Origin of the sequence: Streptomyces sp. NPDC006872 (assembly GCF_040635845.1) — a bacterium.
Lineage (GTDB): Bacteria > Actinomycetota > Actinomycetes > Streptomycetales > Streptomycetaceae > Streptomyces.
In genome coordinates this window covers 56781-105125 of record NZ_JBEYIL010000029.1, presented here as the reverse complement: position 1 = coordinate 105125, position 48345 = coordinate 56781, and the positions used below count along the sequence as shown (strand labels likewise).

The 48345-nt window shown below is 69.3% G+C and carries 57 protein-coding genes and 3 pseudogenes (1 of these 60 cut by a window edge); 43 read left to right on the top strand and 17 right to left on the bottom strand.

The annotated features are described in order from the left end of the window. From ABZ725_RS48760 to ABZ725_RS48745, 4 genes are all read right to left on the bottom strand, one after another. Positions 1–248: hypothetical protein (locus tag ABZ725_RS48760; RefSeq protein WP_358808827.1), on the bottom strand; the 248-nt coding region annotated here is incomplete at its 3' end. A 62-nt stretch (positions 249–310) separates the two neighbouring features. Then, a complete protein-coding gene (locus ABZ725_RS48755) occupies positions 311–1288 on the bottom strand; it encodes a CopG family transcriptional regulator (protein WP_358808826.1) in 978 nt (325 codons plus the stop codon). Then, on the bottom strand, positions 1285–1836 hold the full coding sequence (locus ABZ725_RS48750; RefSeq protein WP_358808825.1) for a hypothetical protein: 552 nt from the start codon (positions 1834–1836) through the stop codon (positions 1285–1287). Before ABZ725_RS48750 ends, ABZ725_RS48755 begins: the two co-directional genes overlap by 4 nt. A gap of 763 nt (positions 1837–2599) precedes the next feature. After that, complete coding sequence (locus ABZ725_RS48745) at positions 2600–2824, bottom strand: hypothetical protein (RefSeq protein WP_358808824.1); 225 nt, start codon at positions 2822–2824, stop codon at positions 2600–2602. Between the two features lie 141 nt (positions 2825–2965). Here ABZ725_RS48745 and ABZ725_RS48740 point away from each other — a divergent pair, with 141 nt between their 5' ends. Both ABZ725_RS48740 and ABZ725_RS48735 read left to right on the top strand, forming a co-directional pair. Next, positions 2966–3508, top strand: a complete 543-nt coding sequence (locus tag ABZ725_RS48740; RefSeq protein ID WP_358808823.1) for an HU family DNA-binding protein — start codon at positions 2966–2968, stop codon at positions 3506–3508. Beyond that, complete coding sequence (locus ABZ725_RS48735; RefSeq protein WP_358808822.1) at positions 3508–3921, top strand: hypothetical protein; 414 nt, start codon at positions 3508–3510, stop codon at positions 3919–3921. Before ABZ725_RS48740 ends, ABZ725_RS48735 begins: the two co-directional genes overlap by 1 nt. 188 nt (positions 3922–4109) lie before the next feature. Here the strand turns inward: ABZ725_RS48735 and ABZ725_RS48730 are convergent, their stop codons facing one another. The 5 genes and pseudogenes from ABZ725_RS48730 to ABZ725_RS48710 form a co-directional block, all read right to left on the bottom strand. Next, a complete protein-coding gene (locus tag ABZ725_RS48730) occupies positions 4110–5984 on the bottom strand; it encodes a DNA/RNA non-specific endonuclease (RefSeq protein ID WP_358808821.1) in 1875 nt (624 codons plus the stop codon). 332 nt (positions 5985–6316) lie between these two features. Next, positions 6317–6712 (bottom strand): hypothetical protein, encoded by a 396-nt coding sequence (locus tag ABZ725_RS48725; protein ID WP_358808820.1) that lies wholly within the window; start codon positions 6710–6712, stop codon positions 6317–6319. 154 nt (positions 6713–6866) lie between these two features. Further along, positions 6867–6926, bottom strand: a pseudogene (locus tag ABZ725_RS48720) (hypothetical protein); the annotation flags it as partial. 33 nt (positions 6927–6959) lie between these two features. Then, entirely contained in the window at positions 6960–7145 is a 186-nt protein-coding gene (locus ABZ725_RS48715; RefSeq protein ID WP_358808819.1) for a hypothetical protein, read from the bottom strand. Then, a complete protein-coding gene (locus tag ABZ725_RS48710) occupies positions 7142–9313 on the bottom strand; it encodes a hypothetical protein (RefSeq protein ID WP_358808818.1) in 2172 nt (723 codons plus the stop codon). Before ABZ725_RS48710 ends, ABZ725_RS48715 begins: the two co-directional genes overlap by 4 nt. A 1026-nt stretch (positions 9314–10339) precedes the next feature. Here ABZ725_RS48710 and ABZ725_RS48705 point away from each other — a divergent pair. Both ABZ725_RS48705 and ABZ725_RS48700 read left to right on the top strand, forming a co-directional pair. Beyond that, the gene (locus ABZ725_RS48705) at positions 10340–11131 is read left to right on the top strand and encodes an HAD family hydrolase (protein WP_358808817.1); all 792 of its coding nucleotides are present in this window, start codon (positions 10340–10342) and stop codon (positions 11129–11131) included. A 4-nt stretch (positions 11132–11135) separates the two neighbouring features. Next, the gene (locus ABZ725_RS48700) at positions 11136–11978 is read left to right on the top strand and encodes a DUF1932 domain-containing protein (protein ID WP_358808816.1); all 843 of its coding nucleotides are present in this window, start codon (positions 11136–11138) and stop codon (positions 11976–11978) included. Between the two features lie 7 nt (positions 11979–11985). On the opposite strand, the gene ABZ725_RS48695 is transcribed toward ABZ725_RS48700, so the two are convergent. From ABZ725_RS48695 to ABZ725_RS48680, 4 genes are all read right to left on the bottom strand, one after another. After that, positions 11986–12537 carry a GIY-YIG nuclease family protein gene (locus ABZ725_RS48695; RefSeq protein WP_358808815.1) on the bottom strand — a complete coding sequence of 184 codons (552 nt, stop codon included), beginning with the start codon at positions 12535–12537 and terminating at the stop codon, positions 11986–11988. Further along, entirely contained in the window at positions 12534–13130 is a 597-nt protein-coding gene (locus tag ABZ725_RS48690) for an AAA family ATPase (protein ID WP_358808814.1), read from the bottom strand. The genes ABZ725_RS48695 and ABZ725_RS48690 overlap by 4 nt, the downstream gene beginning before the upstream one ends. Next, entirely contained in the window at positions 13127–14134 is a 1008-nt protein-coding gene (locus ABZ725_RS48685; RefSeq protein ID WP_358808813.1) for an AAA family ATPase, read from the bottom strand. Before ABZ725_RS48685 ends, ABZ725_RS48690 begins: the two co-directional genes overlap by 4 nt. Before the next feature lie 203 nt (positions 14135–14337). Next, complete coding sequence (locus ABZ725_RS48680; RefSeq protein ID WP_358808812.1) at positions 14338–15090, bottom strand: GntR family transcriptional regulator; 753 nt, start codon at positions 15088–15090, stop codon at positions 14338–14340. 388 nt (positions 15091–15478) lie between these two features. On the opposite strand from ABZ725_RS48680, the gene ABZ725_RS48675 reads away from it, so the two are divergent. The 11 genes from ABZ725_RS48675 to ABZ725_RS48625 all read left to right on the top strand — a co-directional run bounded on the left by ABZ725_RS48675 (position 15479) and on the right by ABZ725_RS48625 (position 26372). Further along, positions 15479–16312, top strand: coding sequence for a hypothetical protein (locus ABZ725_RS48675; protein WP_358808811.1), 834 nt, complete (start codon positions 15479–15481; stop codon positions 16310–16312). A 346-nt stretch (positions 16313–16658) separates the two neighbouring features. After that, positions 16659–16847 (top strand): hypothetical protein, encoded by a 189-nt coding sequence (locus tag ABZ725_RS48670; RefSeq protein ID WP_358808810.1) that lies wholly within the window; start codon positions 16659–16661, stop codon positions 16845–16847. A 163-nt stretch (positions 16848–17010) separates the two neighbouring features. Further along, positions 17011–17340, top strand: coding sequence for a WhiB family transcriptional regulator (locus ABZ725_RS48665; protein ID WP_358808809.1), 330 nt, complete (start codon positions 17011–17013; stop codon positions 17338–17340). Between the two features lie 181 nt (positions 17341–17521). Continuing rightward, on the top strand, positions 17522–17707 hold the full coding sequence (locus ABZ725_RS48660) for a DUF5999 family protein (RefSeq protein ID WP_358808830.1): 186 nt from the start codon (positions 17522–17524) through the stop codon (positions 17705–17707). Positions 17708–17912: 205 nt separating this feature from the next. Next, positions 17913–20057, top strand: a complete 2145-nt coding sequence (locus tag ABZ725_RS48655) for a hypothetical protein (protein ID WP_358808808.1) — start codon at positions 17913–17915, stop codon at positions 20055–20057. A gap of 113 nt (positions 20058–20170) precedes the next feature. Further along, on the top strand, positions 20171–20650 hold the full coding sequence (locus ABZ725_RS48650; protein WP_358808807.1) for a hypothetical protein: 480 nt from the start codon (positions 20171–20173) through the stop codon (positions 20648–20650). Continuing rightward, positions 20647–20955, top strand: coding sequence for a hypothetical protein (locus tag ABZ725_RS48645; RefSeq protein WP_358808806.1), 309 nt, complete (start codon positions 20647–20649; stop codon positions 20953–20955). Before ABZ725_RS48650 ends, ABZ725_RS48645 begins: the two co-directional genes overlap by 4 nt. Positions 20956–21082: 127 nt before the next feature. Continuing rightward, positions 21083–23431 (top strand): ATP/GTP-binding protein, encoded by a 2349-nt coding sequence (locus tag ABZ725_RS48640; protein WP_358808805.1) that lies wholly within the window; start codon positions 21083–21085, stop codon positions 23429–23431. A 21-nt stretch (positions 23432–23452) separates the two neighbouring features. After that, positions 23453–23872: a conjugal transfer protein TraB gene (locus ABZ725_RS48635; RefSeq protein ID WP_358808804.1), complete on the top strand. Its 420-nt coding sequence runs from the start codon at positions 23453–23455 to the stop codon at positions 23870–23872. Positions 23873–23954: 82 nt separating this feature from the next. Continuing rightward, positions 23955–26096, top strand: a complete 2142-nt coding sequence (locus tag ABZ725_RS48630; RefSeq protein ID WP_358808803.1) for a chromosome segregation protein ParM — start codon at positions 23955–23957, stop codon at positions 26094–26096. A gap of 87 nt (positions 26097–26183) precedes the next feature. Then, positions 26184–26372 (top strand): hypothetical protein, encoded by a 189-nt coding sequence (locus ABZ725_RS48625; protein ID WP_358808802.1) that lies wholly within the window; start codon positions 26184–26186, stop codon positions 26370–26372. 34 nt (positions 26373–26406) lie between these two features. Here ABZ725_RS48625 and ABZ725_RS48620 read toward each other — a convergent pair whose 3' ends face one another. Further along, positions 26407–26568, bottom strand: coding sequence for a hypothetical protein (locus ABZ725_RS48620; protein ID WP_358808801.1), 162 nt, complete (start codon positions 26566–26568; stop codon positions 26407–26409). Between the two features lie 222 nt (positions 26569–26790). On the opposite strand from ABZ725_RS48620, the gene ABZ725_RS48615 reads away from it, so the two are divergent. From ABZ725_RS48615 to ABZ725_RS48590, 6 genes are all read left to right on the top strand, one after another. After that, on the top strand, positions 26791–27282 hold the full coding sequence (locus ABZ725_RS48615) for a hypothetical protein (RefSeq protein ID WP_358808800.1): 492 nt from the start codon (positions 26791–26793) through the stop codon (positions 27280–27282). 40 nt (positions 27283–27322) lie between these two features. Then, positions 27323–28114, top strand: a complete 792-nt coding sequence (locus ABZ725_RS48610) for a hypothetical protein (RefSeq protein WP_358808799.1) — start codon at positions 27323–27325, stop codon at positions 28112–28114. A gap of 364 nt (positions 28115–28478) precedes the next feature. Further along, on the top strand, positions 28479–28649 hold the full coding sequence (locus ABZ725_RS48605) for a pRL2-8 (protein ID WP_358808798.1): 171 nt from the start codon (positions 28479–28481) through the stop codon (positions 28647–28649). A gap of 17 nt (positions 28650–28666) precedes the next feature. Beyond that, positions 28667–29311: a hypothetical protein gene (locus ABZ725_RS48600; RefSeq protein ID WP_358808797.1), complete on the top strand. Its 645-nt coding sequence runs from the start codon at positions 28667–28669 to the stop codon at positions 29309–29311. Between the two features lie 267 nt (positions 29312–29578). Continuing rightward, entirely contained in the window at positions 29579–30049 is a 471-nt protein-coding gene (locus tag ABZ725_RS48595; protein ID WP_358808796.1) for an RRQRL motif-containing zinc-binding protein, read from the top strand. A 26-nt stretch (positions 30050–30075) separates the two neighbouring features. Then, positions 30076–30630, top strand: coding sequence for a hypothetical protein (locus ABZ725_RS48590; RefSeq protein WP_358808795.1), 555 nt, complete (start codon positions 30076–30078; stop codon positions 30628–30630). 78 nt (positions 30631–30708) lie between these two features. On the opposite strand, the gene ABZ725_RS48585 is transcribed toward ABZ725_RS48590, so the two are convergent. Next, the gene (locus ABZ725_RS48585; protein WP_358808794.1) at positions 30709–31242 is read right to left on the bottom strand and encodes a hypothetical protein; all 534 of its coding nucleotides are present in this window, start codon (positions 31240–31242) and stop codon (positions 30709–30711) included. Positions 31243–31616: 374 nt separating this feature from the next. Here ABZ725_RS48585 and ABZ725_RS48580 point away from each other — a divergent pair. The 19 genes and pseudogenes from ABZ725_RS48580 to ABZ725_RS48490 all read left to right on the top strand — a co-directional run. Further along, a pseudogene (locus tag ABZ725_RS48580) lies at positions 31617–31853 on the top strand (hypothetical protein); the annotation flags it as partial. Next, positions 31850–32824 carry an ATP-binding protein gene (locus ABZ725_RS48575; RefSeq protein ID WP_358808793.1) on the top strand — a complete coding sequence of 325 codons (975 nt, stop codon included), beginning with the start codon at positions 31850–31852 and terminating at the stop codon, positions 32822–32824. The pseudogene ABZ725_RS48580 and the gene ABZ725_RS48575, both read left to right, overlap by 4 nt. Continuing rightward, positions 32821–33102: a hypothetical protein gene (locus tag ABZ725_RS48570; protein WP_358808792.1), complete on the top strand. Its 282-nt coding sequence runs from the start codon at positions 32821–32823 to the stop codon at positions 33100–33102. Before ABZ725_RS48575 ends, ABZ725_RS48570 begins: the two co-directional genes overlap by 4 nt. Before the next feature lie 189 nt (positions 33103–33291). Beyond that, complete coding sequence (locus ABZ725_RS48565; protein ID WP_358808791.1) at positions 33292–33606, top strand: hypothetical protein; 315 nt, start codon at positions 33292–33294, stop codon at positions 33604–33606. Between the two features lie 108 nt (positions 33607–33714). Continuing rightward, entirely contained in the window at positions 33715–34029 is a 315-nt protein-coding gene (locus tag ABZ725_RS48560) for a hypothetical protein (protein ID WP_358808790.1), read from the top strand. Positions 34030–34118: 89 nt separating this feature from the next. Next, entirely contained in the window at positions 34119–34796 is a 678-nt protein-coding gene (locus ABZ725_RS48555) for a GGDEF domain-containing protein (protein ID WP_358808789.1), read from the top strand. After that, complete coding sequence (locus ABZ725_RS48550; RefSeq protein WP_358808788.1) at positions 34793–35233, top strand: hypothetical protein; 441 nt, start codon at positions 34793–34795, stop codon at positions 35231–35233. Before ABZ725_RS48555 ends, ABZ725_RS48550 begins: the two co-directional genes overlap by 4 nt. Then, positions 35230–35517, top strand: a complete 288-nt coding sequence (locus tag ABZ725_RS48545; protein ID WP_358808787.1) for a hypothetical protein — start codon at positions 35230–35232, stop codon at positions 35515–35517. Before ABZ725_RS48550 ends, ABZ725_RS48545 begins: the two co-directional genes overlap by 4 nt. Before the next feature lie 19 nt (positions 35518–35536). Next, positions 35537–35716 carry a hypothetical protein gene (locus tag ABZ725_RS48540; RefSeq protein ID WP_358808786.1) on the top strand — a complete coding sequence of 60 codons (180 nt, stop codon included), beginning with the start codon at positions 35537–35539 and terminating at the stop codon, positions 35714–35716. A gap of 10 nt (positions 35717–35726) precedes the next feature. Continuing rightward, positions 35727–36626 carry a hypothetical protein gene (locus ABZ725_RS48535; protein ID WP_358808785.1) on the top strand — a complete coding sequence of 300 codons (900 nt, stop codon included), beginning with the start codon at positions 35727–35729 and terminating at the stop codon, positions 36624–36626. Then, a complete protein-coding gene (locus tag ABZ725_RS48530; RefSeq protein ID WP_358808784.1) occupies positions 36626–37093 on the top strand; it encodes a hypothetical protein in 468 nt (155 codons plus the stop codon). Before ABZ725_RS48535 ends, ABZ725_RS48530 begins: the two co-directional genes overlap by 1 nt. After that, positions 37090–37269, top strand: a complete 180-nt coding sequence (locus tag ABZ725_RS48525) for a hypothetical protein (protein WP_358808783.1) — start codon at positions 37090–37092, stop codon at positions 37267–37269. The genes ABZ725_RS48530 and ABZ725_RS48525 overlap by 4 nt, the downstream gene beginning before the upstream one ends. Positions 37270–37352: 83 nt before the next feature. Beyond that, positions 37353–37592 (top strand): hypothetical protein, encoded by a 240-nt coding sequence (locus ABZ725_RS48520; protein WP_358808782.1) that lies wholly within the window; start codon positions 37353–37355, stop codon positions 37590–37592. Between the two features lie 105 nt (positions 37593–37697). Next, positions 37698–38150, top strand: a complete 453-nt coding sequence (locus ABZ725_RS48515) for an RNase adapter RapZ (protein ID WP_358808781.1) — start codon at positions 37698–37700, stop codon at positions 38148–38150. Continuing rightward, entirely contained in the window at positions 38147–38833 is a 687-nt protein-coding gene (locus ABZ725_RS48510) for a hypothetical protein (protein ID WP_358808780.1), read from the top strand. The genes ABZ725_RS48515 and ABZ725_RS48510 overlap by 4 nt, the downstream gene beginning before the upstream one ends. After that, complete coding sequence (locus ABZ725_RS48505; protein WP_358808779.1) at positions 38827–39135, top strand: hypothetical protein; 309 nt, start codon at positions 38827–38829, stop codon at positions 39133–39135. The genes ABZ725_RS48510 and ABZ725_RS48505 overlap by 7 nt, the downstream gene beginning before the upstream one ends. Before the next feature lie 126 nt (positions 39136–39261). Then, complete coding sequence (locus ABZ725_RS48500; RefSeq protein ID WP_358808778.1) at positions 39262–40374, top strand: tyrosine-type recombinase/integrase; 1113 nt, start codon at positions 39262–39264, stop codon at positions 40372–40374. Further along, positions 40371–40697, top strand: coding sequence for a helix-turn-helix transcriptional regulator (locus ABZ725_RS48495; protein ID WP_358808777.1), 327 nt, complete (start codon positions 40371–40373; stop codon positions 40695–40697). Before ABZ725_RS48500 ends, ABZ725_RS48495 begins: the two co-directional genes overlap by 4 nt. Next, a complete protein-coding gene (locus ABZ725_RS48490; RefSeq protein ID WP_358808776.1) occupies positions 40694–42973 on the top strand; it encodes an XRE family transcriptional regulator in 2280 nt (759 codons plus the stop codon). The genes ABZ725_RS48495 and ABZ725_RS48490 overlap by 4 nt, the downstream gene beginning before the upstream one ends. A 102-nt stretch (positions 42974–43075) precedes the next feature. On the opposite strand, the gene ABZ725_RS48485 is transcribed toward ABZ725_RS48490, so the two are convergent. Both ABZ725_RS48485 and ABZ725_RS48480 read right to left on the bottom strand, forming a co-directional pair. Further along, positions 43076–43408: a winged helix-turn-helix domain-containing protein gene (locus ABZ725_RS48485; protein WP_358808775.1), complete on the bottom strand. Its 333-nt coding sequence runs from the start codon at positions 43406–43408 to the stop codon at positions 43076–43078. 98 nt (positions 43409–43506) lie between these two features. After that, a pseudogene (locus tag ABZ725_RS48480) lies at positions 43507–43849 on the bottom strand (hypothetical protein). Between the two features lie 597 nt (positions 43850–44446). Between ABZ725_RS48480 and ABZ725_RS48475 the strand changes: the two are divergent. The 3 genes from ABZ725_RS48475 to ABZ725_RS48465 all read left to right on the top strand — a co-directional run. Further along, positions 44447–45484 carry an LLM class flavin-dependent oxidoreductase gene (locus ABZ725_RS48475; protein ID WP_358808774.1) on the top strand — a complete coding sequence of 346 codons (1038 nt, stop codon included), beginning with the start codon at positions 44447–44449 and terminating at the stop codon, positions 45482–45484. A gap of 181 nt (positions 45485–45665) precedes the next feature. Continuing rightward, positions 45666–46811: an FAD-dependent monooxygenase gene (locus tag ABZ725_RS48470; protein WP_358808773.1), complete on the top strand. Its 1146-nt coding sequence runs from the start codon at positions 45666–45668 to the stop codon at positions 46809–46811. Between the two features lie 480 nt (positions 46812–47291). Beyond that, on the top strand, positions 47292–48345 hold the 5' portion of the coding sequence (locus tag ABZ725_RS48465) for an MFS transporter (protein ID WP_358808772.1). It continues 302 nt past the right edge of the window; 1054 of the gene's 1356 nt are visible here — the first part of the coding sequence; it begins with the start codon at positions 47292–47294; the stop codon falls past the right edge of the window.

Genomic DNA, 48345 nt, shown 5'->3' with positions numbered 1-48345 from the left:
GGCATGCACCACCATCCCGACAGCCCCACCAGCACCAGATCGCCGGACGGTAGAAACATGGATACACCGCAATAGATCAGGTGAAAACGACCTCTCAGCCGGTGGCCACCGTCGCCCAGAAGGTGGAAATCGTCCACGGCGTGCTCATCTTCGTCGGCGACTTCGACGAGCGTGACCTGGACACTGCACGACGTGCCTATCCGGGCCGTCGTCCGGTGCTTAACGCCGACGGCGGATTGGAGGTTCATCCGGCTGGGGGGGGGTGACGCGGCTCCCCTGCTTGCTTGGGAGAGGGCAGTTGCTCGACCCACTACCCCCAGCGCCTCAGCTCCCGCGTCAGCTCCTGGTGCCACGCTGTACGGCGCGGGGCGCGGTGGCCGTCAGGCGGAGCGCCAAGGGCGACCACAGGATCGGTGATCCGGTAGGTGACCCGGTAGGCCAGGACATCGGTCGCGGCGTCCATCCAGTCGTTGGCGTTCCGGGAAGGCGCCATCGGGCCGAGCACGGTGACGAACCACACCGGCAGCAGCTCCGTGCCGCTGAGTGCTTCGGAGAGCCGGCTGCGCAGCCGAAGCTGCAGCTTCGCGTTCGCCCGCTGGCCCGCGTCGATCACTTTGGCATTCTTCGCCCGAAGAACGTCATCCGCCTCCAGCTTCTGCCGGGCCGCCTCCGCGCTGGTCGTCAGCGGCCCGATCCGGCTGTGAACCTCCCGGGCCTTGGGCGCGGAGGCCTTGAAGTCGAGTTCGGCCGCCTTCCGCTCAGCGTCTCCCGCCTGCGTGGTGGCCAGGACCGCGGCGGCGAGAAGGACCGCGGCACGGTGCCGGCCCCGCTCCTTCAGGGCGTGCCCCAGATGGTCACCGGCCAGTTTCAACCGGGAGCGCTCGTAGTCGGCCAGCAGGCCGGCACGCGCATCGAGGCCCTTGTTCACGGTGACCGCCAGGGCGTGCAGCTCGTCCCCTCGGTCCTCATCGAGGTCGACGACGACGGCGCCCTCGGCTTGGCGCAGATACCGCTCCAGCGCCGCCACCCGGGTAGCAAGCCGGTCCACGCTCCCGTCGACCTCCGAGATGCTGTCACCGAGGTCGCTTTCGACCCGCTCAGTCTCCGCCTTCGCTTCCCGCAGGTCGTACTCGAGACTGTCGACCCGGCGGGGAATGCCCTCCATCTGGTCGACGGCGTCCTCCACCTCCGACAGTTTGAAGCTCACCTCGGACAAGGTGTGCTGCAGGCTGGTTTCAAGGCTGTGGACCTTGCGGTCCAGGCTCGTGTACGCCCCTTCCAAGCTCACGCTGCCGCCTTCCCTTCCCGCGTGTGTGCGGCGTCGGCGTCGGTCGCCAGGACGAAGCTGCCGATCCAGCCGACGGCCGCGGCGATCCAGAACCATCCGGACAGCACACCAAAGACGAGCAGGGGCACCAGCACGGTGACCGCTCCCAAGACGCCGGCCGCGATGCGCAGCTCCCGGTGCCCCTGTACCGGGGCGTCCATCCCGGTGGCCAGGAGACCGAACAGCAGCTGGAAGACGGCGAGAGCCACCCAGCCCCAGCCGATCCAGCCGGTCAGCGGCGCCAGACCGAGCAGCACGGCCCCGAGCGCGTGCACCCGACCCGACCAGGTGAGGGCGCTCTTGCTGACCTGCCGGTGCGGCTCTTCCCGCTTCGCCGGGGCCTGGGCTTCGTACGACAGCAGCGCCGATCCGGCGTTGACCAGCTGCGCGAAGAGCGCCTCATAGTGCGGATGGTCTTCAGGCATGCCCTGTAACTCCTGGAGCACCGAGCTGATGTCCGCCTGGAGGCCGACGACCTCATCGGCTATCTCGTGATCGATCTCGCCCACTCGTACCCCCTGTCACGACGCGCCGCCGGAACACTTCCCCGCAGCGGCCCGCATCAGCCGCAAACTGATCGACCGTACCGGCCTGCGTCCGCAGTGAGCTGGTCAATGATCAGAAGTGGCCGAATCCGCGCTGCCCCACCACCCGCGTGGTGCCCAGACCGCGACAACGCCCTCGTGCTCCTGGCACTCGCTCATGCCGGGCTGCCCGCAGGGTCGGTCGTCCCGGCGGAGCGGGTGAGGAAAGCAGCGAGATCGGCAGCGGCTTCGTGGCTGGCGGTGGTTACCCGGGCCGCGAACGCCAACTGGCCCCGGCCGGTGTCCGGGACCCGGCGGCCGAGTTCGGCGAGCAGCGGCGACCGCCCCCCTGCTCGGCCCGCCCTGCATGGAACTCCACCCCCACATCACCCGCCAGCACCACTCCGAAATCGGCACCATCCCGCTCCCCCAGCCCGCCCGCGTCGACCAACTACGCAACCTCACGTCCCCCCCTGTGAGCGCGGATGACGAACCAGCCCTCACCCCGGGGTATCTGCCCTCCCGCCGCAGACCAGGGGAGGTTGCGGCTTGAGAAGGCACCAAGCGGAAACTGGTCGATGCGGGCTTGCGGCGTCCGCTCGATGAGCGGAACGTCTTGGAGCAACGGCCCCGCGGCGGCGGACTCCGGTAGACGGGAGAGGGTGCGGCACCGTCGGCCAGGAGCCGAGCGGTGCGCACGGCGTCGGTACGAACGGCTGGTTCACCCCGGCGGCGGCCGGGACGCTGATCAGACGGGCAACCGCCACAGCCGTGACCGTGCCCGGGCGTGCTCAGCCGGCGTCTCGCGGACGAGGTGGTAGAGGTTCTCGAAGTACTGCTGCCATCGGTCCGGATCGGGCAGGGCGTTCTGTGCGCGCCGGGCCCGTTCCACCGTCACCAGCGGCTCCATGTGCTCCCACACCGAGATCACCGAGCCGCCCAGGTAGCTCTCGGCAAGCCCCTCCGTAGGCAACAACGCCGAGTGAGTTGGCCAGGAGGGTCGTCAATGGGCCAACGGGAGGAGATGGCGCGGATGGTAGCCGCACCTCCGGGATTCCCGAGCAAGCCGTGCATATGGTCAGGTAAGCCATAATTTCAAACCCATGGAATCGACGTGAACAAGGCGCAGCTCGTAGAAGCGATTGCCGACAAGCTGGGCGGCCGCCAGCAGGCCGCCGAGGCGGTCGACGCGGTCCTGGACGCCATCGTCCGCGCGACCGTCGCCGGAGACCGGGTGTCGGTCACCGGCTTCGGTTCGTTCGAGAAGGTCGACCGGCCGGCCCGCTACGCCCGCAACCCCCAGACGGGCGAGCGGGTTCGGGTCAAGAAGACGTCCGTGCCGCGCTTTCGCGCAGGCCAGGGCTTCAAGGACCTGGCGAGCGGGTCGAAGAAGCTCCCGCGCGGTGGCGAGGTCGCCGTCAAGAAGGCCCCCAAGGGCAGCATGACCGGCGATGCCTCCGCGACGGCCAAAAAGGCGGCTGCGAAGAATACCACGGCCAAGAAGGCGACAGCGAAGAAGACTACTGCCGCCAAAAAGACAGCGGCGAAAAAATCAGTAGCTAAAAAGGCGACAGTGAAGAGGGCTCCCGCAAAGAAGGCTACGACAAGGAAAGCAGGAGTGGGTAAGTCAAATGGCAGCAAGGGGCCGAAGAGCTGATGAAGCTCTGGGAGGCACGAGATAATTTCTACAAGGCTAGCGACACGGCTAGTCAGGTTGCTCGCCAATTGGCCCTCGGTGGAATTGCGGTGTTCTGGCTGCTGTCGGGAGGCCTCCACCCTCCGAAAGGGGGACTCGCACTCCGACTCTTTTGGGCTGGCCTGGCACTTTCGGTTGCGATCTTCCTGGACATGTTCCAGTTTCTTTGGAAGGCAAGCGCATGGGCCTATTGGAGCCACAAGAAGGAGGATGCCTTTGAGAAGCTGCACGGCGTGGGAAACTATGACGACGAAGAGGTCCTCGGGATCCCGCCGTGGGTGAACAAGGTCACTTGGACCTTGCTGTTCGCCAAGGTTTCTTTGCTTGTCGCGGCTTACGTGTTGCTACTCATGGAATACGCAGACAGAACTTAGCGCCACATGACATCGCCGTTCAGGTTTGCGTGCTCTCTGCCCAGTCGGCCGCCTCGCCGAGGAATCTACCGTGACCGTCGAAAACCTCCACCGTAGGTATCTTTTGTGAGTCGTTCCGCACTGATCGAGGTGCTGGCAGTCAGCCGCCTCGATTACGGCCGTTCGGTTACAGGCATGGAGTCCTGGCCTTATCCCCACCGGATGTCGCTCAGACTATCCAGCGGACTCCGGTCGGCCACCGATTCGGGACCGTGCAGGACGTCCCCTTTGTGTAGGGCCGTGGGAAATTGTAGACGGGTGCGGTCTTCGATCTCGCCAAGGGTGACCTGGAAGACTCGGAACTCATCGAGTTCGATGGCCTCGAGCTGGTCGAGATTTTGAGTGAGCAAGAACGCCTTGGCCTTGAGCGTGCCCTGTTCGGTGAAGATAATGATCTTCCAGAACTCGCGGGGGATTCTTACTCCACGGAAAATTCGGTCGTCGTCTTGGAAGATGGGCCCGCCGAACACGCTGACCTTCAGGTCGTCGACGTCAACATCGGCGAAGATGGCGTCTTCCAGCTCGCCCCACAGTCCGTTCTTGGAGCTCTGATTGAAGTCATCCATCTGCGGGGTGATGTTGGTGTAGGAGAACGAGTCGGTGTTGGCCTTCTTGGCTTCCGGCAGGCTGCCCCACAGCAGGTCGGCGCGGCGGGCGATGTGCCCGCGATCCAGCCGGTTGTTTTCGTAAAGCTCGTTGCCCACCTGCGACGTGGCCGGCAGCCGCGGATCCTTGACGAATGGGATGCCCTGGCGGCTGAGCTTCTTCAGCGAGCCGCCGTCGATGTTCCAACCCACCCAGAACGGGAAGCGCCGTTTCTTGCTCAGCGTGAGCGAGAAATGAGTATATGGAATGATATCGGAGCCGTTGAGGAGGATCGCCTCGGGTTTGAGATCAGCGTCCAGATGCGGGACTTCGATGCGCTTGCCGAGGAAATTTGGGTCGTAGCCCGTAACGGCCTGGATTTCTTCGGGTGCCGGCGGAGTCAGGGTGATCTCGAGCTTCTCGAAGACCGAGGTCGACAGGCAGGCTAGAGCGTGCTCGTCTGGGTCGCCCTGGCCCTCGCCGGCGAAGTGCAGCCCGGCCATGACCGCCACTGGACCCCGGCTGCCGTTCTGCTTGAACATCCACACGGCTCCGGAGTCGCCGCTGCGACTGATCTCCCCGTCGTCCGGCGGGTGGTTGGCGTCAGGGCCGACCTCGAAGCAGCCGATGGTTTTTACACCAACCTGGCCGCCGTAGTTGATCTTTGCGACGGTGTCAATCCGGCGAACAATGCCGTGCGTGATGCCAGTTGTCCGCCCACTTTTGATCACCCTGTCGTCGAGTTCCGGTTCTCCCAGGGTTCGTGGCGCCACACCCAGCTCGAAGATCTCCTGGACGAAGCCGCGGTCCTCGATGGTCGCCACGGCACAGTCACCAGCAACGCCCAGGTGAGAGCGCTTCAGAACGCCGAGACGGTTTCGCCTCACACGGTTGTCGTCATGTGGGCCAGGCTGAACGACCTCGCTCCCCAGCTCGCCGTTGTGGCCGTGAAGCACATGCCAGTTACTGAGTACGTATGGAGTGCCGTCGGCCTTGTCGAACACGATGCAGCCGATCGTTCCGGACTCCGGGGGTTCAGCGTTCACCCCCACACTCACTCCAGGTTCGATCGGATTCAGCCGCCTCTTGCGCAGAGGGCTTTCGACCTCGTCCACCGTTCTGAAGTTTGGTGTGTAGGTGCGCTGGATGACATCGGTGGGAACCTCGACATCGTCGACAGTGATTGTCTCGGGGATCAGGCTGGTGCCCAGGGCCTCCAGTTCCTCCGGCCGGACCTTGCTGGCCACAGTGAACTGCAGTGCCACCTGCCGACTCTGCCGGTCACCAGTTTCCTTGCGGCCGATCCCGACGGAGGTGATGTTCGAATCCTCCAGCCACTCGGGGCCGCGGGCGCGGATGTAGCGCCGCAACGATCCGATCAGCTCCTGCTCGGAGAGTGCGGACTTTTTCTGCGAGGCCTTCTTGGACTTTGTGGCCATGACGGGTTGTCCCTTCACCCGAGGAGACGGCGCACGCGAGGCGCTCCACCGTCGGCCGAGAGACCGGTAGGAGGCTCGCTTCGACAGTGATGACTACAAATAGTAGCGATTCTTAACTCGCTGTGTGTGAAAATGGGTGCGTCCGGTGCGTGGAAACGACCCGCACAAGACCAGCCCACCACTCTTCCACCGGGACTTGGGCCGACGCACCGCTGACGGGATCTGGCAACAGGGCGAACGGAGTAGGGCCGGAAGCAGGGTCATCATCTTTCCAACCGGCCACCCCTTGGGCGCTGGCCTGCATTCTCTCGAACCAATCCCCCACCTCCCGTTCACGCTGTGGACTGCAGCGGCCCCGACCCCGGTACCGCGGACACGGTCCCGGCTTTCTGTCCTGCTCGTTCCTCACGGGCTCGACGCAGGGCGGCCGCGCGGGTGGCGTCGGCTTTGTGGCGGCGCCGGAGGTGGGCCAGCTCGATCGAGGCCAGCGCATCGTCCGGGACGACTTCGGGTTCGGGGAACGCGCGGCGGCTGAGTTCGCGCATCGCCCGGGTCTGCCGCTCCACCGCTTCCGCGATGCCCGGGTCCACGCGGCGTGGCGGCGCGGCCTCCTGGTGCGCGGCGAGCGCGCGGCGGTAGCCGTCGCACGCCGTCTCCCTGGTCCTCACCGGGCCCGTGGGCGGGGCCGGGACTTCCGGGGCGACGTCGTCCGGGGTGAGCGTGGGCACGGAGCCGGGCGTGAGGATCCGCAGGGAGCGGATGACCGTACGGCCGGCCGACGTGTTGGCGGCCGCGATGATCCAGGCCTGTTCCAGCCGGGCCTTTCGTCGCCCATGCCGCAGACTCCGGGCACACAGTGAGCCGTCCGGAGTCAGGGTCGTAGCCGACCGCCACGACGTGCCCGGCGAGTTCGGGGGCGAGGGCCTCCCACTGCTGGCGCAGCGTGGCGCCGGCGGCCGGGAGCTCCCAGGCCCGCTAGGTCACCAGGGCGCCGATCGCCGCACCGAGTCCCATCGGCTCGCGGCCGTCGCGCCGGACCACCGACGTCGTCCGGGGCTTCAGCTTCGACGTACGGGTGTTGCCGCCGTTCTTGCGTGCCGTCTCCAGCGCGGCGCGCAGCGCGACCCGGGCCAGGTCGACGCCCGACAGCTCGCCGCTCATGACCGCTCCCAGGTGGTGTAGCCGAGGTTCAGGTGCCCGAGGCGGGACAGGCGCTGCACGTCCGCGACGAAGGCCCTGGTGAACAGCCTCTGTGCGGAGTGCTCGCCGTACCGGTCGATGTGGTCGAAGACGACCTGGTGGTCGCGGGCCGCGCGGGTGCGCCAGTCCAGGACCTGCTCGCGGGTCAGGTCCTCGAGGACCAGGTCCTGGTCGACGTCGTCGGCTGCCGGCTGCGGTGCGGGCACGGCGGGGGCCGGACGAGGGGCGGGCAGCCCATCGTGGGCAGGATGCGCGGCTGCGGCGCGGGCCTTGGCTACCACCTGCCGGGCCCTGACCTGCTCCCACTCGTGCTCGCGGGCCCACGCCCGGGCGGTCACGGTCTCGTGCAGCTGCCGATCGATCGTCGTACGGCGCTCCGCCTCGGAGGCGTACGGCATCGCGTTGTCGACGGCGGCCGCGACCGCGTGACGCTGCGCACGGCTGCCAGCCCGCCGCTCTTCGCACCGCGGGCAATCCCGGCCCGAGTCGAGCAGCATGCGGTCGTCGCACAGCCGCTCACCGCATTCCTGCCGCTGCGGCAGACCCTTGCCGATCAGCCAGCCCACCGGGTCCTGGATCGGGCCACCGAGGCGCAGCTGATCGGCCAGGCGTCGGGCGAGCCGGTCGGCGAGGACCTGCGGCGCGTCGATCCGGCCGACGAACCCGCTCACCGTGGCCAGCTCGGAGCGGGCGGCGGCTTCCACCAGGCGGCGGGAGGCGGGACGCTCCAGACGCGCCCAGACCAGCCGCACCGGCTCCAAGATCACCCGCAGGTCATCCGCCGGCAGGACCACCCTCCCCCGCTGCTGCCTGCCCTGACCTGCACCGTCCACGACCCGCACCGGCAGGCCTGGCACCGGCCCGCGGCCGCCCATCTCGCTGCTCGACGACGGGGACTTCTTCGGCTGTTCCCCGCGCAGCGGGCCGTCCTCGCCGTCGACCAGGCACAGCCCGTCGAGAGCGTCGGCATCCACGGCCTGGCCCTCGCGCTCGCTTGCGTACTCCGGCCGACGGCCTTCCCCATGACGGCCTTCGCCGGAAAACCCGCCAGAGAGCGAGAGAGAAGAGACGGAAGTACCCACAGGAGGGTGATCAGTGTGAAGGGTTGCCGCAAGCGCGGGGTCTGTCACACCAGCCTCGTCCGCCACCTGCACACCGTTGACCTGCGGATCTGTTTCCGACTCGGAGGCCTCACTACCCCCTACTGCAAGCGCGGGGTTTGAAAACTCGGGCTCGGCAGCTTCCAGACGGTCCTCCTGGGCGTCGGCGATCCCATCCCGGCCGTGTGCGGCAGCGACCGTCGGCACCACCAGCCGCGTCCGGTGACGCAGCTTCGACGCGGTCCGCACACGGACCCGCACCACCAAGTCGCGGTCCTCCAGACGCTCCAGCACCCGCTCACCCGCCGACGCAGTGCAGCCCAGCAGCCGGGCCACCGTCGCCGCCGCCCGGCCGCGCCGGGTGTCCACCGTGCCGCCGCACTGCCGCACCCGACCGTTCTCCCGCGCCTCCAGCACCAGCAGCAACAGCGCCAGCCGATCCGTCGCAGCCGCCCGGCCCGTACGTGACCCGAGCAGGCCGGCCGGAGTCACCGATCCGTCCCGGTGTACCCAGCCCGGCGCCATCACGGCCTCCAGCAGCCGCAGCAGCGTCGCGAGCTCCTTCTTAGCCAGGGCCAGCGGGTGTCCGACCGTGCCGTGCACGGCCCACATCGGCAGCACCTTGCACTCCAGCCCGCCGTCCTGGCCGAACTCGCCCTCCGCCGTGGCGACGTCGACGACGCCCGAGCGTCGCAACGCCGGCACCACGTCCGAGGCGACGTACGACGCCGACAGCCCCAGCCACCGCCCCAGCTCCGGCGTACGGATCTCCACCACACCCGACTCCGACGGCGTACGCGACGCCAGCACAATCACCGCGAGACGGACCGCGTCCGACATGCCGTCCAGTCCGGGGACGTCCAGCAGCATGCACACCGCACCACCCAGCCGGGCACGGGCATCCCGCCCCAACGCGAGCGGATGCGCCGGACCACGCACCGGCACCGGGCCGGCCTGGACGGGCACCGACCGCAGCCGACGACGCGGCACACCGTTGATCGCGGCGGCCGGCGCCGCCACCGCGCTCACCAGGCACCCCGGAAGGACGTCAGGACATGATCCATCCGGCGACCATGGACCAGGTCACCTGTGGATAGATTCCGGCGAGCTGCAGCAGGCCTATGGATGACGGTTCCGGACGCGGGCGCGACGGGAGCCGGGAAAGAGAGGTGCACACCTTCTAGGGGTGTTGCGATCGAGTCCCGTGTGACATCGGACGGGCGCGAGATCGGAAAGGCATCCTGAACAGCGGGATGTACCGGGCGAATCGGTCTGTGAGATTGAGCCAGACCGGACGTTGCGGGCGCGCAAAAGCGCATGAAACAGGCATGAGCGGGCTGGCGAAAGCCCGCGCGGTCGTGCAGAATGACGACGTCCTCCTTCTATGAAGGTGGGTACGACGAAGCCCCTAGTGGTGCTTCGTGGTTCGGTGAGAACCAGGAGTTGAACCGTTCGGCCGGGTGCGAACCGGTCGGGCGATCCCTTCGGAGGGCCTGCGAAGCTCTCCGGTGGCAGATGGGGTGCCAGCCGAGGTGACTGCGAATCACCTGGGGGCTGGTCCCCGGCGGCGACGCCGCCTCTCGACTAACTCACACCGCTCCCCTCAACCGGGGGACTGACGGCTGTGCGCAGCACAAACGCCCCGCCGAAGGGCCAGCGGTCGCTCATGCGCTGCTGGCACCACGGCGGGGCGCTGTGTGTCTGGGGCAGGGTACGGGTACCCTGGATCATGTCGATCACCTTGGACTCGCTGAAAAGGACGGGTGGTCGGCTGGCCGTTGGACTCCTTCCACAAAGTCCTTCGGCTCGCCCCCTCGACTTGCTGAAGGTCGTGGGGGCCATTTTTTTATTGATCAAGCTCGGGGACACGATACTCCCCTGCCTCTCCGATACGGGCCCCAGGGGCTCACGTGTCGCACGGCCCCACGCTTGATGTCGGCCCGTCAAAGGCCCCACGTCCTTCGCGAAATGAAGCACCTCCAGGTGCAGGAACGCCCTGGTGAACAGGCGAGTTCCCTTGATTCGAGCACAATCTGATCGCACATCAAAAGCCCTTTGAACAGGCTGATCTGCAAATCCCGCCCGGCGGTCTTCTTGATGCCCGCGCGTCCCGTGCGGCGGGATGCGGCCCGGCTCAAGCCCGCCGAAGGCACGTCCAATCGGAGGCGATGCCGCGTCGCGGATAGGGTCACCTTCGTGCAGCAACGACTGGCCCTCTTCGACCTCGACGGCACGCTGGTGGACCGGCAGTCGGCGGTGACCGGTGCCGTGACCGCCCTGTGTCGACTCCACGGTTTCAATCCCACCGTCGAACAGTGGCTGCTTGCCCGGCTGGCAGACCGAGCGAACGCGAGTGACTTCGCCCAGCTGTGCGCTGTCTTCGGCCTGTACGAGCCAGCCGCGGAACTGTGGCACGAGTACGTCGACCTGATGGCGGCCGCGGTCTCGTGCCGTCCAGCTGTTCTCACGGGCCTGGCCCGACTCCGGGACACGGGATGGACGATCGGCATCGCCACCAACGGCGCCTCCGAGATCCAGCGCGCCAAGCTTGCCGCGACCGGCATCAGCGACCTGATCGACGGCGTTGCCGCCTCCGGCGACCAGGAGATTCGCAAGCCCGACCGGCGCCTCTTCGAACTCGCTGCCTCCCGCTGCGGCGCGAGCCTTGCACACGGTGGCTGGATGATCGGCGACAACCCGGCTGGCGACATCGGCGGCGGCCACCAAGCCAGCCTGCACACCATCTGGCTGCGCGGCCGTCCCTGGCCCAACGGCCTTGCCGCTGCGGACCACACCGTCGGCGACGTCACCGACGCCATCGCCATCCTGCTCAACGAGACGGAGTAGCGCCATGCTCACCCAGCCCACCGTCGGCATGCTCCACCCCGGCAGCATGGGAGTCGCCGTCGCTGCCTGCGCCGCGCCCAACGCGGCCGCCGTCCTGTGGTGCACAGACGGGCGCAGCCCGGCGAGCATCGCTCGAGCCGAGCGGTTCGGCCTGGAGCCGGTGCCCACGCTGCAGGAGCTGCTCGACCGGAGCGACATGGTCATCAGCCTCTGCCCGCCTGCTGCAGCCGAGGACCTTGCCCGCGAGGTCGCGGCGCACCGGTTCGAGGGCGTGTATGTCGAGGCGAACGCCATCAACCCCGAACGATCTGTACGGATCGCGCGATTGCTCGAAGCGACAGCGACCGTCGTGGACGGCGGCGTCGTCGGCTCCCCGCCAGTGCGAGGCAAGACGCCAACGCTGTACCTGTCCGGGCCAGCCGGCGCGACGGCCTGTGTGGAGGAGGTCTTCGTGGGCACCAACGTCCTGACCAAGGTGCTGGGCACCGACGTGGGCCAGGCATCCGCGCTGAAGCTGGCGTACGCCTCGTTCCAGAAGACGAGCCGCGTGCTGGTGGCGCTCTCGGTGGGGTTGGCACGCGAGCACGGCGTCGACCAAGAACTCATCGACGTCGCCTCACGGCGCACCGACTCGTACCTCTCCGAGCCGGAATACATCGCCAAGACGGCGGCGCGCGCCTGGCGCTGGGGGCCCGAGCTGGAGGAAGCAGCCGACACGCTTGCGGCCGCCGGCCTTCCTCCAGAGATGCTGCGTGCGGCGGCGTCGACGCTGGCACGGTGGAACGACTCCAAAGACGACGGCGAGCTCACACTCACCGACGCCCTCAACCAGCTCGCCCAGCCGTAGCCCATGGTCATGCCGTCCGAACCTCCGGAAAGCGCTCAGCCCAGGGGCGACCTTCCCAACTCGTCTCATGCACGACGAAGTCGGGGTCGCATAGATGGACGAGACGCCCTGTGCGGCAATCGACACAGCCACTGCTGGCATCGCACTGATGGAACACGTCCTCGTCAGAGCCGGGCGACAGAGCGACCCCGTATGCCGAGAGAACAGCGGTGACGCGCAGAGGGAACCGATCGTGCCAGTTCACGCCACCGAACTGTGCTGTATGGGGGTCGGTAGGGCGCTGTGCACGCAGCCGTGAAACACCAAGAGCCACTGCAGCGCGTACTTCTTCTATCGGGTCGTTACCCAACTCGAACCACTCGCCGCGCTTCTGGTAAGCGCCGAAGTAACAGTGCAGCGCCTCCTCCAGAACACGCCCGCCCTCAAACGTTGCCAACAGCGCCAGACGCACTGGAGAGCCCACCTGGATAGTCCAGAGGCGCTTCTCGGGAGCTGTGCTGCGCCCGATCTTCACTATGCGCGAGCCGGGCGAGCCAATGACGTACACCTGTTCGGTCATGCGTGTCCCCTCTGATCGCCCGGAGCAGGCAATGCTCCGGAGCGCCCAGCCACCAGCCGGTCGATGAGCCCGGCTGCTTCCTCCGGCGGCGTCGCTGTGGTGTCCACCCGGAGATCCCAGACCAGGTCCGGGTGCGTGTCCATGTCCTCGCGGGTCGCCTCCCAGGCCGCAAGGCGCGCCGTGGTGTCGCTGTCACCGCGGGCGATGGACCGTTGCGCGGTCTCCTCCTGAGAACACCACAGCAGCACCCGCACCCAGTCGGCCGGAAAGCCCTCCACCAGGGCGCGGATGCCATCGATCTGACCGAGATGCACGACTGGAACCCCGGCCGCGAACGCGGCGTCCAAGCCCTGCCGGTCGATGACGTACGTGTTGCCGTACCGCGAGTTCGCATAGATGACATCGCCAGCTGCTTCCAGCTCCCGCAGCTGCGCAGTCGTGCCCATCCGGTAGCCGCCGCTCTTGCCCGAGCCAGCCTTCAGCCGCGCGAACTGACCGTAGCGGGATTCGAGTTTCGCAAGGGCGCGAGTGACCGTGTCCTTCCCGGCTGCCGGTGGACCGTATAGGAGGACACCCAGCTTCTTGCGGCTCATCCGTGCACTGCCCGGAGGGCGTGCCGAGCCTGGTCAGCCAGCGAAATCGCTGTGCCCAGCCTGTTGTCGACGACGAGGTGCGGCACGACCGGGCGCAGCTCCAGGTTGACGGTCGACATGTACTCATCCCAGCGTTGGAGTTTCCAGGCATCGCGCGCTGCCGATCGGAAGCTGATGTACTCCCGCATGGACTCCGAATCGCACTGCACCCAGACCGGCGATACATCCACACCCAGAGCGCTGCACTTGTTGATCAACCGGTTCATCCACGCCTCGGAAGTCATCTCCCCGATGAATGGCGCAGTCAGCACTGTGCTGATCCCGCAGTTGATGTTGGCGTAGGCGGCCTGCATCAGGCAGTCGTACTCCACCGGCCGCACATGCTCGCGATACAGATCGGTATGCCGGTCGTTCGCGTCGCCTCCGAGCGCGACCAGCAGCTGCTCCACGAGAGGCCGGGTCAGCGGATCCTTGTCCAGCAGCGGCCAGCCGGTGAGCTGGGTGAGGAAGCGAGCGAACTCCGTCTTCCCGCTGCCGGCGAACCCGCCGACCAGCACCACCGACGGGCGGTGCGGGTCGCCACCGGTGTGACGACGCTTCCAGGCGTCCAGGATCCGCTGCTGAAGCCCGAGAGGATCCGCCTCAGCGGTACCCCCTATCTGCAACAGGGCGCGCTCCACGGCCAGGACGTGCGAGCCGTTGCGCTGATCGTTCATCGGGGTCAGCTTGAACTGGGTGTCCTCGCCGGGCAGGGCGTTGCGGAAGCCCAGCTCAGGGTCGGTAGCCCGGTACAGCAGGCAGTACGCCCGGCGGTAGTGCGGTCCCGGGTAGACCTCACCCTGTTCGTGCTGCCACAGAGTCTGCGGATTCGCCGCTGGGATCCCCTTGAGCTTGGCCTCCTCAGCGAGCGCCCGAAGCCGCTCACCAGCTTGCTCAAGCGTCAGCCCGTGAGCCTCCCGCTGCTCCCGCAGCCGCTCGGGCCTCCACCCCAGATGCTTCCCCACGCCGCTTGCCTCCGTAGTCGCCATGACCCCGGACCCTATGGCTAGAGCCCGAAATCCCGTGTGTACGCGGATGTTGAAAACGTGTGAACGAGCCCGTGCACAGGCTTCGACAAGCGGCTGTGATTTTGCAGCGCCGCTCCGGCCGGTGTGATGGCCCCCACAAGACGAGCTGTCAGGGGGTCCCAGTGCGTGAGTTGGAACACTCAGGCGTCGAACGCGTAGTCCAGGACGTACGCGGCGCTGTCGAGCGTCATTTCGTTCACCTCGACCGCACGGCCGTCGGAATCGAAAGCTGTACGGCAGAGCTTGATCACTGGTCGCCCCAGGGGCACCTCGAGGCTTTCGGCTTCTTCAGCCGTGGGAAGGCGGCAGCGGATCTCCTCTCGGAAATGGGCCGGCGCATGGCCGATCTCCGAGAGACGGGCGTAGGTGCCACCCTCCCCGGTGTCGACGCGAGTGATGGCGGTGCCGTCGACCAGCTCAAACGGCAGGTAAGAGGTTGCGAGCATTACGGGCCGCTCGTCCAGGACGAAGCGCCGCGAGCGGGCGCACACAGTTACGCCGTCTTCGAGATCGAGCATGCGCGCGATGTGATCCGGTGCCACGACGGCGTCGACGCGGACATCGATCGTTACGGGCCGTTCCTCGTCAGCGGACCAGATCGACCTGCCCGTGCCCCACTGTGCGCGCGCCAAACGCTGGATGCCGTGACGGCGGATCGGGCGGAACGAAAGGACGCGGGCACCAGCCCCCTTTTTCGTCTCGACCAGCCCCTCGACCCGAAGGATTTTCAGAGCCTGGCGAGCGGTCAGCACGGCGACGCCGTACTGCTCAGCCAGAGCCGACTCGCCAGGCAGGCGGTCTCCGGGGCCGTACCGGCCCGACTCAATCGCCGCCTTCAAGTCGTCGGCAATCCGCTGATACTTCGGCCGCTGCGGGCCAGCCTCGCTCGCCATTCGTCTCCCTACCTCGTTAGCGATCCTACGGCTGCTGGCTATCGAGGCATCGGAGGGACGCCTTGATCCGCGCGGAAGTCGCGCGGCGAGACTACCTCGTTAACGAAACTTCTTGACATCGCTAACGAGGATGAGTCTACTAGAGCCCTAGCCGAGCTCGTTAACGAGGTTGGTTGCACGCAAACAGCAGGAGTCACCGTCCTTCGGGGCGGCGGCAATGGGGTTGAGCCCGCGCTCCCCCGGTCGGCGGCTCCTGTACCGAATAGCTCCAACCGAACCACCCCTGAACAGCGAAGTTGTGCTGTCTGTCCGCCAGGAGCTTCGGCCGCAAGGCCGGCCTGGCGCGGCAGAGAGGGCAGCACTCGCTTCACCTGCCGAAAGGAACGTGATGGCGAAGAACCGGAAGCGTCCAGGTCGGACCCGCACCAAGCGCGACAACCGCCGCGAGCCGATGCTGCTCAGCAAGATCGACCCTCAGGAGATCAACGTCCGTGAGGGCGAGGTCAAGTCCCTCGTCTGCCCCGACTGCCGCACCTGGCGGCGGTTGATGGGCGACACGAAGCTCGTGATTCGCGAGCACTGCCACAGCGACAAGGTCGCCCCCGGCAAGAAGCACGAGCGCTGCGCCGGCAGCAACCAGGTCGTCCAGCTCGACATCACCGTCGAGGCGTGGAGCGAGGCGATGCTCGCCGCCGACAGTACGGCGACCGGCCGCCGCTCCGCCCGCCAGCACTACAAGCCGCTCCCGGCCCCGGCTAAGCCCGTCGCCAAGTTGGCGCCCACCGCACAGCTCGCCCTCGCCGCTTACCGGGAGCACTTCAAGAAGTGCCAGGCCAGCAGCACGCCGGGACGCTGCACCGGCAGCCAGCGTTGCGCCGCCGGGGCCAAACTCGCCACGGTCTATGAGCAGCGCAAGGTCCTGGACCGCGAGCGATCCCGATTCGACCGCTCCTACATCGCGGCCGTCGCGAAGAACACCGCAGCCGAGTGGGCCAAGCACCACGAGGCTACGGGCGACGCGAAGACGGCCATGGCCAAGCGCAGCGGTACGACGGTCGAAGAGGCCAACAACTCCTGCCGGATCCGGCAGGCCGACACGATCTCCGAGTTCCGCGGCCCCCAGCTTCCGTTGGCACCGCAGCACATGGAGGCGCACGACCGGCGCCAGGCCGAACTGGGCAAGCGGTACGCGCAGGGGAAGTCGGCTACGTCAGCCGCCTGACCCGCACACCGAGACGATCGACCACGGTCCCGGCCACTCCGCGAACTGGGGTGGCCGGGACCGTGGCTGTTCGTACGACCAGCCAACTTCCCACCGGGGAGTGAACGCGACAGCCCCGGCGACTTGAGACCCCCGGGGCTGTCCAGGACCTGACTGGAGGACCTGATGCAGGTCAGCATCGCACGCCCGCTCGGCAACACCGACTCGGACCCTGACATGGATGAGGCACTGCGCCGGGCGCGGGGAGGCAAGTGATGGACACGATCACGAGGCTCACCGATGAGGAGCGCGCGGAGCTCTCGCGGAAGAACGCGGAGCAGAACAAGCGGTCGGAGAACAACCGCCGATGACCAAGTCGCCGACGGATGGCCTGTTCGTCCGCTACATGAAGGCGTTCGAGGACTCCACCGAGCACACCAGCAACTGTGTGGCCTGCCAGGACGGTCAGGAGTGCGTGGCCGGGGCGCCGGTCCATGAGCGTTTCGCCCGGCTCCAGGACGCCTACCAGGCCCGGCAGAAGCAGCAGCGCCGCTGACCTCCGGCATTGCCCGTCGTCTCCGCCCCTTGCCGGGCGGGGCCGGCGGAGAGCGTCGGGATGTCACCCCGCTCCGGCCGTCTGGCCGCCGCACCACGCGAACAGCCCCAGGGTGGCCGCCCTGGGGCTGTCTCGTACGCAACGGACCTATGGGAGGCCCCATATGCACCGCTCCGTCATCGTAACCACCCTCCAGGCGACGCGCGCCGCCCAAGCTCCCGCCGCCGACCTTCCGGTCAACAGCAACTGGCGGGCCCAGGGCGCTTGCGGCCAGGAGGACCCCGAGCTGTTCTTCCCCATCGGCAACACCGGCGCGGCGCTCCTTCAGATCGATGAGGCCAAAGCGGTGTGCCGCAGGTGCCCCGTGCTGGAGTCGTGCGCGGCCTGGACGCTGGAGACCGGTCAGACGCACGGCGTGTCGGGCGGCATGTCCGAGGGCGATCGCCGCCGCATCAAGCGCCGTGCCGCCCGCCAGGCCCGCAACGCTTCCTGAATCTGGTCTGGCGGCTGCCTGATCCGCCCGCACCGACCGCTGCACCTTGGCGGCCGGGACGGGCGGTGACGGGGAGCCGGACAGCCCGGACCGACAGCCCAGGGAGGCCCTGATGGGCACGACGACTACCCCGCTCGACACCGAGACGACCGACGCCGGCACCACCCGGCTGCCGGACTCGTTGTGCACGCACACGCCGCACTGCCCGTCGGCTTCCAGCCCGGCGGCGGAGGCCGCCCGCGTCGTGGCCAGCCACCCGGAGCAGGGCTGGAGCCTGCTCTGCAACGGGGTCCTTCTCTTCGAGGACACCGGCGAGCTGCTCCCCGACGGCCGGGTTATCGCCCCGCGTCGGCTCACGGCGGTCTGACCGCGCCCCTCCCGTCTGCCGGGAGCGGAACGGAAGTTGCTGCCCGCCCCACAGCGCCCTCACCGGCCGGACGCCCGCGCAGCGGGCGGTCGGTCTTTCCGCACGTCCCGGCCCGGGAACAGCCTGCCGGTGACGGCGTGTGTCTTGACCTCACCAACCCCGATGCCGCCCTCCAGCAGGGCGGCTCCTACCGGAAGGAGGCGGCGTGGCCGCCCAACGACCCCGTAAGAGGCCCACCGCCCGGAAGAAGCCGACTCCGACGACTGCCGCCTCCGCCACCGCCGTTCCCGTCTCGGCCGTGACCGAGGTGACCGACCAGGCCGTGCAGGAGTCGCGCACCGCGGACCTGCGGGACCGGGCCGCCGACATCGTCGATCTCGCCCGTGAGGAAGCCGACGCCCTCCAGGCGGAGGCCGAAGGCCAGGCCGCACGGACCGTCGCCGCTGCCCACGAGCAGGTCACGGCGATGCTGTCCGAGGCGCGCACGCGTGCTGCGGGCATCACCGCCGACGCCGGCCAGGAGGCGAGCGCCCAGCGCGCGCAGGCCAAGGAGACGGTGGAGACCGCGAGCGGCGAGGCCGACCGGCTCCTGTCCGAGGCCCGCGACCGTGCTGGGAGCCTCCTGAGCGACGCCCGTGCCCAGGTTGTCCAGCTGACCCAGCAGACGTCCGCGGACCACGAGTCGGCCCGGGCGGCGATTGCCGAGATGCGCCGTACGGCGGAGGCCGACCTGGCGGAGATCGGCGAACTGGTCACGGCACGTCGTGCGGAGGCCGCCGCGATCATTGCCCGTGCCCAGGAGCAGGCCGACCAGCTGCGGGCCACCGCCCAGCGCGAGGTCGACCAGGCCCACGAGCGCTACAGCGAGCTGGCCGCTTCGGCGGCGGCCGCCTACGACGCCCGCCGGGCGGAGGGCGAGAAGCTCTACACCGACGCGGTCGCCGCTGCCGACGCCCGTCGGCGCGAGGCGGAGACGGCCGTCACCGACGCCCATGCCGGGACGGAGCGGGCTCGCGCCGAACTGCGCGAGCAGCTGCGCACGATGGGCGAGGCGTTCGATAAGGAGGCGGCGGACAAGCGCGCCGCTCTGGACGCCGAGCTCGCCAGCCTGCGCAAGGCTTTGGAGGAACAGCGCGAGCGTCTGCGGCGCGAGGCCGCAACCGTCGCCGCTCAGCTGCGGGAGGCGGCGGAGAAGGAGGCCGCGCGTATCACCGGGGAGGCGGAGAAGAAGGCCAAGGGCACGATCGAGCGGGCGCAGGCTGCCGAGGCCAGCGCCCGCCGGATGCTGGAAGAGGCCCGGGAGGCCAAGAAGGCCAACTCCAAGTTCCGGGGCTGGCAGCAGCGGCTCGGTCGCAAGGCGTGGAAGACCGCGCCGTGGATCGCGCTGGCCGCCGGCGTCGGGCTCGCCGCCTCCGGCGAGTACGAACTGGCCACCATGGTCGGGATCAACCCGTACGTCGCTCCGCTGCTGCCGGTGTCCATCGACGTGTACTGCGTGACTGCGTTCCGCGCCAAGCGGGACATTCCGGCGGCGCTGCTGCTGATGGCGTCGGCGAACGTCACGTACCACCTGTCCGAGCAGGCCCACATCGTCAAGGAGGGCGAGTCGGCGCCGTGGCCGCTGACCACCTTCGTCGTGCTGATCTTCGTGGCCGTCATCTGGCGCGTCCACTCCCTCATGCACGACGCCGGTACGGACGGCCACGATGGTACGGACACGGCGACCGGTACGGACGGACGTACCAGTACGGCCGCTCGTACGGACAGCCCGACTGGTACACAGCGCGCGCGTACCACCCCGTCCGGCACAGGCTCGTACGGTGCGGCAGCCGGTACGACGCCCGCCCGTACGGCCTCTGGCGCGGCTCGTACGGAACCTGTACGCGACGCCTCGCGCACCCCCGCCCCGGCGGGAGCGAATGCGGGCGTGACCAGCGCGTACAGCGACCGTACAAGCGGTGTACAGGCTGCCCCTTCCGGGGCGCTGCGTACTGGTACGGAGCACTCCGGCCGTACCAGCGCGGCGGCGTACGACGCCGGGACGCGTACTACTACGGTCACCGCTCGTACGGCCCCGGCGAACGGGACTCCCGCAGCCCGTACCAGTACGGCCAACAGGCGCCCGCGTACCAGCGGTACGGACAGCGCCGGGCGTACCAGTACGCCCACTCCAGCCCGTACGGACGCCGAACTGCTGCCCGCCGTACTAGGACTCCCGCGCGAGGACGACGGCTACGTCAACGTCTCGCGCGCCCGCACCCAGCTCGGCGTGAACCAGAACCGAGCGGTGCGGCTGCTCAAGGAAGCCGGCCTGCTGCGCCCGTCGGACGCAGACAAGTACCTGACCTGATCCGCCGTCCGGCACACACCAGTGAGGGCCAGCCCATCGGAAGTGGGCTGGCCCTCACTGCGACTGCCGGAAGCAGTCCCAGATCCCCAAGTACACCAGGAGGAATCCCGGCCGTGAACAGCGACAACGACCCGAATCACGCACCTCTGCGCGACGTCGCGCAGAGCCCGGAGGCAACCGCCCGGTACCTGGCCGACGTTCAGCGGGTCCTGCTGGACATCGGCAAGAACCTGGAGACCCTGGCGATCGAGACCCGCGTTCACCTGCGCAAGACGCACGTGGAGGGCGACCGCTGGTACCAGGCGCGGCTGCGCGCGATGCCCGTCGAAAAGGCCCTCGGGCAGGTTCTCAAGAACCTGAACGACCTCACCGACGGCCTGGAAAAGACCGCCTATAAGCGACGCGCCCATGATGAGGCCGTTGTAAATACGGTCCGCACCCGGAAGGAAAAGGAACTGGAAAGGCAGCAGAAGAAGAACCCGCAGCCGCTGCAGGCTGCGCCCAACCAGACGCAGCAGGGTGCACAGAGTCGGAATTCCAGCTACAGTGTCCCTATGTCGATTTACGACCTGGGTAACCGGGAGTCGGCGTGAACCGCCCTCTCAGCAGCGCCGAACGCTCGATCGAACGGCGCAGGAACTGGCTGAAGGAAGAGGCGGACAAAGCCCGCGAATCTCGCGGCGAGGCGGGGCTGATGGAATTCTGGCTCCGACTGGCACGATCTCGAATCGCCAAGGACGTCAAAGCCGGTCGTGGCGACGTCTACTCCGGATTCGCGCTGACCTGCCGCCTGTTCATCACGGCGATGGACCAGCGCGCGGAGGGCGACGCGCGGATCTGGAACGACCTCCTGCAGTACGCGGAGCAGGTCGTGGCGAAGCACCCCCCGCGTCACTGAACGTCACCAGCGAAGGCCTCGCCGGGCTCCGGCGGGGCCTCGCGCGTGTAAAGCGTGCACACGTGCTCGTGCATACGCGTGCACACAAGACCCCACGCTCTGTCAAGTCCCAGGAGGGAGGTGCACCGTGTCCGACGTCGACGATCCGAACGGGATCCTGGTCCGCGGACCCTGGAGCGGTGAATCCTCGTACGTGCCACCGCCGATCGCGGATTACGCCGACACGATTCCGCCGCCGGAGGACATTCCCCCGGCGCCGCCGGAGTCGCCGGAAGAGGCGACGATGGAACTGCCGCCGATTCCGGCAGCTCCGGACCCGGCGGCGGCCCTGCGCTCGGACGGAATTACGGCACCGGAAACCGGAGAAGGCGAAGGTGAATGCGAGGGAGGTGAATACGAGCAGCCTCGTTCCCTTGCTGACCGTCTCGGTGAGTGGTTGGAATTCCGGCTGGAAATGGCGCGGGCAAATCATGAAAGTGAATCGCCTTTCCGTGAGGCTGAAATAGCGCGTAAGGCTGCGCTGCTGGAGGGTCGCACCGCGCAGGAAGTCGCGATGATGGAGCAGAACGGAAAGCTCCACGCCGCGATGATGAAAGCGAAGGGCGACAAGGCGGCGGCACGAGGAAAGGCCGACGCCGACCGCATGAAGTCGCCGGGCTCCGGCCTGGGGGCGGACAAGGGCCGTTCGAAGGCCGGCGGCGGTGGCGGCAGCGGCGGCGGCAGTGGTTCGTCCCGCAACGACTCGGGTTCCGGACCGAAAGGGCCCGGGGCGCGCGGCTTCAACTCCGGCGGCAGCGCCGGGCGTTCGGGGTCCGGATCGTCCGGGGGCAGCGGAGGCGGCAAGGGCGGCGCGAAGGGCTCTGACCGGTCCTCTGGCAGCCGTGCAGGCGGTTCCGGGCGCAACGGGTCGCCGGGGGGTTCGAATGGCTCCCAGACGGGCCCCGGCGGCTCGAAGGCCGACGGCAGCCGGGGCCAGAACGGCCCTGCCTCCAACGCCCGTGCCGAGCGGGCCCGCGGCCGCCAGGAGCGCGCCAAGGCCCGGCAGGCCGCCCGGCAGGAACGGCGCAGCGCCGGGCACTCCACCGGCATCGCCGACCGGTCCAAGGACCGCGACCAGGCCCGCGCCAACCGGCATCAGGCCTGGGACGACCGCCGCGCGAAGCGGCAGGAGCGGGACGCGGCGCGGAAGGCGAAGCGGGAATCCACAGCGTCGGCCGAGCCGGGCCGCACCACCTTGGGCCAGGCCGTCGCGGAGGAAGCCCAGCGCCGTTTCGACAAGCGCCGCGCCGACGCGAAGGACGGCAAGGCCGGCAAGGACAAGGACGCCAAGGGCAAGGGCCCCGACAGCGCCGGTGGCAAGGACGTCGGCAGCAACGGGGAAGAGGAGGGAGAGCACGAGACTGGAGGCGCCAAGGACGCCAAGGGCACCGAAGGAAAGAGTGAGAGGAAGAAGGAGCCCAGGCACTCAGACGCCGGAGAGGAAGCCTCAAAGGAACGAGCCGGGAAGGACTCTGGCGGGGCCTCTGAAGGCACGGGCGACCCGAAGCGTCCCAGCAGCGCAGACAAGGCCGGGGAGGATTTCCCAGGGTCGCCCGGCGGCCCTGGAGCAGACGAGGACGACTGGACGGACACAGGCTGGGACAGCAACGGCTGGTTCTGGCGGGGCGGGCGTCACGACTTCCGCTGGCGCGGGAAACGTCGCCGCGGCCCGCGCAGGGACCCGGGCAGTCCGTTCGACCGGGACCGTACGCCGCCCACGCCCGAGTGGGCCGACGGCCGCCCGAACCGTCCCGACCTGAAGCCGGACACCAGCGAGGACATCCCGGACGCGGTGATTGTCGACGACGAGGGCGACCCGTTCGGCTGGTACGCCGCCCGCCGCGCCGGCCTGCCTCGCGCACCCAGGCAACCGCGCGCCAGGCGGGGGGTCATCAAGCGCCCCGGCACCAGTCGGCCGGACGCGAACGACGCACCCGGCGAGAGCGATCAGCCCGTCGCCGGCCGCCCGCCCACCAGCAGCCGACCCACCAGCACCGAAGGGAGCAGCGTGAGCAGCGCGGAGGTCAGCAGGCCGCCCGGCGCGGGCGGCCTCAGCGCCCAGCACCGTACGGACATCACGCTCGACGAGTACCTGATCGAGATGGCGAACATCGCCATCCAGGCCGCCGCCGACCAGGAGCGGGCCGAAGCCGTCGCGGAGGCCCTGGACAAGGTCGCCGACGCCCTGCGGGACATGGCCACCGACCTGATCGGCGACCACAACGTCACCACCGAGGTCACCGAGCTGATCTCGGACCTGGCCGACGCCGCGGCCCGCATGAAGCAGCAGGCCGAACGGTGCGCGACCGAGTGCGGCCTGGCCCTGGAGGCCGCCAAGCTCGCGGCCTCGATGGTCGCCCGCGTGTACGGCCAGGACATGGCTGCGAAGGAAGACGCGGGCCTGAAGTACGTGTCGGCCGCCGCCCACCACGACTAGGAACAGGGAGGAAACCCGCTGATGAGCAGCGATCTCGCACCCCGCCCTAGCGGCGCGGTACCCGCGCCGGCCGACGGCGACAACCGCTACAAGGCAGTCCAGGCCAAGCTCGACGCCCTCGGGCGCGCGCTCGACGACGCCGGGCTCGGCCTCGAGGAGCTCGTGCGCAGCGTCAAGCGGAACGCCAAGCGGGCCGAGGACGCGGCCCGCGACGTCGCCAACGCCGAACTCGACCCGAAGTTCGTGGAGCTGACCAGCAACGTCGGTGCCGCCCTCGGAGGCGCCGGGGCGCAGGTCAAGAAGCTGCACGACACCGCGCAGGAGACCGCCGACCTCACCCACGAGACCAAGCGCACCCACTCCCGGCTCTACGGCGCGCTGGACGACATCCGCTCCAACCGGCGCGAGAAGACGCCTAAGCCGGGCTTCTTCAACCGCTGACCCTCACTCCCCCACCCCCCCCGCCACGGGCGGCCCCGCGATCTGCGGGGCCGCCCGTGCTCATTCGCCGAAGGAGAAGCCGGTGACCACGCCGCGCAGTGTCGCGCTCGAACGCCTCGCCTACACCCTCGCCGCGCCCGTGCTGGCCGTGGCTCCGAACATCTATCCCGACAGCCCTGTCAACCAGGTCGTGCAGCTGGCCGGCGCCGCGGGACTCGGAGGCTGGTTCCTGGCCTGGAAGAGCGACGAGCCCGGCGCCGGACGCAAGATCCTGCGCTGGTCCCCGCTGGTCCTGGCCGCCGCCGTCGACGTTGCCGCCGGGCACACCACCGGCTTCGGCCCCTACGGGATGGACGGACTGCTCGACGCCGGATGGGCGGCGGCCGGCTACCTGGTGATGCCGTTCTCCCGGCACGCCCGCCGCCGCCACCGCCCCGCCGTCGCGGCCCCGGCCCCGCAGATGCAGGTGGCCGAAGCCGCGGAGCCGTCCCCGGAGCCGCAGCACGACGGCGCCGACCTGCTCACCCGCGAGGTGCGGATGATGTGGGAGAACGCCGGGATGCCCGGCCGCACGCACGTCGTCAAGGCCACCCGGCACCCCGGTATGCGGCACGACATGACGATTCTGCTGCGGGCCTCGGAGACCGGGCGGCCGATCACCGGTCTCACGGAGGCCACGGTCGCCGCCCCGTTCGCTGTGCCTTCCAGCGATGTCGTCCTGGCGGAGGTCGCGATCCAGCCCGGCCGGCAGGGCGGGCCGGGCTGGATGGAGGCCAGGATCACCCCCGACGCCAACCAGCGCCGCCGCACCAAGCCGACCGCGCAGGAGCGCTGGACGGACCGGGTCGGCGGCCCCAAGGGCGGCGCACCCGGCTCCGAGCTGGTCCACAAGACCCGCGACGACGAACGCGGGGTGACGTTCTACCGGGCGAAGATGGCGGACTCCACCGAGACCCCGCGCATCGACCTGGCCAAGGTCTGCCGCGCGCTGAGCCTGCCCGAGGACGACTCCTGCGTGTTCGTCCTCATCGACGGCGCCGAGTTCCTGATCAGCGCGTTCGACACCCCGCCGCTCAGCGCGATCTTCCCCGCCACCCGCGAGCTGCTCACCCCGGACGCCAAGGGCATGTACGTGTGCGGGTTCACCATCACCGGCCAGCCGGTGAAGACCATGGTGTACCAGCACGACAAGAACGCCGCGGCCCACGGCCTCACCCTCGGGGTGTCCCGCTCCGGCAAGACGCAGTACTTCGCGATCAACATGGCCGCCCAGTCCCTGGACGGCCATGTGGTGTGGCTGTCTACCGTCCGCAAGGACGAGAAGACGACCACGCTCGGCCGGTACATCGACCGGCAGGGCTCGAACGCGCTGTGGATGGCCCGGCAACTGCGGGCGTCAAAGGCGCTGTGCGAGATCAGGGCGGAGATGCCCTGGCCGCACGACGGTCAGCCGCACGACTACAAGCCCGGCGACCCGCGCTGCCCGTACCGGCAGCTGAACGTGTACGCGGATGAGTTCATGACCGCGGCTCAGGACGGGGACTTCGGCGAGTTCATCCAGAAAGACGGCGAGGACCTCACGGTCACCAGCCTGAAGTACGGCATCGGCTTCAACCCGGCGGGCCAGTCGCCGTTCGCGCACAACGGGTTCTCCACGGAGATGAAGGACAACCTGCGGCAGAACAGCCGCCCGGTCATCTTCAACATGGGTTCGCCCGGCGCCACCCGCAAGGCGGCGGAGGGCACCATGGAGAACGCCTACGACGTGCCGACCATCCCGGCCCGCTACTCCCGCAGCGAAGGCTCCGCGATCGAGAGGGCCATCAAGGGCGAGGCCGACCCGGAGAACGGCGTCTCCACCGGTGGCGTCGCGGTCATCGTCCTCGACAACGGCCGCGCCGTGCTCATGCGGTCGCTGTACGCGGACTTCGACACCGACCTGTCCAGCCTGTTCCCCGGCGAGGTCAACCGGCTCACCGACTACGAGATCAGCGAGCTGGAGAAGCGCGGCCTGTGGTTCGACTGGAACGAGCCCGTGAGGCCCGGGGAGTTCTGGCCTGAGCCCGACGAGGACGACGACGGTGACGGCGGAGGCCGCTCCCGCCGCCGCGGCGGGGGAGGCGGCAAGGGCAGCGGTGGCAAGCGCGGTTCCGGCAGCCGTTCCGAGCAGGTCACCTCACCCCGCCAGGCGCTGGAGGCCATCAAGAGCCTCAACAACACCTGACCGCTCCCCACCCCATCCATCCCGGGGGCCGGCCTGCCCGAGCACGGCCGGCCCCACCCCGACCCTCGCGAAGGAGCACCACCCGCCGTGGCCCTTTCCCTCTCCGCCGCCGTGCTGCTGGGCATCATCGTCTTCGTCCTGCTCAAGGGCGGCTACGTCCGTGTCGGCTCCGCGCTGGCCTGCACCCTGTTCGGCTTCACCCTCGCAGCCACCGGCCTGGCCCCGGTCATCGACAGCGGCCTCGCCTCGCTCGCCGGACTGATCTCCAGCTTCTGACCGGACACAGCCGCCCACACGGCTTACCCGGGAACTACGCCTCTGTCCAGGGCGGGTCGGGGGTGTAGTTGAGCTCGTCGCAGAAGCGGCAGTCCCACTCCGAGGGGATCTCCCACTTGTCGACCCAGAAGCCGACCTGCTTGCCCACGAAGTAGTTGTCCCCGCCGCACCATCCGCAATCGAAGACGAACTCCACCAGATCCCCTTCCTCGCGCCTGTTGGCTCGAGGATGCCCAGGGCGCAGGCGCGGTGACTACCCACCCGCCAGCCCCAACTCACCTGCTGCGCGCCGCCGAAGAGCGCCGCCGGACACGACTCCGGCGGCGCCCTTCGCCGTCGCGCATCCCCTCCCCCACGCGCCCTCCCGGCCATGACGGCCGGGAGGGCGCTCCCCTTCCGCGTGATCGGAGAGAGCCCGATGGACCCCCTGAACACCCAGCACGGCATGCCCGAGTCCGAGGCCGCGGCCGAAGCCCGCCGCCTGATCGACGACTGGGCGAGCAAGCCCGTACGCCACCACCCCACCTCGTTCCGCGACGACACCGAGCCGCCGGCCTTCGGCACCACCCCGCCCGTGAAGCAGGACGACAAGCGGATCGTCCCGGCCTGGGCAGCCGGGATCGCGGTGGCCTCGATCGGCGTGGGCGCCGGCGTCACCGGCATCGGCTGCGGCGCCTGGCTCGTGCTCCAGGGCCTGGCCTCCGTCACGTTGAACGGCGTCCTCATGGTCACCCTGCCGTTCGCGGGCCTGGCCATGGCCGCCACCGCCATCGGCGGCGCGATCAGCAAGGCCCGTGCGGCCGTCACCAAGAACGTCTTCGAGGGTCCGGTCACCCACCACACCGAGATCCACAACAACAGCACCACGCGCGGGGCGTTCTTCGCCCGCACCCGCAACGAGATCCGCTGACCCGCCACCACCGCCCTCCACCAGAAGGAGTAGCCACGCCATGTCCCACAACGACAAGCCGATCAACGGCCAGGGCAACCCGTCCTTCCTCGACGTGCTCAGCCAAACGCCACCCACGCCGCCAGCTCTCGAACCGGACGGCAAGCACGGCACCAGGCGGCTCGCTCGGCTGCGCGCCGCGTGGAAGGCGTCCTGGGAAGAGGGCGGCTTCCTCTACCAGCGATGGGAAGAGGTCGTCCAGGCCCGCAACGGCGGGCACGGGGTCGCCAACTGGATCAAGGCGGCCGCGCTGCTCGGCGGGCTCAGCCTCATCGTGATGATGGTGGACACCGCCGGCGACATCGCCTCCGCCACACTCAAGGGCCTGTCCGCCCTCCCGGCCACGAACACCGGTGACGGCGGCGGACTGTGGGGCACGGTCGACCACCCCGTCCGGGTGTTCCTCGCCGACCAGGCCGCGCACCTCGCCGTCGCCCCGGCCGCCCTGCACGCGTTCTGGCAGCTGACCGGGCTGCTCTCCCTTATCGGCGGCTTCTTCCGCAACTCCGGTGCGCGCATCACGTGGGGGCTGTTCGGCGGCGTATCGCTGGCGATGGTCTGGTCGGCATCCCCGGCCGGGGGCCGCGCGGCCGCCACAGGGCTGGCCGCCCTCATGTGGGCGCTGGCCAGCTTCTTCGCCCTGCGCGGGCTGACCCTGCAGCCCATCGTCCACAACCACCTGCCGCAGTTCCAGCCCCAGTTCAACCCCGCGCTCCACCTGCACGCCACGCTCCCCGCCCCCACCCCGGCGGGCGACGACTCCGGCGACGACGTCCACCCGCTCCAGCGCTGACCCGAACACCGCGCCGCCCGCTGACCTGACGCCTTGCCTGGTCCTTGCCCGCCCCGCTCTGCGGGGCCGGCGAGGACCGGACAGGCCGCCCGGCCGCCTCTCCATCTGCACCGCATCACCCGACCGCGTGCTCCCAGCACGGGATCTGGCTGGAGCCGCGTCCCTGGCTGAACTGCCCCGGCGCGAGCTGTTCCTCCGCCTTCTCCTCGCCCCACGGCTCCGTACGACGGATCCCCGTTCTGGCGGATCACCGTCCTGTCCCGGCCAGTGACGACGTGGGAGACACGACCGGCAACGTCCACCAGTGCCAGCAGCGCTGATCGACCGGCACAACATCACCGCCACCCACTGATCGGAGAACACGATGGCGAGCCAGATGGCCCTGAACCCCCCGAAGGGCGAATGCCAGCAGTGCTGGTTCCACGCCTACGCCTCCCGCGAGGCGCACAAGGGGCTCGGTCCCCGCGAGGACTGCCCGGAGTGCGTGGCCCACATGGGCGGTCGCTGCCCCGACAGCATGATTGTGAAGGGCTGACCGTGAAGCTCCCTTGGATGAGCCGCGCTGACCGGCGCCGCTGGAAGTCCGCGAAGACGGTCGCCGACCTCGGCGAGCTGATGGCCCGCTGGCTCGAGGGCGAGATCGCCTTCCGCCCCGGCTACCAGCCGAGATTCGGTCCCGACGAGGAGACCGAGCACCTGGTGCCCACACTCGCCGCGCTGTGCCGGGCCGGGTACGTCACCGCTCAGTCCCAGTACGGCTTCGTCGGCACCCGCGCAGAGGGCTTGTGGTGGGAGCAGCGCGCCGCAGTTGAGCTGGTGGTCACCGACCTGAAGCTGTTCCACCGCCTGGTCGACGCCGCGTACGCCGCCGGGCTTTCCGTCCGGATCAACGACTACCGCCCCGATGGCGGTGTCCAGGAGGAGCCCGTCGTCGCCACCACCCGCGACGGCGAGGCCATGACCGCGTTCGGCGGACGAATCAGCCGCGCGTACATGGCCATTCACTGGCCAGGGCTGGACCGAGACCTTTTCTGCGAGGTCAGCACCGGCACGTACGTCTCGATCATCGCCCCCGAGTACGGGACCCCGGGCGAGCGGCTGTGGGTCGTGCTCGACTTCCTCACCGGCCAACGCCGCCACGACCCGGCCGACCGGTGGGCGAGCAGCACCCAGCCAACCGGCCCCGCCTGCGGCTGACCTCCCCCGAGCTCCGGTCGCTCCGTCTGGTCCTCGCCCACCCGCTTGGGCGCGGTGGGCGAGGACCGGACAGGCCGACCGGCCGCCAGCACCACCCGCGCCCCGCCGACGCACCCCACCCCGCGTCGGCGGGGCGCGCTGCTTGCTGCCCACCGACGTCTGGAGGAACAGCCCGTGCTCATCCCCCGACCGCGCCGCCGGATCGGCCGGCCCCGGCCCCCGCTACCCGCAGCGCCCCGCCCCGCTGCCCGGTGCCTGGAGTGCGTGATGGACAGCCCGCCCGAAAACGACCTGGCCGACGTCGACCTCTACGACGACGGCGGCTTCCCGGAGTTCGGCAATAACCAGGCTCCCGGCGCAGTGGCCGTGCGCGCTGCAGTACGAGGGAAGGGGCCCGCCCCTAAGGAAGGGCTCGCCACCCGCCGCCAGTTACGGGCGATGGGCCTGAGCCCCGGAGGCCATGCCCCAGTCGCCCGGCTCATATGCCGGGGCGGGAACCGGTGGGCGTGGCTGTACCGCGTCGACCTGGCGGTTCCCAAACGGACGCCCACCCTCGCCCAGGAGATGGCCTTGGACCGGGCGATGGCGGCGAGGCAGACGTGCCCGGAATGCCTGAGGCGGTACTACGCGTGCCTCCCGCTGCACACCCAGGGTCGGTGCGAGGCCTGCGAAAAGGGCTTCGAGCCCAGCCCCGACACCGTCATGATCCCGGCCCCGGCCGTACGGCTCGCTGCCTGACTAACGATCCCGAAGGAGAGTCACCCATGCTCAGCACGCTGTTCGCCCGCCGTCCCGCCGTACTGGACACGGCGACGTGGACGCCGGATGGCACGACCGTCGTCCAGCGTTACCGCGGCGCCGCCGGAGAACGGGAGGGCGCGATCGTCCTCGTCTACACCGCCGACGGTGACCGAGGGACGTCGTTCTTCGCCGCCGCGTGCCTCGGCTGCACCTACCGCGCAGCCAGCAGCAGCCGCAGCCAGCTGACGGAGAAGGAGGCCGCCGACCTCGCCAACACACATGCGGCCGGCTGCCGCGCGCTGGACCGGGGCATCCCGGCCGCGCCCGACGACGACCAAGCCGCGAAGATCGTGCGCGACCGGCTGTGGGGCCTGCGCATGTACGGCACCACCGGCCGCCACTACGTCTATCTGAGCGACTTCCACGCGGACCGCGTCGCCCTCCAGCGTCCGGCCGACTTCATCAAGAAGACGATGCTCCAGCTCGTCAAGACGGAGCCCGACTTCCTGGCCGCCCGGCTCAACCACAGCGGCACGGGCACCCAGTTCCTGGTCCTGCCGCACCCGCCCCGGAACTGAACACGGTGCGCGCCCGAACCGCTGCTGCTCGCGGCCGCCGTACCGCTCACGGCCACGGCGGCCGCCGCCGGGCAGTGCTCATTTGTCACAGTGCTCGGCGGGCTCCTGACGAGCAGGCGCATCATCAACGAGGTCCTGGCCATCCACCCTTTCGTTCTCCGCTGCACGGAGCCCTGTCGGGTCGCGCAACCACTGCCGTCCGTCGCTGTCGATGAACTGGATCGCCTCGAGTGGGGCCCCGCCCTGCTCGATTCCGAAACTGTTCAGAAGGTATTCGTCGACGGCGCGGTGATCGAAGATCATTCGGGTGCAGGGCGGGACGGTCGAGAAGGCCATGAAGACATCCTCGTGCTTGGCCGGGTCGATGTTCGCGCTCGGTGCGTACCACCACAGCTCGACGTTGGTCACCGGGTCCAGCGAGCGGTTCACGAGGATGATCGTCTCGGAGAGCTCGCCGGCCGGCTCGGTCCAGTAGCCGACCCGTCCGGCCTGCTGCCGCTCGTCCTGGTCCAACTGCCTGCGCGTCGCGTCCACGCTCGACGACGCCACCGTGGCGCTGAAGAACAGGCCGATCGCGGCCGCGAGGGCCGACAAGGCGGTCGCCCAGGGCACGAGGACCTCACCGAGGCCACGTGCCCTTCGTGCCGCCCCCGGCGATGCGCTGGTCGGCGGACGGCTCCGGCGTGCGTACAGCCGACGGGTTCTGACGGTAGGGGAGGTTGGTCGATGCGCCACACAATCACCTTCGGCCAAAGGATGCAGCCCGGCCACCGGATGTCGTCCACCCAGCAGAGCCGGGCACGCCGCGATGAGGCCCGTAGCGGAGAGGATTCCGCTGCTGAGAACCAGCCCAACGGTTGGAGCCGCCGGGCCGCGGCGAGGAAATGACACGAAGCTGAGACCGCCAACGGATGTCACGGTGTGAGACACCGCAAACACACCCAGGTCACAGTCTCGTCGCATGAGGCAGAGACCGAGAACCTACAGAGCTCGCCGCGATCCTGCGCGAGCTTATCGAAGACACCGACCAGCCTGCCGGACTCATCCCAGCCCTCGCGTAGATGCTCACCGCCGCGGCGCGCAGGGCTGCGCAGATCGAGCCCGACCGCGACGGCGACGCCTCCTGCCCGCTGCACGAGGCCGCCGCCCTGATCACCGACAACGCCGGGCAGCTCCTGATTTGGGCAGCCCGCGCCCTTGACCCCCAAGGAGTAGCCGAATGACCGCCCCTCTCTACCCGGGCCTGCCCGAAAACGCGCTCCTGGTGCTGATCGGAGCATCCGGCGCCGGTAAGTCCACGCTCGCCGGAACCTGGCCGGAGCACCAGGTCGTCAGCCTCGACCGGCTGAGGGGCGTCATGGCCGACGACTGCGGCGCGCAGGAGGCCACCGCCGACGCCGTCGACGCGATGCACCTGATCGTGGACCGCAGGATGGCCCGCAGGCTCAACACGGTCGTCGACGCCACGTCCGTCTACGCCAAGGACAGGGCCCCGCTGGTCGACGCCGCGAAACGCCACGGCATGCCGGTCATCGCCGTCCTCGTCTCCACCCCGCTGCCGGTATGCATCGAGCGGCAGCAGACCCGGCCCGCCAACCGGAGCGTGCCCGACGACACGGTCACCGCCCAGCACCAGGCCATGCTCCACTCCCACCCGAATCTGCGAGCGGAAGGCTTCAACGAGGTCGTCTTCTCCGACCAACTCCACCGCTTGGAGCCGCTGCTGCGCCGTGCCAGCCACGCCCAGCGCACCGAGCAGGGCCGGGACGGAGACGACAGCCTGGGCGACCTGGTGCGCTGCTACTTCGGTTCGGAGGTGATGCCGCTGTGGCGCTGGCGCGATGGATCACAACTCGCTGGCGGTGACCGCGTCGGCGAGATCAGGCTCGGGCCGGACCGGCTGGTCCTCGCCCTGCGCAGCGACGTCGCCGGGGACGGAGAAGTCGACATCGGGTTCGACCTGCTGGTGGCCTGCCCGGTCGACGACGACTGCGACGCACCCGCGTGGGCGCCGGTCTGTTCGGTCACCGATCTGCTGGCCGCGCACACCAGCGACACCGGGCAGCACCCGGACACCGCCTGCACCGTCCACGGGGACCTCGGCGACGTCGACCAGGAGGCCGACTACCCGGACGACGACCCCGAGGGTCGCGCCGACCTCGAAGCACAGGCTATGGAGGCGGTCCGGGGATGAGCACCGAGCCCGACACCCCTGCCGCTCGCGGCTGGGACCAGGCCGCCCTCCGGTGCGGAAGGTGCGGCGCCGAACGCACCGTCACCACCGAGGATGCCTATCTCAAGGCAGTCGGCCTCCATACCGACGCGCACGCCGTGTGGGACGGCCTGAACCCCGTCGAGCGGGACGGCTTCGCCTCGATCCTCCGCGTGATCCTGGCCTCGGCGGATCTCGGAGCCGAATTCCTGGCCATCGCCGACCGGATGAAGCCCCTCCGAGGCGGCAGCACCAGCTGACCGGCCCGCACCCGGCACCACCGCCTTCGGGCTCGGCTCCCCCGTGAGGGGAGCCGAGCCCGAAGGCCACCAACAGCAAGGCCGATCCCCTCACCGTCCAGCCGGAACGCCCTCCACACCGATCACACCCACGCCGGGGGGATCCCCGGCGGCCCATCACCACCCAGCTCGACTACCGAGGAGGCCCTCGTGACCGCTTCCGTCCAGTCCGCCGCGACCAACACGTTCGCCGCGCTCATCGCCTGCTTCAGCAGGAACCTCGCCGCACTGCTCGGCGAGGAGCAGCCGGGCGACATCACCCCGACCGGCTTCATCGACCTCGTTGAGCGCGGCATGCACTTCTTCGGCGCCGCCCGCATCGACTACCTGCAGCGCGCCGGCGAGGAACTGGACTACGCGGTCGGCCACCTCACCGACGCGCTGACCATCACCGGAGGCGACCAGCGCGATCGGCTGGCGCGAGCGCGCACGCATCTGCGGTACGCGCTCGAAACGATCCGCTGACCCCGCGAGTTGAGCGCACTCTGTGCCGCCCCGGACCCCGCAACCGCCGGGTCCGGGGCAGTCGCAGTGGCCCCTCAACCACGAGAAGCACGAGAGGAAATGGGCGTCATGGGCCTGCCCTACTTCGAGGTCGACGTCCCGAACAGAAGCACCGACCAGCCCAGCCTGAGCGGTGTGCACGCCTTCACCGGCCCCGCCGACAGCCGCAGCGCCGCCGTACGGATTGCGCACGAGGTCTACGACGCGGCGCGCGCCGCACAGGAGGCCGGACTCGCGATCCCCGGAAAACGGCCGGACGGCTGGGGAGCCCGCGGCTACCGCTCCGGCTGGGAGCTGGACTGGCCCGCCGCGACCGCCAGCCGCTGGAACAACCCGTACCGCTGGGTCCGCGCCGCCGACGACGACGGCGACTTCGATCTGTAGCTCCGCCCCGGGACAGCCGCTGTGCTTGGCGGCTTGACGGCTGTCCCGGGCTCACCCACCCCGTACGAGACGAGACGGAGAACCCAAGTATGTCGTCCCTCCTGCGCGTTCATGGCCGGATAGGCCAGCGCACCCTCCTTCTGACGACGGCCGCCGTGCCGTTGACCGGCTGGGCGGTCCACGCGGTCGCGCTGTACAAGCAGCTCGCCGCCACCCGCCGCGACCCTCTGACCGGGCTTCTGCGCCGTGACTCCTACACCGCCCGCGCTCGCCGGATCCTCGCCCGCCACGGCGACGACACGGCCGTGGTCCTCATCGACCAGGACCACTTCAAGGCCGTGAACGACACGATGGGCCACCCCGCCGGCGACTCGGTCCTGGCCGCGACCGCAGTCCGGCTCACCGCCTGGGCGGGCCCGCGCGCATCCGTCGGCAGGCTCGGAGGCGATGAGTTCGCCGTCGTCCTGGAGCTGACCGCCGACCGGCGCGCGCACCGCCTCCAGCAGCTGGTCCGCATGCTGCACACCCCGGTCGTCCTCGACGACGGCCGCACCGTCGACGTCGCCGCCTCGGTCGGCGCCGCGACCCCGGACATGATCAGGTCCCGAGACCTGACCGTTCTGCAGCGTGCCGCTGACGCAGCCCTCTACGACGCCAAGCACTCCGGCCGCGCTCACTTCGCCACTGCCGCCCACACCACGGTGCCGTCCATCAACGGCCGCCGCGCGGGGCGCCCGGGGACGGCAGCTTGGGGGCGAGCCGCATGAGCGCGGTCACCCTGCCCGAGGGCGACTGGATCCGCGGCATCACGATCCGCCAGCCCTGGGCGACCTGCATCCTCGCTGGGAAGAACCCGGAGAACAGGCGCGTGAACTGGCCGTGGCGAGGCTGGATCCTGATCCACGCCGGGCTGAAGCTGGAGCGTCCCGCCCTGCGCGACCCGCTGGTCGCCACCGCGATCCGAGGCCGCGAACTGCACCTGGGCGCGGTCATCGGCGTCGCCCGCCTCACCGGCTGCCACCCCGACCAGGGACCCGAGCAGTGCACCAGTGCCTGGGCGCAGCGCAACGCGCACCACCTGGTCCTCGCCGACGTCCAGGAGCTCGCCCGGCCCGTGCCCGCCACAGGCGCGCTGCCGGCCTGGAAGCCGAAGCCGGACCTGCTGACGCACGTGTTCCAGCAGCTGCCCGACTTCCGGCCGTGACCCGCACGGAACGCAAGAAGGAGAAGCCGCCGTTCGAGCCGGGCCTGATCCCGGCTCCCGGTGAACTTCTCGACTGGCGCGACAACCAGCACTTCGACCGCTGGCAGGACCGCTCCTGCGCACTGTGCGGCCGGCCCACGCCCATGCGCTCCCACTCCGGAGAGCCCGTGCACAAGGCGTGCGCCGAGGACTGGATCACCGCCAACCCCGTTGAGGCCCGCCTCGGGCGGTTCGCCTCCGACGCCAAGCCCAAGCCCAACGGCCAAGGCGACGACCACGCCTGATCCTCCCCTGGAGGCTCCCATGAGCAGCACCCCACACGACGACCTCGACCACACCCTCGTCTACCCCGAGCCGCCCGCGCACCCGAACTGGCGCGGGCGCGGCACGGCCAAGCCCCGGCCGCTCACCCCCGTCCAGCAGGAGCACAACCGCGAGCTCCTGGCGCTCGCCCTGCGCAAGCCCCGCACCAGCGCCGCGTAGGAGGCCGGTCATGTTCACCGACATGAAAGAGGCCCTCGAAGCCGAGGCCCTCGAACTCACCCCGCTCAGCAACGGCCAGAGCGCCGCAGCCTCCCTGGTGGCCGCCCACCACGCCCGCGACAAGGACGACCTCGCCGACCTCCTGGGCGCGCTCGGACTGCCCTGCACCGAGGACGACCTCGTCTCCCTGCTCCCCCACCTCACCACCCCCGACACCCCGACGACCGGAGCCCCGATGCCCGCCAACGCCTACACCGCCACCGCCGCCTCCATGCTGAACAACGGCGACAGCCCCCAACACGTCCGCGACACCCTCGGCCTGACGGAGGCCGAACTCGCCGACGCCCTCCAGCACGCCAAGATCGCCGCCGCCGTCCCGACCACCGGACTGCCCGCCGAGAACGCGGACACGGAGGGCAGCGCCGGCGCCCCGGAGACGGCTCCGGCCACGGTGTCCGACACCACGATGGACGCCGACCAGATCGAGGCCCTCCTGGCGTGGGCGGAGAACCACCCGGCCGCCGCCATCCGCAACCGGGCCGCCCGCGTCCGCAGCGACCTCACCGAGCTGACCGAACGCCGTACCGCCGACGCCGCGCAGCGCGCGGCAGAGGAACGGGTCGCCAAGGCCAAGGCCGAACTGGAGGCCGCGCAGGCGCAGCTGCGCCAGGTGAAGTCCGGCAGTCGCACCGCCACAGAGGACCAGGCCATGTCCGAGGACCAGGGCACCACCGCTGTGGCCGCTGCCCCGGAGCCCAACGCCAAGCGCAGCAAGACGCAGCTGGCCGCGATCCGGACCTGGGCGCGGGCCAACGGCCAACAGGTCGCCGACGCCGGGGTGATCCGGAAGTCGGTGGTGGATGCCTACGACGCCGCCCACCGCACCACCGCCCTGGCGGAGGCGGGCTGATGGACACCAAGCCCCTCACCGTCGACGGCTTCCTCTACACCGTCCCCGCACCCGGCGACGGCCCGGGCACCGCCCGGTTCCAGCTGGTCGTCTCCCCCACCGACGACGCCGTGGACGACGTCGTCTGGTCCTGCATCACCAGCAATCCCCGGATCGCGTACGCCCTGCTCACCGAGATCCAGTCCGGCGACCTGCTGTACGTCTCCGGGTTCCTCACCCGGCTCGACAATCCGGCGGAGCCCGCCCTGCTTACCGTCGACGACCTGGAGGTCCTGGCCCCCGCGCCGGCTCGCGCCCTGCAGGAGATGGTTCTCGACAGGTACGGCGAGTACGTCGTGGTGTTCGACGCCGACACCGAGGCCGTCCCGGTCTTCACCGCACACGGGCAGTGGGTCGGCACAGCGGAGAGCCCCGATGCCATCGGCACGCTGATCGAGATCCACGAGCGCGTGAACGGCGACGGATGACGGACACGACCACCGCGCAACCGCGCACCGTCCTGGAGCGGTTCCCCGCCGGAGCTCCCCGCGGCTCGTGGCCGGCGGAAGAGTACGCCGCCGGCCAGCGTGACCAGGGCGTCGACGCCCGCGTCGTGATGGACCTCAAGGCCGACCAGTTCCTCGTGGTCACCAACGCCCCCTGACCCTCTCCTCACCCCCGAGCGCCGCGTCCCGCCTCCCGGCCGGGCGCGGCGCTCTCTCGTCTGCGACAAGGAGCCCCAGTTTCATGGCCCGCATCACCATCCGAGTCGAACCCCGGCACGCCGACAACAGCTCCTGCGACCACAAGGTGAAGCCGTCCGGCCAGCCCCGAAACCCCGCCTCCGGGTGCCCCGGCCGCACGCAGTTCGCCGTCGTCTGCTCTGAGCACGGCGACATCGACCAGCCCCACCACGTCAAGGTCCTCGCCGAGCCCGCGGCCACCGAACACCGCCAGGAGCACCGCGCCGCCCTCGCGGCCCCCTGACCCAGCCCGGCCCGGCCGGGACACCCCTCACGCCTGCGGGGCGGCCGTCGACACCGACTCCGGCCGCCCCGCAGCACCAGACCGCGCTACGAAGGAACCCGCCACATGCCCGAGCCCGCAACCGAACCCGTCCTCGTGCTCACGTCGTTCGGCTTCCTCCACCTTCCCAAGGACGCCGCTGGCCGCCCCGTGCCGCCGTCGGCCGACCGCATCGAAGACGTCCGTGACCGCCTCCGCGACCCGGCCGCCGCCCGCGACATCCTCGACCTGGACGGCCTCAACCCCCGTGTTCAGGACATCGTCCTGAACACTCCCGGCGCCCGCGAACTCATCGCCAACCTCGCCGACTACGCCGACCTCCCCGCCGGCCCCCGCCGCATCGCCATCGGATGCGCAGGCGGCAAGCACCGCGCAAGTGGTCTCACCGAACTCCTTGCCCGAGCACTCCGCGACCGCGGCCGCCAGGTCGAAGTCGAACACCTCCATGTCCACCTGCCGCGCGTGCTGAAAACGCCTACCGCCAGCCCCGCCAACCCCGAGCAGGAGCCCACCCGATGAAGCGCCTCTTCCGCCTCTGCGGCCACGCGCCCGGCGCCCTCAGCCCCGAGGACCAGGCCGCCGTGGACCAGTTCCGCGCGCTGCTCGCCGCACTGCGCGACATGGAGACCTGGACGCCCGGCCTCTACCGGGACATCGCCGTACGCGTCGGACCGTTCGTGGAAAGGGCGCACCCCCGCCCGGGCGACGACCACGGCCCCGACCTGATCGCCGTCTCCCTGGTCCACCCCGACACCCCACACGCCGCGGCCTACCTCCACGGCCACCAGCTCGGCTACACCGGCAAGGGCTGGCTGCGCTGCGAGACGGACCAGATCCTCGGAGTGTGGCACCCGGCCCTCACACCGCTCACCCACGCTGCGGCGGGCCTGGACATCCCCGACGACGTCGGCATGGAACCCGCGCACTACGCCGTCCACGTCGAAGCCCGCCGGAAGGACAACTCCGGCCGCATCCTGCACCGCATGGGCCCGTACACCCAGACCTGGCTCGCCTCCCACGACGCGGGACGCCTCAACACCCTGCTGGAGGGCAGGGCGGCCACCGTCATGCCCGGGTACACGGTCACGGCGAAGGACACCGTGTTCCACGTCAGCGACCACGTCTCCTACCGCGACCCGCACAAGGACGACGCCTGCGAGCTCCTGGCGGCCCTCCTCGAGGACGTGAGCGCCCCATGCTGACCACAGCCCTGTACGAGATCCAGACCAACGAAGCCGACGAGGCAACGACCGTCCCTGCCGAAGGCATCTGGACCCCCAGCAGTGAGGATGCGGCCGACAACGGGTTCATCGCCTACGGCGAGCTGTACGTAGCCGGCATCGGAGCGCCGAACGACGACAGCCTTTTCCCGGACCGGTTCGTCGTCCTCGGTCACCATCGGTGGGCAGGCATCATCGAAGCCGCAGCCGCGTACATGAAGCAAGTCCACGGCTGGCGCAACCTCCAAAACAGGATGAATTGCATTGGCTGCAACAGTTCGTAGAGCCCTGCCTCGGACGTTCCCACTGATCAGAGATGCTCTCTCGGGGGCGTCCTGAGCATCCTTCGGTAGCTGACCAGCACCGCTGGAGCTGGACGCAACAATGATGCGTTTGATACAACGGCGGGCATGGTCGCTGAGGCACCCGGTTCGGTGCGTCTTGCCCTGGCCCCGAACGTTGTCCTTCTGGACCCGGAGCCAGCGGTTTCCTCTGCAATGAAGGAGGGATGGGCTCGGCAGCAGTCCGCGCGGTTTCTCCAGGCTTCGACGATCCAGCCCCGGCTACGTCTGCTTCAACGGTTCGAGGAGTTCACGGGGTTGTACCCGTGGCAGTGGGCTCCCGCCGATGGCGAGGCGTTCATTGTCCACCTTCGCAGCGGGGCCAAGCCGATCCAGTTGTCTACGGCTCGGTCTTACGAGGTGGTCATCGAGCTGTTCGTGGAGTATTTGCTGGACCGCCGGTACGGGTGGGTGGAGACCTGCCAGGAACGGTTCGGCCTGTCACCGCAGGTGATCTTCCACGAAGGCAACTCTGTCCTGCACTCGGTGGAGTACGAGGGCGATCCCCGGCGTCGGCCTCTGACCTACGACGAGGTCCAGGCGCTGTTCGACGCTGCCGATGCCCGACCTCGACGCATTCACGGGCAGGGCCGCAAGGGCACGCTCACCGCACTGCGTGATGCTGCCGCGCTCAAGACGATCTACGCGTACGGCACCCGGCGGACCGAGTCCTCGAAGGTGGACCTGGTGGATCTGCGACGTCATAGGAAGGCGCCGCAGTTCGGGCAGGCCGGCAGCATGGCCGTCCGGTACGGGAAGTCCTCCAAGGGCGCACCGCCGAAGCGACGGACCGTGCTTCTGGTCCCGGAGATGGACTGGGTAGTCGACGTCCTCGACGAGTGGGTGCACGAGGTTCGCCCGCGGCTCTCGCCGGACCGGCACCCGGCCTTGTGGGTGACCGAGCGGGTCGGCCGCATGTCTCCGCGCTCGATCAACGAGGCGTTCGTGACGGCACGCCAGGACGCCGGCCTCGACGAGGACCTCGACCTGCACTGTCTGCGCCACAGCTACATCACGCATCTGACCGAGTTCGGCTACCCTGCCCGCTTCGTTCAAGAGCAGGTGGGCCATACCCACGCTTCTACGACGGCCATCTACATGGGCGTTTCTGACGAGTACCGGAACCAGCTCCTGGAAGCTTCGCTGAAGCGCCGGCTGGGTGACGACTGGGACCTTAAATGATCAAGAAGATGGGCTATGAGTGGTGTCTGCGGGCCACGATGGCCGAGCACCAGATGTTCCAGACCTCGGACTTGGTGCCGCTCCTGGCGGAACGTGGCGTGACCCTGTCGCGTGAGCAGGTCTACCGCTTGGTGACGCAGCCGCCGCAGCGGATGAGCACGGACACCTTGGTCGCGCTGTGCGACATCTTCGAGTGCACACCGAACGATCTCATCAAGCCGAAAGTGGTCAACGCCCAGGTCAAGAAGACCGCGGGCGGACAGGCCGACCCGCTGCCGCTGAAGGAGCGGCGGACCACGATCCGGCGCCCGGGTCAGCCGTGAGGCCGCTGACACCGGACCAGATCCGCTTACGCGCCGAGCTCGCTGCCGCCCAGGAGCAGATCGTCGCCCTGCTGCAGTTAGCGGTGGGCGATTCCCTTGCCCCCGAACAGGCTCAGGCCGTGGCGGAGGAGGCTCGGGCATGGCGTGGTGCGAACGCCTTCCGCCTGGTGCGCTATCTGTCCGGCAGGCTCGACGCCTTGCGCATGCCCAGTAGCGACTGCCCGACCTGCGTGGTGCGTTTGCTGGCAGCACTCACCGCCGCCGGGCACGGTAGCAAGGTCACCCTGGTGGCCTGTGGCGACTGCGGACGGACCGACCCGCTTCCCACCAACAACGGACCGGAGGGGCGACTGTGTTCACGCTGCGCCGGCCGACGTGCCAAGAAGCCGTGCGCCCGCTGCGGCAAATTGGCCAGCATCTACGCCCGCCGACCGGAGGGTGGCATCTGTAATCCGTGCAGGAACAAGGAGCCGGATGCCAAAGAGGAATGCGCCGACTGCCGCCGGATGATGATCTCGTACCGGCGCCTGTCCGACGGCACCAGCCTCTGCCAGACCTGTGCTCCCAAGAACACTCAGACCTGTTGCCGTTGCGGACGACTACGCCGGGTCAACGCGCTGACCTCTGACGGGGCGGTCTGCGGCAGCTGCTACTCCAGCCCTCCCCGCCCGTGCGGTGTCTGCGGCCAGACCGTTCCCATCGTCGCCCGGGCCGACGGCGCCAGGCCGGACACCTGCGAACGGTGCTACAAGCGACACGAGAAGACCTGCGCCATCTGTGAAGAGGTCCGCCCAGGCCACCACATCAACGGCCCGTTCCACTGCGACACGTGCCGCCCTCGTGAAGAGTGCGCCTGTGCCCTGTGCGGCCAGGTCGCGAAGATCAAGGTCTTCTGGCCGCGAGGGCCGGTGTGCAACTCCTGCTACCGAGCAGCTCTGTCGACCCCTGCGCCGTGCGCCTCGTGCAGTCGACATCGCATCCTGATCGGTCAGACGGCCGAGGGAACCCTCCTGTGCAAGGCATGCACCTTCCCCGACGAACCGGTCGAGCGGTGTTCGGCCTGCGGTGAACCGGCGGACCTCTACTCCGGCCACCACTGTCCCCGCTGCACCCTGACCGCCCGGGTGACCGACCTGCTCTCCGCCGACGGCACAAGCGTGGCGCAGCTACTCCAACCCCTCGCCGTCGTTCTGACCGGCGCGGAAAACCCCTACCGCGTCCTGCAGTGGCTGCGCCGAAGCCCCGCCGCCAGTCTCTTGGGGCGCCTGGCCCTCGATCCTGGAGCGCTGAACCATGAATCCCTCGACACGCTTCCCCAACGGGCTGCCACCGCCTACGTGCGCGGGTTGCTCGTCACCGCTGGCATCCTGCCGCCACGCGATGAGAATCTCGCTCTGCTCACCAACTGGGTCGCACGGACCGTGGCCGAACTCCCTGCGCGGCAAGCCAATCTCATTCGTCCGTTCGCCGAGTGGCACATCATCCGCGACGCCCGCCGGCGCTCAGCCCGAGGCCGTTACACCTACGCCGCGCACAAAGGCGACTGCAGCAACGTGCTTGCCGCCATTGACTTCGTGAACTGGCTCGACTCCCAGCACCTGAACCTCCGTCGACTCCAGCAGGCGCATCTGGACACTTGGGCGACCGGCAGGCCAACGCTGCGCTCCCGTTCCATCCCCTTCCTCCGCTGGAGCACCGCACGACGCCTCTGCCCGCCCGGTCTGAGCATCGAGCACCCAGCCTCGCAACTCCCCGGCTACTTCCAAGCCGAGGACGATGCCCGAAACGAGCTATTGCGCTGTTTCAACGACACCGCATTGCCCTTGGACGTCCGCGTCGCGGCTGCTCTAGTCCGTCTCTATGCACTTTCCCTGACCCGCATCGTCGAGCTCACCGAGGACCACATCAGCCGGGACCAGGAGCACACCTACCTGGCGGTCAACCAGCACCCCTTCGTCCTTCCGCCGAAGATCGCTCGTCTTATCGACGATCAGCTCCGACACAGCACGCCCCGGCACAGCACCACGGCCAGACGCAGGTACCTCTTGCCCGGCCAAAGCCCTGGCCGTCCGCGTAACCCCCTCGGCCTCGCCGACACACTGAGACACCACGGTCTGCCCGCCCGCGCAGCCCGGAATACCGCCATGATGGACGTCCTGGCCGACCTGCCGGCCATGGTCATCGCCGACCTGCTCGGCATCCACCCCAAGACAGCCGAACGCTGGGCCACGCTCGCCAGCGAGAACTGGTCCGAATACGTGTCGTCGCTGACGTGACCGGGCCGGGCTACGGGGCTGCTCACCCTGCGGGCGAATACCGGCCTCGGGACCGGTGAGCTCGCATGTTGAGGTGTCGCGTATTCCGGACGGATGCGGGCGTCAGTGATCCTCACGGCTTCCGGAGTCGGCGACGAACAGGTCGAGCAGTCCCGGGAATCGTCGGTTGATCTCCGCCCTGCGCAACCTGACCCCCTTCTTGTTCCCGTAGTTGATCTCGCAGATGAGGCCGGCGTCGCGCAAGGTCCGGAAGTGGTACGAGCGAGTCTGCTTACTCACCGGGAGGTTGAACGAATGGCAGGTGCGCTCGCCGTCGCTCTGGTCCACGGCCAGTTCCGTGATCACTGCGCGGCGGTGTTCGTCGGCGAGGGCGCGCAGGACCACGCCCAGGTCCAAGACGTCCGTGCCTACCGGCGCCAGGGCCGTCTCTGACATAGCCACCTCCCTTGGTACGACTTGCATCGTACCTCAGTGACACCCCCCTGGGGCGTGACCGTGTGTGCGCACTCGATCGCGGGATGATTGCTGCGCCACTACTCGTCCGCCGCGGCGTACGGCGCGGAGAGGCTGGCCGGCAAGCTCAGTGAGGCTTCGGTGCGGCTGCCGCGGGCGGCTCGGTAGACCACGAGCTGCTGCCCGTCGGAGCCCCGGACGTCGAACGCCTGATAGGTCAGTTCCAGAGCGCCGACGACGGGGTGCTGGAAACGCTTCGCCTCGCAGGTCCGCCCCCGGGTAGAAGGTGGCCCCTGCGGGGTCGGCGAACGTCATGAGGGCGAGGTTCGTGGGATCTTCGAATCCTGAGTGCATTGCCACGGCAAGGCGGTTGCCCGCCAGGACGTCCAGGGTCTCGCTGATGACCATGGCCGGAGTGGTCATCCACTCGGATGGCGGCTCGATGGGTCCTTCTACCGCCGAAGCGCCGACGGGGGACATCCCGCACGGCGAGGGCGGAGGCATCCAGACCACGTCACCGGCCGGGCAGAACCCGGCCCAGCCTGGCGTGCGCCCCGCCGGAAGGATGCGCCGCGCGGTGCCTCGTGGGCTCCGGGCAGCCCACCCTGGAGAGATCTGCACTCATCGGCCGCAGCGTCCCCCCTCGCGACCGCGCCTGACTTTCACTCGATGACGTCACTCCCCGCAACTCGGTCGCCAGCCACCCCTCCGCTGCCGGGCGCCCTGACTCTGCGGTCACGGCTCGGGCGGGATGTGTCGATCCGGGCACGCAATCCGATGCTCGGATCGATACCGCCGACGCCTTCGCCCCCCGTGCGCCCATCGGCGGATCCGCCCCTCAGGTACGACTTGAATCGTACCTGAGGGCGTGCTCTACTTAGGTACGAGAGAATTCGTACCTAAGGGCGGTCAATGGCTTTGCTTACCGCAAAGCGCACACCCCCGTGTTCCCTCTGCGTAATCACACCCGTCCCCGTCGTGCACGCCGAGGCGTAGCACGCGTCAGAGCAAGGCAGGAACGTGCTAAAGCGACTTGGTTTCCTCTCCTTCGGCCACCACCCCCATCTGCCCGGCTCACAAGCCGACGCGGCGGCCGCTTCCCTGACTCAGCACCTGGACATCGCCGCCGGCGCCGAACAGCTCGGCTTCGACGGTGCCTGGATCCGGGTGCACCATTACCAGAGGCAGTTCGCCAGCCCCTGGGCGCTGCTGTCCGCGACGGCGGCGCGCACCCGGCGTATCGAATTGGGCACCGCTGTCATCGACATGCGGTACGAGAACCCGCTCATGATGGCCGAACTCGCCGCCGCCGCAGACCTCATCAGCGGAGGTCGCCTGCAACTCGGCCTGAGCCGGGGGTCGCAGGAGCCCGCCCTGCGCGGCTACGAGTCCTTCGGTCATGTCCCCGGCCCCGAGGACAGTGCCAGGGCGGCGGAGCTGGCGAGGCAGCACACCGACCGTTTCAGGGCGGCGATCGCCGGAGCTCCCATGGCCATGAGCGACCCCGCCGAAACCGGTGTGCGGGTTCCGCTGCCGATCGAACCGCGTTCACGCACGCTGCCTCAGCGGATCTGGTGGGGGTCGGCCACACGCCAGAGTGCGCGGTGGGCCGGAGAGCAGGGCATGCACCTGCTGAGCAGCACCCTCCTCTCCGAGGATACCGGCGTCGCGTTTGCGCAGTTGCAGGCGGAACAGATCCATACCTTCCGGGATGCCTGGCACGACGCCGGTCACGAGGGAGCGCCGAGGGTGGCCGTCGTGCGCAGCATCCTGCCCATCGTTTCCGACCGCGACCGTGCCCTGTTCGGATCTTCGGCGGCACAGGCCTCCAGGGAACAGGTCGGCGTTCTCGGTGGCGCCGTGTCGCGCTTCGGCAAGAGTTTCGTCGGAGAACCCGACGCCGTCACGGAGGAGTTGTCGAAGGACGAGGCAGTCGGTTTGGCGGACACCCTCTTGGTGACCATTCCCAACTACCTCGGACCGGTCGAGAACCTTCAGATCCTGAACAACGTCGCTGAGCACATCGCCCCGGCTCTCGGCTGGAACAGGAATCACTGACGCTTTCGAGCAGGGGCCCGTGCGGACCACGCGCGTGGTCGCAGCCGGCCGCGCCATGGGGCCTGTCGGCGCTGCGTCTCGGCGCGGACGCCGGTGCCCCACCTGGTCCCTGACCATCGCGGAGCAGGCATGCGCACAGGCCGATGCCTGCCGTCCCCTCCACGTGAAAGGTTGAACCTTCATGCCTTCTCGCAGTGTTCTGATCCTCGGTGCCGGTATCGCCGGCCCCGCACTGGCTTATTGGCTGGCCAGGCACGGCTACAGGCCCACGGTCGTGGAGCAGGCCAGGGAACTGCGTTCCGGCGGCAGCGCCGTCGTCGTCAAGGAGCCGGCCACGGCAGTGGCCGAGAGAATGGGCATCCTGGGGCAGTTGCGTGAGGTGGCCACCAGCGCCGGTTCTCTCGCCCTCCTCGACGCGAGCGGTCGGCAGGTCCTGCACGTCCCGACGACGTCTGAACGGTCCGTCGAGGTGACGCGCGCCGATCTTTCCGCCGTACTCCATCAGGCCGCGGCGAACGAGGCGGAGTTCGTCTTCGACGACACCGTCACCGACATCAGGCAGGACACCGCGGGCGTCGATGTCACCTTCCGCCGGCGCCCACCGCGTCGCTTCGATCTGCTGATCGGCGCCGACGGGGTTCATTCAACGGTGCGCCGACTGGTCTTCGGGCCAGCCGAACGCTTCACCACCGACCTCGGTATGTACGGGGCGACTGTGCCCTTGGAGCCCAGCGCGCTCGACGACCCTGCGGCCATGGTCATGTTGACCGCACCCGGTCGGATGCTGACGGTCCATCCGTCGCGGGGCAGCCCTCTTGCGATGTTCACGTTCCGCGGTCGGCGCGTGCCCGGGTACGACCGCCGCGACATCGCGCTCCACAAGCGCATGGTCACCGAGGCCTGTGCAGGAGTGGGCTGGCGGGCAGCTGAGCTGGTTCAGGCCTACCAGAACCATCCGGCTCCCTTCTTCGATCCGCTCAGCAACATTCGGATGGACATGTGGTCGCGCGGCCGAGTCGCGCTGCTCGGTGACGCGGCCTCGGCCGTCGCGCTGTTCGGCGACGGCTCCAGCATGGCGATGGCCGGCGCGCATACACTCGCCCAGGCCCTCGCCTCGCACCCCGGTGACCACGCCCGCGCCCTCCAGGTCTACGAGGCGCGGCACCGGCGCCAGGTGGACCCGCGCCACCGCCGCGTCGGACTGATCGCCGCACTCCTGGTCCCGCGCACCCGCCAGGTGCTCGGTGCACGCAACGCCGTCGCGCGCGCCGTTCACCAGGTCATGCGCGCGTGGGCCACGGCGCCTCGCGCGGGCGCGCGCGTCTGACGTCGAAGGGGCCGTCACGAACGGCTGCGTCGCGGTCGGCTCACCGCAAACCCTTGTCGGTCGGTTGAGTTGCGGCTGCTCGATGCGTGTCCACCTTCGCGGCCGTGCCGCGTGATCAGGCCGTTCGCCAACGGCCGCAGCCACGCCGTGGGCAGCCCGTGGCCACTGCCCTGGAACATCCTCTCGGCCGACGACCGGGAATCGCTGGGAGATGCACTGTCCGGTCGTCGGCCGAGAAGTGCACAGTGCCGTCTGCTGTGGCGTTCGGAGAGCAAGCCCGAGCGCCACAGCGGCCTGGGCCCCTTTCCCCTTCGTCCTCGCGCCACCGACTCGATCGACTGGCTTGAAGTCGCGCTCCACGTTTTTTCGGGGCCGAAGGTCTTCGCCTGCCCCGAACGCACCCAGGTACGACTTGCGTCGTACCTAGACCTCCTGCTTAACTCTAGGTATGAATTTCTTCGTACCTAGAGGAGCGGGCCGGTGACCAGTACTGCCAAGCACACCGACGAGGCAGCGAAGCCGACATGGCTCCTGATGCCCGTGATCCTCCTCGCACTGTTCGTCCTGCCCATCAGCATCGCGGGAACCGCGATCGCGCTGCCCGACATCTCGCAGGACCTCGGCGACTCCCCCACCGCCCTGCAGTGGGTCGTCAACGGATTCAACGCTTCGTTCGCTCTGTTCACCCTCGTATGGGGAGCGGTCTCCGACCGCATCGGGCACAAGCGCACCTTCATGATCGGCTCCACCATCATCCTGATCGCGTCGGCGATCAGCATGGCCGCGACCAACCTGTACATACTCGACGCCGGGCGTCTGCTCGCCGGTGTGGGCGGCGCGGCAGTGGCCATCGGTGGCTCCGCCGTGCTCTCCAACGCGTACAGCGGGGCTCAGCGCGCTCGAGCGTTCGCCCTCCTGGGCACCACCATCGGGCTCGGGCTGGCCGCTGGACCGACCATCTCCGGCGGGCTCGTCACCGCGGTGGGATGGCAGGGCGTCTTCGCTGCCGGCGGCGTCATCTCGATCGTGGCTCTCCTCGCCGGCAGCACTCTGCCCCGCGACGTCAGGCAGCCTGCGCAAGAAGGCCGCAAGCTGGTCGACTTCTCCCCCGTCCGAAACAGGTACTTCCTGGCGGTCATCCTGGTCCCGGTCGCCGGCGCCTTTGGCTACGTGACCCTTCTGACCTACCTGCCCGTCGCCCTGAGCGCGGTCGTCGGCATGAGCGCCGGCCAGGCCGGCCTGTTCATGCTTCCGCTGACGCTGCCGGTGCTCATCGCGCCGATGCTGGCAACAACGCTTGTGCACCGCGTGCGACGGATCACCCCCATGGTGATCATCAATGTCTCACTCGTCGTCCTCGTACTCGGCGACCTCGGCATGCTGCTGCTCACCCCCGACGTCCCGCTGTGGCTTCTGGTGATCCCCATGGCGCTCCTGGGGTTCGGCTGGGGACTGCCGATCGGTCTCATCGACGGGGAGGCGCTGGCCGCCGTTCCCGCCCGCACCGCGGGCGCCGCCGCCGGCGTCCTGAACT

Bases quoted from the DNA above. Each gene is read 5' to 3' on its own strand.
- ABZ725_RS48735 (WP_358808822.1), top strand. From the start codon at position 3,508: ATGAAGCTCTGGGAGGCACGAGATAATTTCTACAAGGCTAGCGACACG.
- ABZ725_RS48730 (WP_358808821.1), bottom strand. From the start codon at position 5,984: ATGGCCACAAAGTCCAAGAAGGCCTCGCAGAAAAAGTCCGCACTCTCC.
- ABZ725_RS48715 (WP_358808819.1), bottom strand. From the start codon at position 7,145: ATGAGCGGCGAGCTGTCGGGCGTCGACCTGGCCCGGGTCGCGCTGCGC.
- ABZ725_RS48700 (WP_358808816.1), top strand. From the start codon at position 11,136: ATGCTCACCCAGCCCACCGTCGGCATGCTCCACCCCGGCAGCATGGGA.
- ABZ725_RS48695 (WP_358808815.1), bottom strand. From the start codon at position 12,537: ATGACCGAACAGGTGTACGTCATTGGCTCGCCCGGCTCGCGCATAGTG.
- ABZ725_RS48690 (WP_358808814.1), bottom strand. From the start codon at position 13,130: ATGAGCCGCAAGAAGCTGGGTGTCCTCCTATACGGTCCACCGGCAGCC.
- ABZ725_RS48680 (WP_358808812.1), bottom strand. From the start codon at position 15,090: ATGGCGAGCGAGGCTGGCCCGCAGCGGCCGAAGTATCAGCGGATTGCC.
- ABZ725_RS48675 (WP_358808811.1), top strand. From the start codon at position 15,479: ATGGCGAAGAACCGGAAGCGTCCAGGTCGGACCCGCACCAAGCGCGAC.
- ABZ725_RS48670 (WP_358808810.1), top strand. From the start codon at position 16,659: ATGACCAAGTCGCCGACGGATGGCCTGTTCGTCCGCTACATGAAGGCG.
- ABZ725_RS48665 (WP_358808809.1), top strand. From the start codon at position 17,011: ATGCACCGCTCCGTCATCGTAACCACCCTCCAGGCGACGCGCGCCGCC.
- ABZ725_RS48635 (WP_358808804.1), top strand. From the start codon at position 23,453: ATGAGCAGCGATCTCGCACCCCGCCCTAGCGGCGCGGTACCCGCGCCG.
- ABZ725_RS48615 (WP_358808800.1), top strand. From the start codon at position 26,791: ATGGACCCCCTGAACACCCAGCACGGCATGCCCGAGTCCGAGGCCGCG.
- ABZ725_RS48610 (WP_358808799.1), top strand. From the start codon at position 27,323: ATGTCCCACAACGACAAGCCGATCAACGGCCAGGGCAACCCGTCCTTC.
- ABZ725_RS48605 (WP_358808798.1), top strand. From the start codon at position 28,479: ATGGCGAGCCAGATGGCCCTGAACCCCCCGAAGGGCGAATGCCAGCAG.
- ABZ725_RS48600 (WP_358808797.1), top strand. From the start codon at position 28,667: ATGAGCCGCGCTGACCGGCGCCGCTGGAAGTCCGCGAAGACGGTCGCC.
- ABZ725_RS48595 (WP_358808796.1), top strand. From the start codon at position 29,579: ATGGACAGCCCGCCCGAAAACGACCTGGCCGACGTCGACCTCTACGAC.
- ABZ725_RS48590 (WP_358808795.1), top strand. From the start codon at position 30,076: ATGCTCAGCACGCTGTTCGCCCGCCGTCCCGCCGTACTGGACACGGCG.
- ABZ725_RS48575 (WP_358808793.1), top strand. From the start codon at position 31,850: ATGACCGCCCCTCTCTACCCGGGCCTGCCCGAAAACGCGCTCCTGGTG.
- ABZ725_RS48570 (WP_358808792.1), top strand. From the start codon at position 32,821: ATGAGCACCGAGCCCGACACCCCTGCCGCTCGCGGCTGGGACCAGGCC.
- ABZ725_RS48560 (WP_358808790.1), top strand. From the start codon at position 33,715: ATGGGCCTGCCCTACTTCGAGGTCGACGTCCCGAACAGAAGCACCGAC.
- ABZ725_RS48555 (WP_358808789.1), top strand. From the start codon at position 34,119: ATGTCGTCCCTCCTGCGCGTTCATGGCCGGATAGGCCAGCGCACCCTC.
- ABZ725_RS48550 (WP_358808788.1), top strand. From the start codon at position 34,793: ATGAGCGCGGTCACCCTGCCCGAGGGCGACTGGATCCGCGGCATCACG.
- ABZ725_RS48540 (WP_358808786.1), top strand. From the start codon at position 35,537: ATGAGCAGCACCCCACACGACGACCTCGACCACACCCTCGTCTACCCC.
- ABZ725_RS48535 (WP_358808785.1), top strand. From the start codon at position 35,727: ATGTTCACCGACATGAAAGAGGCCCTCGAAGCCGAGGCCCTCGAACTC.
- ABZ725_RS48530 (WP_358808784.1), top strand. From the start codon at position 36,626: ATGGACACCAAGCCCCTCACCGTCGACGGCTTCCTCTACACCGTCCCC.
- ABZ725_RS48525 (WP_358808783.1), top strand. From the start codon at position 37,090: ATGACGGACACGACCACCGCGCAACCGCGCACCGTCCTGGAGCGGTTC.
- ABZ725_RS48520 (WP_358808782.1), top strand. From the start codon at position 37,353: ATGGCCCGCATCACCATCCGAGTCGAACCCCGGCACGCCGACAACAGC.
- ABZ725_RS48515 (WP_358808781.1), top strand. From the start codon at position 37,698: ATGCCCGAGCCCGCAACCGAACCCGTCCTCGTGCTCACGTCGTTCGGC.
- ABZ725_RS48510 (WP_358808780.1), top strand. From the start codon at position 38,147: ATGAAGCGCCTCTTCCGCCTCTGCGGCCACGCGCCCGGCGCCCTCAGC.
- ABZ725_RS48505 (WP_358808779.1), top strand. From the start codon at position 38,827: ATGCTGACCACAGCCCTGTACGAGATCCAGACCAACGAAGCCGACGAG.
- ABZ725_RS48500 (WP_358808778.1), top strand. From the start codon at position 39,262: ATGGTCGCTGAGGCACCCGGTTCGGTGCGTCTTGCCCTGGCCCCGAAC.
- ABZ725_RS48495 (WP_358808777.1), top strand. From the start codon at position 40,371: ATGATCAAGAAGATGGGCTATGAGTGGTGTCTGCGGGCCACGATGGCC.
- ABZ725_RS48485 (WP_358808775.1), bottom strand. From the start codon at position 43,408: ATGTCAGAGACGGCCCTGGCGCCGGTAGGCACGGACGTCTTGGACCTG.
- ABZ725_RS48470 (WP_358808773.1), top strand. From the start codon at position 45,666: ATGCCTTCTCGCAGTGTTCTGATCCTCGGTGCCGGTATCGCCGGCCCC.